49 protein-coding genes (2 of these 49 cut by a window edge) are annotated in these 57,671 nt (G+C 53.3%); 21 read left to right on the top strand and 28 right to left on the bottom strand.

Annotated elements, in window-relative coordinates; genetic code table 11:
* On the bottom strand, nt 1-593 hold the 5' portion of the coding sequence (gene ubiA, locus CPA45_RS07565) for a 4-hydroxybenzoate octaprenyltransferase (RefSeq protein ID WP_096650952.1). Its footprint begins 298 nt before the window's first position; only the first 593 of its 891 coding nucleotides appear in the window; it begins with the start codon at nt 591-593; its stop codon lies off the left edge, out of view.
* A gap of 33 nt (nt 594-626) precedes the next feature.
* On the bottom strand, nt 627-1,193 hold the full coding sequence (locus CPA45_RS07560; RefSeq protein ID WP_096650951.1) for a chorismate--pyruvate lyase family protein: 567 nt from the start codon (nt 1,191-1,193) through the stop codon (nt 627-629).
* Between the two features lie 87 nt (nt 1,194-1,280).
* Between CPA45_RS07560 and CPA45_RS07555 the strand changes: the two genes are divergently transcribed.
* From CPA45_RS07555 to CPA45_RS07540, 4 genes are all read left to right on the top strand, one after another.
* A complete protein-coding gene (locus CPA45_RS07555; RefSeq protein WP_096651021.1) occupies nt 1,281-2,474 on the top strand; it encodes an NAD(P)/FAD-dependent oxidoreductase in 1,194 nt (397 codons plus the stop codon).
* Nucleotides 2,475-2,624: 150 nt separating this feature from the next.
* Nucleotides 2,625-2,897 (top strand): HU family DNA-binding protein, encoded by a 273-nt coding sequence (locus CPA45_RS07550; RefSeq protein ID WP_078089605.1) that lies wholly within the window; start codon nt 2,625-2,627, stop codon nt 2,895-2,897.
* Entirely contained in the window at nt 2,897-3,253 is a 357-nt protein-coding gene (locus CPA45_RS07545) for a hypothetical protein (RefSeq protein ID WP_096650950.1), read from the top strand. Before CPA45_RS07550 ends, CPA45_RS07545 begins: the two co-directional genes overlap by 1 nt.
* A gap of 50 nt (nt 3,254-3,303) precedes the next feature.
* The gene (locus CPA45_RS07540; protein WP_096650949.1) at nt 3,304-4,242 is read left to right on the top strand and encodes a LysR family transcriptional regulator; all 939 of its coding nucleotides are present in this window, start codon (nt 3,304-3,306) and stop codon (nt 4,240-4,242) included.
* Here the strand turns inward: CPA45_RS07540 and CPA45_RS07535 are convergent.
* From CPA45_RS07535 to CPA45_RS07515, 5 genes are all read right to left on the bottom strand, one after another.
* Nucleotides 4,221-5,771 (bottom strand): aldehyde dehydrogenase family protein, encoded by a 1,551-nt coding sequence (locus CPA45_RS07535; protein WP_096650948.1) that lies wholly within the window; start codon nt 5,769-5,771, stop codon nt 4,221-4,223. The two genes, CPA45_RS07540 and CPA45_RS07535, sit on opposite strands and share 22 nt — an antisense overlap.
* The gene (locus CPA45_RS07530) at nt 5,768-6,658 is read right to left on the bottom strand and encodes an NAD(P)-dependent oxidoreductase (protein WP_244287550.1); all 891 of its coding nucleotides are present in this window, start codon (nt 6,656-6,658) and stop codon (nt 5,768-5,770) included. Before CPA45_RS07530 ends, CPA45_RS07535 begins: the two co-directional genes overlap by 4 nt.
* A gap of 147 nt (nt 6,659-6,805) precedes the next feature.
* A complete protein-coding gene (locus tag CPA45_RS07525; RefSeq protein WP_096650947.1) occupies nt 6,806-7,963 on the bottom strand; it encodes a M20 aminoacylase family protein in 1,158 nt (385 codons plus the stop codon).
* 10 nt (nt 7,964-7,973) lie between these two features.
* On the bottom strand, nt 7,974-8,468 hold the full coding sequence (locus CPA45_RS07520; RefSeq protein ID WP_096650946.1) for a hypothetical protein: 495 nt from the start codon (nt 8,466-8,468) through the stop codon (nt 7,974-7,976).
* Nucleotides 8,458-9,276 (bottom strand): DUF3100 domain-containing protein, encoded by an 819-nt coding sequence (locus CPA45_RS07515; protein WP_096650945.1) that lies wholly within the window; start codon nt 9,274-9,276, stop codon nt 8,458-8,460. The genes CPA45_RS07520 and CPA45_RS07515 overlap by 11 nt, the downstream gene beginning before the upstream one ends.
* 281 nt (nt 9,277-9,557) lie before the next feature.
* Between CPA45_RS07515 and yccS the strand changes: the two genes are divergently transcribed.
* Nucleotides 9,558-11,765, top strand: coding sequence for a YccS family putative transporter (gene yccS / locus CPA45_RS07510; RefSeq protein WP_096650944.1), 2,208 nt, complete (start codon nt 9,558-9,560; stop codon nt 11,763-11,765).
* A 10-nt stretch (nt 11,766-11,775) separates the two neighbouring features.
* Here the strand turns inward: yccS and recG are convergent, their stop codons facing one another.
* Together recG and CPA45_RS07500 are read right to left on the bottom strand one after the other, a co-directional pair.
* A complete protein-coding gene (recG, locus tag CPA45_RS07505; protein ID WP_096650943.1) occupies nt 11,776-13,854 on the bottom strand; it encodes an ATP-dependent DNA helicase RecG in 2,079 nt (692 codons plus the stop codon).
* Nucleotides 13,851-14,780, bottom strand: coding sequence for a hydrogen peroxide-inducible genes activator (locus CPA45_RS07500; RefSeq protein WP_078090398.1), 930 nt, complete (start codon nt 14,778-14,780; stop codon nt 13,851-13,853). Before CPA45_RS07500 ends, recG begins: the two co-directional genes overlap by 4 nt.
* 152 nt (nt 14,781-14,932) lie before the next feature.
* Here CPA45_RS07500 and CPA45_RS07495 point away from each other — a divergent pair, with 152 nt between their 5' ends.
* Nucleotides 14,933-15,811, top strand: coding sequence for an SDR family oxidoreductase (locus tag CPA45_RS07495; protein ID WP_096650942.1), 879 nt, complete (start codon nt 14,933-14,935; stop codon nt 15,809-15,811).
* Nucleotides 15,812-15,849: 38 nt separating this feature from the next.
* Here CPA45_RS07495 and CPA45_RS07490 read toward each other — a convergent pair whose 3' ends face one another.
* Together CPA45_RS07490 and CPA45_RS22810 are read right to left on the bottom strand one after the other, a co-directional pair.
* Complete coding sequence (locus CPA45_RS07490; RefSeq protein WP_244287549.1) at nt 15,850-16,383, bottom strand: acyloxyacyl hydrolase; 534 nt, start codon at nt 16,381-16,383, stop codon at nt 15,850-15,852.
* A gap of 59 nt (nt 16,384-16,442) precedes the next feature.
* On the bottom strand, nt 16,443-17,087 hold the full coding sequence (locus tag CPA45_RS22810; RefSeq protein ID WP_165771517.1) for a hypothetical protein: 645 nt from the start codon (nt 17,085-17,087) through the stop codon (nt 16,443-16,445).
* Nucleotides 17,088-17,118: 31 nt separating this feature from the next.
* Here CPA45_RS22810 and CPA45_RS07485 point away from each other — a divergent pair, with 31 nt between their 5' ends.
* Both CPA45_RS07485 and CPA45_RS07480 read left to right on the top strand, forming a co-directional pair.
* Nucleotides 17,119-18,297, top strand: a complete 1,179-nt coding sequence (locus CPA45_RS07485; RefSeq protein ID WP_165771516.1) for a sensor histidine kinase — start codon at nt 17,119-17,121, stop codon at nt 18,295-18,297.
* Nucleotides 18,294-18,935: a response regulator gene (locus tag CPA45_RS07480; RefSeq protein WP_096650939.1), complete on the top strand. Its 642-nt coding sequence runs from the start codon at nt 18,294-18,296 to the stop codon at nt 18,933-18,935. Before CPA45_RS07485 ends, CPA45_RS07480 begins: the two co-directional genes overlap by 4 nt.
* Nucleotides 18,936-18,985: 50 nt before the next feature.
* Here CPA45_RS07480 and CPA45_RS07475 read toward each other — a convergent pair whose 3' ends face one another.
* The 4 genes from CPA45_RS07475 to gmk form a co-directional block, all read right to left on the bottom strand.
* Nucleotides 18,986-19,375 carry a RidA family protein gene (locus tag CPA45_RS07475; RefSeq protein WP_096650938.1) on the bottom strand — a complete coding sequence of 130 codons (390 nt, stop codon included), beginning with the start codon at nt 19,373-19,375 and terminating at the stop codon, nt 18,986-18,988.
* A 91-nt stretch (nt 19,376-19,466) separates the two neighbouring features.
* Nucleotides 19,467-21,602 carry a RelA/SpoT family protein gene (locus CPA45_RS07470; RefSeq protein WP_096650937.1) on the bottom strand — a complete coding sequence of 712 codons (2,136 nt, stop codon included), beginning with the start codon at nt 21,600-21,602 and terminating at the stop codon, nt 19,467-19,469.
* Between the two features lie 28 nt (nt 21,603-21,630).
* Nucleotides 21,631-21,888 (bottom strand): DNA-directed RNA polymerase subunit omega, encoded by a 258-nt coding sequence (rpoZ, locus tag CPA45_RS07465; RefSeq protein ID WP_078089619.1) that lies wholly within the window; start codon nt 21,886-21,888, stop codon nt 21,631-21,633.
* Nucleotides 21,889-21,976: 88 nt separating this feature from the next.
* Nucleotides 21,977-22,609, bottom strand: a complete 633-nt coding sequence (gmk, locus tag CPA45_RS07460) for a guanylate kinase (protein ID WP_096650936.1) — start codon at nt 22,607-22,609, stop codon at nt 21,977-21,979.
* A 223-nt stretch (nt 22,610-22,832) separates the two neighbouring features.
* On the opposite strand from gmk, the gene CPA45_RS07455 reads away from it, so the two are divergent.
* Nucleotides 22,833-23,528, top strand: a complete 696-nt coding sequence (locus CPA45_RS07455) for an extensin-like domain-containing protein (protein WP_096650935.1) — start codon at nt 22,833-22,835, stop codon at nt 23,526-23,528.
* A gap of 12 nt (nt 23,529-23,540) precedes the next feature.
* On the opposite strand, the gene CPA45_RS07450 is transcribed toward CPA45_RS07455, so the two are convergent.
* The 4 genes from CPA45_RS07450 to CPA45_RS07435 all read right to left on the bottom strand — a co-directional run bounded on the left by CPA45_RS07450 (nt 23,541) and on the right by CPA45_RS07435 (nt 26,937).
* Complete coding sequence (locus CPA45_RS07450) at nt 23,541-23,783, bottom strand: hypothetical protein (RefSeq protein WP_096650934.1); 243 nt, start codon at nt 23,781-23,783, stop codon at nt 23,541-23,543.
* A gap of 94 nt (nt 23,784-23,877) precedes the next feature.
* Nucleotides 23,878-25,077, bottom strand: coding sequence for an MFS transporter (locus CPA45_RS07445; RefSeq protein WP_096651019.1), 1,200 nt, complete (start codon nt 25,075-25,077; stop codon nt 23,878-23,880).
* 170 nt (nt 25,078-25,247) lie between these two features.
* Nucleotides 25,248-25,577 carry a helix-turn-helix domain-containing protein gene (locus tag CPA45_RS07440; protein ID WP_096650933.1) on the bottom strand — a complete coding sequence of 110 codons (330 nt, stop codon included), beginning with the start codon at nt 25,575-25,577 and terminating at the stop codon, nt 25,248-25,250.
* 16 nt (nt 25,578-25,593) lie between these two features.
* On the bottom strand, nt 25,594-26,937 hold the full coding sequence (locus tag CPA45_RS07435) for a type II toxin-antitoxin system HipA family toxin (protein ID WP_096650932.1): 1,344 nt from the start codon (nt 26,935-26,937) through the stop codon (nt 25,594-25,596).
* A 179-nt stretch (nt 26,938-27,116) separates the two neighbouring features.
* Between CPA45_RS07435 and CPA45_RS07430 the strand changes: the two genes are divergently transcribed.
* Both CPA45_RS07430 and CPA45_RS07425 read left to right on the top strand, forming a co-directional pair.
* Nucleotides 27,117-27,701 carry a DNA-3-methyladenine glycosylase family protein gene (locus CPA45_RS07430; RefSeq protein WP_096651018.1) on the top strand — a complete coding sequence of 195 codons (585 nt, stop codon included), beginning with the start codon at nt 27,117-27,119 and terminating at the stop codon, nt 27,699-27,701.
* Between the two features lie 62 nt (nt 27,702-27,763).
* Complete coding sequence (locus CPA45_RS07425) at nt 27,764-28,714, top strand: LysR family transcriptional regulator (RefSeq protein WP_096650931.1); 951 nt, start codon at nt 27,764-27,766, stop codon at nt 28,712-28,714.
* Nucleotides 28,715-28,735: 21 nt separating this feature from the next.
* Here CPA45_RS07425 and CPA45_RS07420 read toward each other — a convergent pair whose 3' ends face one another.
* The 6 genes from CPA45_RS07420 to CPA45_RS07395 all read right to left on the bottom strand — a co-directional run bounded on the left by CPA45_RS07420 (nt 28,736) and on the right by CPA45_RS07395 (nt 36,153).
* Entirely contained in the window at nt 28,736-30,001 is a 1,266-nt protein-coding gene (locus CPA45_RS07420) for an OprD family porin (protein WP_096650930.1), read from the bottom strand.
* Nucleotides 30,002-30,131: 130 nt separating this feature from the next.
* Complete coding sequence (locus CPA45_RS07415; RefSeq protein WP_133066779.1) at nt 30,132-31,136, bottom strand: alpha/beta hydrolase-fold protein; 1,005 nt, start codon at nt 31,134-31,136, stop codon at nt 30,132-30,134.
* Nucleotides 31,133-32,521: a lyase family protein gene (locus CPA45_RS07410; protein ID WP_096650928.1), complete on the bottom strand. Its 1,389-nt coding sequence runs from the start codon at nt 32,519-32,521 to the stop codon at nt 31,133-31,135. Before CPA45_RS07410 ends, CPA45_RS07415 begins: the two co-directional genes overlap by 4 nt.
* A 3-nt stretch (nt 32,522-32,524) precedes the next feature.
* Nucleotides 32,525-33,922 (bottom strand): C4-dicarboxylate transporter DcuC, encoded by a 1,398-nt coding sequence (dcuC, locus tag CPA45_RS07405; RefSeq protein ID WP_096650927.1) that lies wholly within the window; start codon nt 33,920-33,922, stop codon nt 32,525-32,527.
* Nucleotides 33,923-34,123: 201 nt separating this feature from the next.
* Entirely contained in the window at nt 34,124-34,999 is an 876-nt protein-coding gene (locus tag CPA45_RS07400) for a pirin family protein (protein ID WP_096650926.1), read from the bottom strand.
* A 113-nt stretch (nt 35,000-35,112) separates the two neighbouring features.
* Complete coding sequence (locus tag CPA45_RS07395; RefSeq protein WP_096650925.1) at nt 35,113-36,153, bottom strand: zinc-dependent alcohol dehydrogenase family protein; 1,041 nt, start codon at nt 36,151-36,153, stop codon at nt 35,113-35,115.
* Nucleotides 36,154-36,288: 135 nt separating this feature from the next.
* Between CPA45_RS07395 and CPA45_RS07390 the strand changes: the two genes are divergently transcribed.
* Complete coding sequence (locus CPA45_RS07390; protein WP_096650924.1) at nt 36,289-36,777, top strand: Lrp/AsnC family transcriptional regulator; 489 nt, start codon at nt 36,289-36,291, stop codon at nt 36,775-36,777.
* A 257-nt stretch (nt 36,778-37,034) separates the two neighbouring features.
* On the opposite strand, the gene CPA45_RS07385 is transcribed toward CPA45_RS07390, so the two are convergent.
* A complete protein-coding gene (locus CPA45_RS07385) occupies nt 37,035-37,781 on the bottom strand; it encodes a hypothetical protein (protein WP_096650923.1) in 747 nt (248 codons plus the stop codon).
* A gap of 154 nt (nt 37,782-37,935) precedes the next feature.
* On the opposite strand from CPA45_RS07385, the gene CPA45_RS07380 reads away from it, so the two are divergent.
* The 5 genes from CPA45_RS07380 to CPA45_RS07360 all read left to right on the top strand — a co-directional run bounded on the left by CPA45_RS07380 (nt 37,936) and on the right by CPA45_RS07360 (nt 43,990).
* The gene (locus tag CPA45_RS07380; RefSeq protein ID WP_133066778.1) at nt 37,936-39,480 is read left to right on the top strand and encodes a hypothetical protein; all 1,545 of its coding nucleotides are present in this window, start codon (nt 37,936-37,938) and stop codon (nt 39,478-39,480) included.
* A gap of 146 nt (nt 39,481-39,626) precedes the next feature.
* A complete protein-coding gene (locus CPA45_RS07375; protein ID WP_208858464.1) occupies nt 39,627-39,824 on the top strand; it encodes a helix-turn-helix transcriptional regulator in 198 nt (65 codons plus the stop codon).
* A 313-nt stretch (nt 39,825-40,137) separates the two neighbouring features.
* Nucleotides 40,138-40,797: an inovirus Gp2 family protein gene (locus CPA45_RS07370; RefSeq protein ID WP_096650921.1), complete on the top strand. Its 660-nt coding sequence runs from the start codon at nt 40,138-40,140 to the stop codon at nt 40,795-40,797.
* A gap of 168 nt (nt 40,798-40,965) precedes the next feature.
* Nucleotides 40,966-42,708, top strand: coding sequence for a type I restriction-modification system subunit M (locus tag CPA45_RS07365; RefSeq protein WP_096650920.1), 1,743 nt, complete (start codon nt 40,966-40,968; stop codon nt 42,706-42,708).
* On the top strand, nt 42,701-43,990 hold the full coding sequence (locus CPA45_RS07360) for a restriction endonuclease subunit S (protein ID WP_096650919.1): 1,290 nt from the start codon (nt 42,701-42,703) through the stop codon (nt 43,988-43,990). Before CPA45_RS07365 ends, CPA45_RS07360 begins: the two co-directional genes overlap by 8 nt.
* A 50-nt stretch (nt 43,991-44,040) precedes the next feature.
* On the opposite strand, the gene CPA45_RS07355 is transcribed toward CPA45_RS07360, so the two are convergent.
* Nucleotides 44,041-46,560 carry a S8 family peptidase gene (locus tag CPA45_RS07355; protein ID WP_096650918.1) on the bottom strand — a complete coding sequence of 840 codons (2,520 nt, stop codon included), beginning with the start codon at nt 46,558-46,560 and terminating at the stop codon, nt 44,041-44,043.
* A gap of 9 nt (nt 46,561-46,569) precedes the next feature.
* On the bottom strand, nt 46,570-47,556 hold the full coding sequence (locus CPA45_RS07350) for an AAA family ATPase (protein ID WP_096650917.1): 987 nt from the start codon (nt 47,554-47,556) through the stop codon (nt 46,570-46,572).
* Between the two features lie 188 nt (nt 47,557-47,744).
* Between CPA45_RS07350 and CPA45_RS07345 the strand changes: the two genes are divergently transcribed.
* The 4 genes from CPA45_RS07345 to CPA45_RS07330 all read left to right on the top strand — a co-directional run.
* A complete protein-coding gene (locus CPA45_RS07345) occupies nt 47,745-50,897 on the top strand; it encodes a type I restriction endonuclease subunit R (protein WP_096650916.1) in 3,153 nt (1,050 codons plus the stop codon).
* Nucleotides 50,894-51,613: a M48 family metallopeptidase gene (locus CPA45_RS07340; protein ID WP_244287548.1), complete on the top strand. Its 720-nt coding sequence runs from the start codon at nt 50,894-50,896 to the stop codon at nt 51,611-51,613. The genes CPA45_RS07345 and CPA45_RS07340 overlap by 4 nt, the downstream gene beginning before the upstream one ends.
* A gap of 176 nt (nt 51,614-51,789) precedes the next feature.
* The gene (locus CPA45_RS07335) at nt 51,790-55,083 is read left to right on the top strand and encodes an STY4851/ECs_5259 family protein (RefSeq protein WP_096650915.1); all 3,294 of its coding nucleotides are present in this window, start codon (nt 51,790-51,792) and stop codon (nt 55,081-55,083) included.
* Nucleotides 55,084-55,092: 9 nt separating this feature from the next.
* Nucleotides 55,093-57,671, top strand: the start of a protein-coding gene (locus CPA45_RS07330; protein ID WP_096650914.1) for a DEAD/DEAH box helicase. Its footprint extends 3,706 nt past the window's final position; only the first 2,579 of its 6,285 coding nucleotides appear in the window; the start codon lies at nt 55,093-55,095; the stop codon falls past the right edge of the window.

Here is a 57,671-nt window from a genome sequence, read left to right as displayed (position 1 = left end):
TCATCGCGGTCGACCATGGCGTACTGGGTATCATAGGCCACTGTCCACAGCAGATTGGCAAAGAACAGTAACCATGCTTCAAGCGGCACACTCCCCAGCACCGCGCCAAACGCCATCGGTATCGCCCAAGAGAAAGCAGCACCTAGCACTACCTGGGGGAAGTGGGTGTAACGCTTCATAAAGGGATAGATAAACGCCAGTACAACCCCACCAATAGAGAGCAACACCGTAAACCAGTTGGTAAGCAGCACCAAAATAAATGCAGCTGCCACTAACGCAACGAATAGCAACTGCGCCTCGGTTTCACTGATGCGTCCAGTGGCTAAGGGGCGATGCTTAGTACGCTTCACATGGCCGTCAAAGTGACGGTCTGCGTAATCGTTCACCACACAGCCAGCCGCACGCATCACATAAACGCCGGCAATAAAAATCAACAGTACATTTCGTCCAGGCACGCCCTCTGCCGCGATCCACAGCGCCCATAGAGTGGGCCACATCAGGAGCCAAGTGCCAATTGGCCGGTCTAGGCGCATTAGCTGTAGGAAATCAGCCACCCGAGCCCATCCCGTTGGCCGCAACAGAGAACGATCCATGCTTACCTCTCGAAAAAAGATGCTGATCATAGCCTAGCGCGAAGGCAAGCTAAGTTCATCCGCCATAGTAGATAAAAAACATTCCTGTACCAGCAACGAAAGGCCGCTGTGCTGGAATACCGAGCGCCGTCCCCACACCCCTGTATCGGCTGGCGTGCACAGATGGTAGGCAAAGCTAGGCCAATGCCTCGTTGCGTACAGCGGGCCACGTACTAAATCAGGCTGACGAAACAGCCAACTACCCAAGGAGCGCTCGCCAAGCCCCTCTAAGCCTTTACCCAGGAGCTGAGTTAGTGGTGCTACCGAGCGTGCCACTACCCAAGGTGTATCGTCCACACAAAGTGCTACTTCCCGTATCCACGCATTGCGGCGCGGCTCAATGCCTAGCGCCTGCGCCTCATCCCGTAGTGGCAAGCCTATCATCTGGCGTAATAAACGTACCCTAAACGGCTTACTGCCCGCTGCAGCGGTCAACCGAGCGGTTAACGAGTCGGTAGAGGCCACCCACTGCCACCAGGGCGCACTCATGGCAGGGCGCAGCGCATTAACCGGTAGCCAATGTGGAAAAGGATGGGCATGCCGAAAAGTAGTGACCGTCACCGGGTTCTCCAAGGCAGTCAAAAAAGTGAGCGCTAGTGTAACATGGTGCCCTCACAGGCTTTTGTTCCACCGACTTTTGGTTACTGCATGCCCGCATCTACCCAACGACACACCGATACTTCCCATGCAGCGCTGGCCATTATTGGTACTGGCATGGCGGGAGTTGGGCTTGCCCGCACCCTACGCCGCCAGGGTGATACCCGTACGATGGCGCTGATCAGTGCTGATAGTGGCGACGACTACAGCAAACCACTGCTCTCGACCGGTTTTGCTAAACGCCTTCCCCCCGAGACGCTGGCCCAGCGCAGTGCCGCCGAGATGGCAGAAGAACTCAATGCAACGCTATTTACCCACACCCAAGTGGTGCAACTGGATGTGGATAACCAAACTCTGCTGCTTAGTAATGACCTTAGGTTACGCTATGACAACCTAGTGCTAGCTACCGGTGCCGCACCGTATGCCCCGTTTAGCGTACCAAGCCAGCTTGCTGAGCGCTGCTTCGCGGTAAACAACCTAGACGACTACCGTCGCTTACATGCAGCTCTTAGCCCCAAGCCTGCCCGTGTTGCCATTATTGGCGCAGGGCTTGTGGGCTGCGAGTTTGCTAATGATCTGCACGCTGGGGGACATCAAGTCACTCTGATCGCACCAGAAAATACGCTATTGCCACGCCTGCTACCGGAGCCGCTTGGCGATGCTCTCGGCAATGCTTTTCAGGCAGCGGGCATCCAACTTAGGCTAGGAGCTACGTTGGAGAGTTTGTCACTGGGTTCAGACAACGCCTTAACCCTGAGCTTAGATAACAGTGAACACTGCATCGCTGATATCGTACTACTGGCCACCGGCCTTACCCCTCGTACCCAACTTGCCCGCGCAGCCGGGCTTAGTGTTAGCCGTCACGGTATCCAGGTCGACCGCTTGCTGCGCACCTCCCACTCTAACGTTTACGCACTAGGCGATGCGGCTTGTGTTGAGGGCATTAATGCCATGTACGTGCAGCCGCTGCAGGCCAGTATTAAAGCACTCACGGCCACACTAAGCGGCACTCCCACCCACGTGCAGTTTGGCGCTTGGCCGATCATCGTTAAAACACCGCTACTGCCCGTGGTTGCCTACCCACCTTTAAGTACACCTGAACAGTGGAAAATTGAAGGGCAAGGCAATGAAATGACCGCCCTCGCAGAAGATAAATACGGACGTTTGATTGGTTTTGCGTTGACAGGCAGCTGCGTGAGAAGGAAAGTGGAGCTTTCCAGAGTAGTCCCTGCGCTGCTAGGCTGATTTTCGCTGCATTCGCGACTAGTCTAGAAAGCTGGACCAGTCGGATAATGTGTTTCAATACCACTGTTTCAACAATACTTGTGTTAACAATACTGTTTTAACAACATGACGAGCTTTACGCTTGATTCTGTCACTACGGAGATTTTTTCTATGCGCAAACCTGAACTCGCCGCTGCTATTGCTGAAGGTGCCGACCTTTCCAAAGACAAAGCTGGCCAAGTCCTCAACGTCATTCTGGACGAGATCACTAACAGTGTCGCTAAAGGTGAAGATGTTTCACTGATCGGTTTTGGTACCTTTACTGTTCGCGCACGTGCCGCACGCACCGGTAAAAACCCACAAACCGGCGAGCCGTTACAAATTCCGGCCAGCAAGAACGTTGCGTTCAAGCCAGGTAAAGCGCTTAAGGACGCCGTTTCCTAATGAAACTCAAGCTGACGTTGTGGCTGCTGAGCTTTATGCTCAAGCATGCCCTGCGCCGCAAGCCGCGCTTTCGGGAGCAGTTGGAACGCATGCGCGGCCTAGACTGGGGAATTGCCACGGAAGACTTAAGCATTGCCCGCTACTACCGGATGACACCCCAAAGCGTGATTACCGGCAAAGGCTTACCTGTTGATCTTGACCTTGAGTTGCGCTTTCGCGATCAAGATAGTGCGCTACGCATACTCAAGAAACCAACCCAGCAGGCATTCTTGGACGGCATGGTGAACGGTGAAGTGCGTTTAGTGGGTGATTCCGCTGATATGAACAAGCTACAAAAGCTGTTAAAACATTTGTAGCTTACATCCTTGGTTAATGACCTTATAACGCGTGAGGTACAGCGGCAGCGATGGACATACCTCATCAGCGGTTGGTGTACTTCCGCGTTACGCTAGAGTCTGGCTCGGTGCGCCGCGCAGCGGCGCGTCTAGACATTGCCCCTTCTGCGGTAAGCCGGCAAATCACCTTGCTGGAAGAGGCGTTAGGGGCAACGTTGATGGAGCGCCAGCGCGGCGGAATTCGCCCCACACCTGTCGGTGAAATGCTGCTGGAGTATTGCGAACGGCGTGGCGCGCTGGATGAGAGTTTTATTACTTCGCTGGAGGCCTACCAGCGGTTAGAAACCGGCACGATTTCGCTAACCGTCGGAGAGGGGTTTGTAAGCGATTTAGTTGCCTCGCCTCTGCACGAGTTCACCCAGCGCTATGCAGGTATTCAGCTGGATATTCATATCGCAGGTACCTCAGGTATTATCGAAGCCGTTGTCGAGGACCAGAGCCATATTGGCTTGATGTTTCATGAGCGCACCCACCCCCAGCTGCGTTTTTGGGCGTCTAGCCCTCAGCCACTTATGGCCATTTTATCTCCCGATCATCCCCTTGCTAACCAAACATCACCACTGTCGCTAACTCAGCTAAGTGCGGAGCCCATGGCTATGTGGGATACCAGCCACGGTGTACGCCAAATGGTCGATCAAGCCTTTCAACAGGCCCGTATTGCACCACGGATGGCGATGAATACGAACTCCATGGTGATTCTGGCGCAATATGTACGTAGCGGTATGGGGGTTACCTTGTTGCCTGCCTTTGCCGTAGCCCATGACCTGGAAGCAGGCACTTTGGTCGCTCGTCCGGTAGACGATCCACTTTTTCAGCGTTCACACGCGCATATGGTTACCCGAGTAGGTCGTCAGCAGCCTAAGGCCAGCATCCTACTGCTGCGCCATTTACAGCGCTGGATGCAGGCCTTTCGCGATCCTGCGTTGGATCAACCAACGCCACTGCCATAGCCAAAGGCAACGCTCGCTTCTGGTGCGGTCTCTACCCACACACTTTGTGGCACGGTGTACTCACGTAGACCATCTAACCCACTGGAGCGTCCAAAGCCGCTATCGCCAAAGCCGCCAAACGGCGACATAACGCTAATTGCTTTGTAGCTATTGATCCACACCGTACCAGCACGCAGTTGCCCGGCGACGCGATGCGCCCGCGCCACATCCTGGCTCCACACTGCACCGGCCAAGCCAAACCGGGTCTCATTGGCTAGCCGTATGGCATGCGCTTCATCATTGAATGCCATGGCAACGACTACCGGGCCGAACACTTCCTGTTGGGCGATATCCATCTCCGGCGTCACATCTACCAACACAGTAGGCTCGATAAAGTAGCCCTGGGCTTCATCAGGCAAGCCAGCAGGGCGCTTTCCACCGGTTAACACTCGAGCCCCAGCGGCTACTGCCGCCTCAATCATACGTGTTACGTGCTCAAATTGGCGGCGGTTCTGCAGTGGCCCCATTCGCGTGGCTTCGTCACTGGGCAGCCCAACTTGAATCTGCTCTGCAGCGCGGGCCAAGCGAGTGGTTACCACCTCAAATACCGAGTGCTCAACAAGCAGCCGTGACCCCGCCACACAGCTCTGGCCTGCTGCGGCAAAGATAGCCGCCTGAGCACCTGCCACAGCGTCTTCTAACTTAGCATCCGAAAACACAATATTGGCCGATTTACCGCCCAGCTCAAGCACGCTGGGTACCAGCCGCCTTGCTCCCGCCTGGGCTATCATGCGACCACTTTCGGGTGATCCCACAAACACTAACTTAGCGATGGCCGGGTGATCGGTCAGCGCGGTGCCGGTTGTTTTACCGAGGCCATTGACGATATTGATCAGCCCCTGGGGCAGCCCCCCACTTTCGAGCAATTTAGCAATCACCACCGATGAAAAAGGGGTTAGCTCGGAGGGCTTCAGTACTACACCATTACCAGCGGCAATGGCGGGAGCCAACTGCCAGGCGCAGGTAAACATTGGCGCATTCCAAGGGGTGATTTGCCCCACTACGCCGTAGGGCATATGGCGCACATAGTTAAGGTGCGAAGTAGGCACTGGAATCACTTCCCCGTGCTGCTTGTCGCACCAACCTGCGTAGTACTCAAACATCTCGCGAACCTTGCCAACTTCTGCACGGCAATCACGTATTGGTTTCCCCGCGACAATACTTTCCAACTGAGCCAAGGCTTCCTCGTGGCCCTGTAGGCCGGATAGCGCAGCATTCATACGCCGCCCTCGCTCACTGGCAGTAAGGGCCATCCATTGATGCTGACCACGCTTAGCAGCGTGTGCGGCACGCTCAACAAGGGCCTGACCTGCATCACGATAACGTATCAGCATCTCACCGGTGGCAGGATTGATAAGGGTGATCTCTTCGCCTTCTCCTTCCTGTAAATAGCCGTCAATCCAATTACTAAACGGTGTGGCCGCAGCCAGCCCAAAGCGTGCTAGAAGCGTGGCTAACTGTTCACTGGCATGTTGATTAAGCATGGTCATGCTGAAGCCCCTCCTTGGGTGGCGCGCGCCAAGATCGGCGTAGCGATATGGTTAAAGTCGTCACTATCACCAAGCTGTTCAGCATCGGAATGCCACATATCAACAACCGTCTGCAGCAGGCCCAGGGGTATCCCAAGCTGCTGGGCAGCCTCCCGCGCCAAGCGTAAATCCTTACGCATTAAACCGGTGGTAAAGCCTGAGTCAAAGCGCTCACTTAGCACCCACTCAGGAAAATTCACCTCGCTTACCGCACTGCGGCCAGAGCCGCTATTAATGCCCGCCAAGCACGCCTCGGGGGCAACACCTGCCTTGACCGCCATAGCTACCGCTTCTGCTGTCGTTAACAAATGCGCAGCACATAGGTAGTTATTGGCAAGCTTGACCACATGGCCGCTACCCGGTCCGCCCACATGGGTACATTTAGCAGACATCGCCTCCAGCATCGGCGCTACCCACTCAATTGTGGTGTCTTCACCACCTAGCAACATCCCTAACGTGCCATTGGCCGCCCCTTTAGGGCCTCCACTGACCGGGGCATCCAGCCAGAGCAATCCAGCCGCCGCGACCTTTTTGGCTAGTTCCCGGCTGACGGCAGGGTCACTGGTGGAGGTATCAACAATCACGCTGCCCTTCGGAGCCAGATTAAGTAAGCCCGGTGATTGCTCAATCACCTCACGCACATGGGCGGAAGTGGGGAGTGAGAGCAGGTAAACATCGCTTTGCGGCAGTTTATCGGGGGCTACAACGGCTACCCCTTGTGCCGCTAATCGTGCCCGCGCTTGCTCAAACACATCACTACCGGTCACATCAAAACCTGCTGCCTTAAGGGTCAGCGCCATATTGCCGCCCATCTGACCAAGGCCTATTACGGTAATTGTTAACGACACGATAAGGCTCCTTGAAAGCGCTCTTTACACGGGGCGCTTTGATTGAAATGCTTTGTTTGGCGTAGACGCTCCCCTACCCATCAGGGCATCGACCATAAGGGCATAAAGAAGAGCGTCTAGCGGTAAGTTTAAAAAGTAGCGTGTGGCTTAAACGAGTAGCGTGTTCACCAACTCCACCCAGTAGCGGGCACCTAACGGCAGCAGTGCATCGTTAAAGTCATAGTGTGGATTATGCAGCGAAGCGGACTCCTCACCATTGCCCATCCAGATATAGGCGCCCGGGCACTCGGCTAGCAGAAATGAGAAATCCTCAGAAGCCATACTCGGTGGTGGGTTACGCAGTACTTTGTCGCTACCAAGTAAGTTTCCCAACACCGTGGCACACTGCTGAGCGTGCTCAGGGGTATTGATGGTAGCGGGGTAGCAGCGCTGGTAATCCAGTTCAACAGTTAAGCCGTGAAACTCGGCTAAGCTGGTAATCGCCTGCTTGAAGCGCGCTTCCAAGTGCTCTTTAAGGGCCATATCAAAACAGCGCAGCGTACCGCGTAGTTCTACCTGCTCAGGAATAACGTTAAAGGTATCGCCGCCGTGAATGCTGGTTACGCTCAGTACCGCCGATTTATCCGGTGGCGTTTCACGGCTTATTAAGCCCTGCAATTGGCTCACCAACTGGCAGCTGGCTAATACCGTATCTATTCCAAGATGGGGCATCGCGGCGTGGCAGCCTTTACCGGTTAGCGTCAGCGTAAAAATATCAAAGGCTGCCATCACGGCAGTGTCGTGTACCGCCGCCTCGCCAACGGCCAAGCCTGGCCAGTTATGCAAACCATATACAGCATCCATGGGAAAGCGCTTAAATAAGCCATCTTCCACCATCGCGCGACCACCACCTTCATTCTCTTCCGCAGGCTGGAAGATAAACACCACCCTTCCTTTGAAGTCCGGCTGCTGCTTAAGCGCCCAGGCAGCCCCCAGCAACATAGTGGTGTGGCCATCGTGGCCACAGGCATGCATCTTTCCTGGTGTTTTAGAAGCGTATGGCACACCGCCTTCTTCACGGATATCCAGTGCATCAATATCCGCACGCAGCCCTATGGTTCTACCTCCCCCAAGCCGACCATCAAGCGCCGCTACTACGCCAGTGCCTGCAATCCCAGTTGTCACCTCGAAGCCCCACTCGGTCAGCAACGAGGCAATACGCGCACTAGTCCGATGTTCTTCAAACGCCGTCTCAGGGTGCTGGTGGAAGTCGTGTCGCCACGCCTCCAACTGCGCTATTTCCGGTAAGCAGATAGATGCCGTCATAGATTTATCCTTAAAGTATGAGGTGGGCAACAAACGCTGAGCCTATGAAAGTGCCGGTAAAGACGAGTAGCGCCACAAGCACCAGCTTCCAGCCAGTTTGCTTAAACATGGCAAACTCACGCCCGGTAAGTGCTAATCCCGCATAAGCCAGTACTGGGGTAACCACAGCCAGAAAATTAACTTCCGCTAACCGTGCAATAATCCAGTCGCTACCAGGAAAAACAGGGAGGGTAGCAATAATACTGACCAGCGAAACCCAGGCGACGCTGGGCAGATAAAAGGGGCACACGCGCCCGATAACCAGCCCAATAATCACCATTACATATAGAATCAGCATACCGGGCAGTGCATCTAGCAGTGGCGCGCCATTGACGATATTGCTAAACCACGCCGCCACACACACCGCTGCCAACACCAAAGCGGTTTTGCCTAGCTGGTTTTCCGGGCGCAACTCTTTTAGCGCTTCAGCATCAAACTGATTGGCTGTGGTGTCATTAGCTTTCATGGCGAACTTCCTTCGGTGCGTTACCTTTTAAGCGCTTATAGAGCCATTCTGTAATCGGCAGCGCGATAAATAGCGAAATATACAAACCTGTTGCATAAGTCAGCAGGTTGCTCGCCCCAGCGAATGCAAGCAGCTCATCTCTTGATCCGGGTACCGCTTCAGCTAGAGCTGCCGAGCACGCGGCCACCATGCTGCCGCTACCCACGCCACAGGCCATCGCCAGCGCACGAATATCAAGAATATCCAGCGACGCGATATACCCGGCCATCAACGCAAAGTAGAGGGTGCCAAACATGGTCCCCACTACGTAGACGCCCATAATGCCGATACCTTCAGGGCTTCTTAATCCATAACGATCTGAAATAATGGCAATATTTGGCTCCCGCGCAATCGAGTAGGTAGCCCCCACTGCCTCACGCCCCATCTTAAGCACCAGTACCGCAAAGGGCAGTGCCAACAGCATGGTGCCAAGGTTGCCTAACTCCTGGAGAATAAGCGCAGGGCCTGCAGCAATGATCTGCTCAATAGCAGGGCCAATGGTCGAGCCAAATTTGGCGATAAACGGCAAAATGGCGATTAAAATAATTGGGCCAGCCGCATGGCTGACAGGTTTAGGAATGATTTTTCCCATTCCCGAGAAAAGGTGGGGATTAAACAGCACGCCTATCACAAAGGCGTAGAGCAGGGGGAGTAAAAGCAGAGTTCCTGGTCCGAGGGGAATACGTACAATGCCTATCCATTCGGAAAACATTGACGTCACAATCACCATGAGGTGAAGACGCCAGTCCAGCAGCAGTTTTAGATCCATTGGAATGATCCTGTTTTTTTTAGAGTCATTCCGAGTATCGAAAGGTTACTGTTTCAATCATAGGCCTTTAGTGCGCTATTTTTTAGAACACCAAACCTGATAGCTAGAAGCAGTAAGTGCAGCGCAGTTGAAGTTACCAGTTACCAGTTACCAGTTACCAGTTACCAGTTACCAGTTACCAGTTACCAAGCGTTGAAAGGGTAGGTAGCGACATAGGGCACCATCACCCTCTACACTACCTCATTATACCAAAGTCTAACAACTGCCTATAAGAAGCCCCTATGCCTATTTCGTTGCCGCTACGGCGTCTTTGGACACTGGATAAATTTGCCTATAGCCTGCGGGTGTTTATCGCCTTTAGCGGAGCGCTGCTATTTAGTGGTGCTGCGGGTGATGTCGCGCTGGTGATCCCGCTATTCCTGGGCATTATTGCCTGCGCACTTTCAGAAACCGATGACAGTTGGCAGGGGCGTTTACAAGCCCTTGCAGTAACACTGGTATGTTTTACCTCAGCGTCGTTTGTAGTGCAGTGGCTATTCCCCTGGCCGTGGTTATTTGCTCTTGGGTTGGCGCTCTCTACCTTCACTTTGATTATGCTCGGCGCCATTGGGCAGCGTTACGCCACTATTGCCTCAGGCACATTGATTTTATCGATCTACTCGATGATCAATATCGAGCAGCATGGCGGCGTAGATGAGGATGTAGCAGCCCGCCAGCTACTCTTACTGGCCGGGGCAGCTTGGTATGGGGTAATTTCCGTCATCTGGTGCACGCTGTTCTCCCGCCAGCCGGTGAAGCAAAGCATGGCGCGGGTCTATAAGACCCTGGGTGAGTTTTTGATTCTTAAATCGGCCCTGTTTGAACCGGTACGCGGAGTAGATGTTGAGGCTCGCCGGTTAGCGCTGGCGCGCCAGAACGGCCTTGTGGTCGATGCTCTTAACCAGGCTAAGGAGATGATTTTCCGCCGTTTGGAAGGTCAGCGTGGCAGTCGTAAACTTAATCGTTACCTGCGAATCTACTTTATCGCCCAGGATATCCACGAGCGGGCAAGCTCAACCCACTATCCCTACAGCGCACTTACTGAAGCGTTTTTTCACCACGACGTACTGTTTCGCTGCCAGCGACTGCTCGACCAGCAAGGCCGCGCCTGCCGACAACTGGCAAAATCGCTACTGCTCAACCGCCCGTTCGATCACCAGCTAAGTGAGCAAGCACTTGCTGACCTGCGCGCCTCTATCGATAACCTAAGCGAACGTGGCAAACCCGAGTGGCGGCCATTGATGCAGCCACTCAACGCCTTGGCAAACAACCTCTCAACATTAGAAGAGCAGATAGCCAGCGCCCACAATCCAGATAGCAATGACGCACGCCGGGACAGTACTCTCTTCGACCGCTCGCCCTCTAGTCTCCTGGAAGCCTGGAGACGCGTACGGCTGAATTTCACCCTGGGATCACCGACTTTTCGCCATGCAGTACGCCTAACCACCGCGCTGGTGGCAGGCTATGGGTTGCTGCAGTGGCTCGACCCAGAGCAAGGTTTCTGGATTTTGCTCACCACACTGTTTGTCTGTCGCCCAAACTTCGCCACCACACGGCGTTTTCTCTCCCAGCGGATAGTGGGCACAGTGCTGGGGCTAACAGCAGGCTGGGTGTCGATTAGCCTGTTCCCTCAGCCACTGGTGCAAAGCATGATTGCGGTAGCGGCGGGCGTTTCGTTTTTTGCTAACCGCGAGAAACACTACGTGATCGCCACTGCGTCGATCACCCTATTGGTGCTGTGCAGCTTTAACCAAGTTGGTGACGGCTTTGATCTGATCTGGCCACGTCTGTTTGATACATTGATTGGTTCGCTAATCGCAGGGCTGGCGGTATTTTTTATACTTCCCGACTGGCAGGGGCGCAGGCTCTACCGGGAAGCTGCCAAAGTGCTGACTAACCAACGCCGTTATTTAGACGAAATTGTTCACCAGTACGAAGAGGGCAAACAGGACGACTTGACCTACCGTCTGGCCCGCCGCAACGCTCATAACGCCGATGCAGCGCTGTCAACGCTACTAACCAATATGCTCCATGAGCCTGGCCACTACCGAAAGCAGGATGCTGATAATGGTCTACGCTTTTTAGTACTTTCCAATACGCTACTCAGTCATTTATCGGCCCTGGGGGCGCATCGGCACAGGCTGACAGAAGAAGAGGAGGATGCCGCCCTAGTACCACTTGCCAAGCGCATCAGCGCCCTTTTGGAGCAGCTAGCAGAACAGCTGGATAAACGCCTGCCCATCACCTCGTTAGCTGCCCCTGCCAATGAATTGCTAGCGCAAATGGAAGAACAGCACACAACCTCCGATGAAAATGCCGTCACGCTTTATCGACCGATCCAAAGTCAACTACGCCTGATTGCCGGACAGCTCGGCCCACTGGGCGATGCTGCCAGCCGCTTAGCCCGCTCACCAACAGGGGCTGCGCCAACAACCCCCAGCACCACATAGCAAAACGCCGCTACACCTGCCCGTAGCGGCCAGCTGCTTCACCAAGCCAACGGCGCACTAGCACGGTGGTGACATCGGTATCGCCCTGCAGTGCTTGAGCCAAGGCGGTCACTCGCTCTAGCAAGTCAGCATCGCGCTCTAGGTCAGCAATTTTCATCTGCGCCAGGCCGGTTTGGCGGGTGCCAAGCACTTCACCGGGGCCACGAATCTCCAAGTCTTTCTCAGCGATTCTGAAACCATCGGTGGTTTCGCGCATAACCGCTAAGCGCTGGCGGGAACTCTTCGACAACGGAGGATGATAAAGCAGTACACAGAAGCTTTCCGTGCTACCACGCCCCACGCGACCGCGTAGCTGATGAAGCTGAGAAAGCCCCAGACGCTCAGGGTTTTCGATAATCATCAGGCTGGCGTTAGGCACGTCCACACCCACTTCGATCACCGTGGTGGCTACCAGCAGGTCTAACTCACCTGCCTTAAAGGCGGTCATCACCTCAGCTTTCTCACTCGATTTCATCCGTCCATGCACTAATCCTACCGCCAACTCGGGCAGTGCTTGGGTCAACTCATCGCGTGTCACTTCCGCAGCCTGACACTGTAGTGCCTCCGACTCTTCAATCAGCGTGCACACCCAGTAAGCTTGGCGACCATCGCTACACGCATTGCGAATGCGCTCAACCACCTCGGGGCGGCGCTCATCCGAAACCACCACCGTTTTAACCGGCGTGCGCCCCGGCGGTAGCTCATCAATTACCGAAACATCTAAATCGGCGTAGGCACTCATCGCCAGGGTACGAGGGATGGGGGTGGCGGTCATGATCAACTGATGCGGTGTTAGTCCGCCAGCTTCACCCTTTTCCCGCAGCGCCAAGCGTTGGTGCACGCCAAAGCGATGCTGTTCATCAATGATCGCCAACCCCAGACACTGAAAGTGCACATCGGCCTGGAACAACGCATGGGTGCCCACCACCATGCGTGCACGGCCATCAGCAATCGCCGCTTTGGTATCTAATCGGGCTTTACCTTTGAGCTTACCCGCCAACCACGCTACCTCAATACCCAACGGTTCAAACCACGCCTTAAAAGCCCGGTAGTGCTGCTCGGCAAGGATCTCCGTTGGTGCCATCATCGCCGCCTGGCAGTTGCCTGCCAGCGCCGATAGTGCTGCCATGGCAGCCACCACCGTCTTCCCAGAGCCTACATCCCCTTGTACTAGTCGCAGCATGGGTGCCGGGCGAGCAAGGTCGAGAGCAATTTCTTCCAGCACCCGCCGCTGAGCGCCGGTGAGGGCAAACGGCAACTGAGCTAAGAAGCGGGTTTGCAGGTTGCGCCCGGACGGCAGCTCTGGCGCACCATCCGCCTGAATGCGCAGGCGCACCTCCCGCAGGCTAAGTTGGTGGGCTAGCAACTCTTCCAAGGCAAGCCTACGCGTCGCAGGGTGGTGGCCATGAGCAAGCTGCTCTAAATCGGCCTCCGGCGGCGGCTGGTGCAATAGCTGCAAGCTAGCATGCAGGCCTGGAAGGCCAAACCGCTGACGCAGCGTGTCGGGTATAACATCCGGTAGCACTTCCGGTGTTTGCGCTAAAATGCCCAGCGCCTGCTGGGTAAGTGCGCGCAGGCGGGTTTGATGCAATCCTTCGGTAGTGGGGTAAATCGGCGTGTAGTACTCCTCCACCGGGGTTTCGCTACCGCCACTTAGCCGATACTCCGGGTGATAAATTTCCAACCCTGTTGCTCCTGCTCGCGCTTCGCCAAAGGCGCGTACCGTTACTCCAGGGCGTAGCTGTTGCTGCTGAGCAGGGGAAAAATGGAAAAAGCGCAGGCTTAAAATGCCACTGCCATCGCGTAGGCGTATCAGTAGACTGCGCCTGCGCCCTTTTACAACGTCACTGGCGGTCACTTCACCCTCCACCACAGCCTCATGGCCCGCCCTTAGTAAACCGATAGGCGTTAGCCGCGTGCGGTCTTGATAACGCAGCGGCAGGTGAAACACTAGGTCGCTGATGCGTTCAATGCCCAGCCGAGCCAACTTAACTGCTAGCGCTTCGCCCACTCCTTTTAGCGCGGTAACTGGTGAAGAGAGATCGCTCATGAGGCCACGTTTGTCGTGTGTGTCGGCTGCCTGCACTGGCTAATGGCCTTGGTGAGCGCATCAATGGCTTTAGGACGGGGAAAGCTTGCCCGCCACGCAATAGCTACCGTGCGCGATGGTGCAGGGTCGACAAAAGGACGGCTAACTAGCATAGCGTTTTCATACTGGTCGGTACCCAGCGCGGACTGTGGCAGTACCGTAATTCCCAGCTTTGAGGCCACCATATGGCGAATGGTTTCTAGCGAGCCACCTTCAGCAATCAGGGTATTGTTAGGGCTGTTGAGCTTCTGGGTAATCGCTGGACAGGCCTCTAAAATCTGGTCGCGGAAACAGTGCCCTTCCCCCAGCAGCAATAGTCGTTCTTCCAGCAGGTCTTCTTTGTGTATAGCGTCTCGCTCTACCCAACGATGGCTGGCAGGAATCAGCACTTCAAAATGTTCATCATAAATGGGCTTAGTAACCACATCTGTTTCAGTAAACGGTAGTGCAACAATTATCACATCCAGTTCACCACTGCGCAGCTTGGCGCGCAAAGCCCCGGTCATGCCCTCTTCGATATATAGCGGCATTTGCGGCGCAGCATTGGCCAGTGCTGGGACCAAATGGGGAAACAGATAAGGCCCTATGGTGTAGATGGCGCCTATGCGCAGCGGGTTAGCCAACTGGTCTTTTCCAGCGCTAGCCATTTCATAAATCAGGCTGCTTTGCTCAAGCACCCGCTGTGCCTGGGCAACTATTTTTTCCCCTAATGGGGTGACCTGAACGGTTGATTTAGAGCGTTCGAAGAGCGGTGTATCAAGCTCCTCTTCAAGTTTTTTCACCGCCACAGATAGCGTTGGTTGAGAAACATGGCAGCGCTCTGCGGCCCGCCCAAAATGGCGCTCTTGAGCGAGGGTTACGATGTAGCGAAGTTCTGTTAAAGTCATAACGGTGCCGGTTGGCATCCTCTCGTAGCAGCTTGTGACTAATAATAGTGACGCTTAACGGGATGGAAAGGACAAACAAGCCCTATTGACGATGCCACATCTCATAGGGACTTTGTATCTGATAGGGAATATTTATCAAGGGAGTACGCAAGGTGAAGCTAACTGTACTGATTATCGGCTGCGGTGACATCGGTATTACCTTAGGTCGCGAACTACTCAGCGAGGGGCATCGCGTCATCGGTATGCGCCGCCAAGCTGATGCCTTACAGGGTAGCGGTATTGAACCGCTAGCGCTTGATCTCAACGACCTCGAAGGAGCCAGCGCCTCGGCACTGCCTCAAGCGGACTACGTTGTTTACACCGTTAGTGCCGACCGCTTTGAGGAGAGCGCCTATCAAAGCGCTTACCCCGAAGGCATGAAGCGCGTACTGGGCGTGTTAGAGCAGCATAAAACACCGCCACGGCGTATTTTCTTCGTCTCATCAACCAGCGTATACGGTCAGCAAGAAGGTGAAGTGGTCAACGAAGCAAGCCCCACTGAGTCGACTAGCTTTTCAGGCAACCTGATGTGCGAAGCAGAACAGGCGCTGCTTAACCACTCGCTACCGGGTACCGTGGTCCGCTTTTCCGGTATTTACGGTCCTGGCCGTGACCGTTTGATACATCAAGCGGCAGAAGGCCGCATAGCTGCCGTTACACCAGTGATCTACTCCAACCGCATTCACCGCGACGACTGCACCGGTATTCTGGCGCACTTAATTCGCTACCAAGAGAACGGCAATCCCCTTGCCGAGCTCTACCTGGGCAGCGACTGCGAGCCAGTTACGATGCACAACGTGATGGCATGGTTAGCCAAGCAGCTGAAAGTAGAATCTACCGAGACCATGCAGTCACCACTGCGCCGCCGAACCAGCAAACGCTGCGATAACAGCCGTATTCGTGAAACCGGTTATGAATTCCGCTATCCAAGCTATAAAGAGGGCTATGCCCAGGTACTCAAGGAGGGCGGCTTTCTGCCCACCCAGGCATAGGCGATGACGCTAGGCGTTAAGCGCCCAGCGCTACGCTGTTAGAAAGAGTGGCGGTAGCCGAGTGATAGGATCTCGAAGCCGTTGTTCGGCCGTTTGATCCCCGCGTTAGAGTAGTGGATCAGGCTGGCCGAGAGTTCGCCTCTGCCCAGTGCCATGCCGAAGGCGAGGCGGTCTTCGAACTGGAAAGCGGTGGAGAGATGGCGCTCCTCATGGCGGGTGTTGAGGAACAGCGCAGCACCGATGCCAGCCTCGGCGAACACCCCGCGTTCACCGGCGAAACTCCAGCGTAGGGCCGGGGTCAGCGTCCAGGCGGCGTTATCGTCGCCATCATCACCCAGCAGTAGCAATACCCCACTGCCAAGCCTTAACGTCAGCTGCGGATGCCAGCGAGCAAGGTCGAAGGTGCGATCCAGCCCCAGGCTCATGGCCGGAGCGCCCTTGCTGGTAGCACCCAGCATAATGTAGCCGTCGGCTTGGCTCATCACTGGGGCGCTCAACAGAATAATACCCGGCAGCAGCGCAGCGGCCAGGCGTCGAAGCGAAATTCGTTGCATATGATTATTCCCTGCCAAGGTGTCAGCCACGACATTTTGCCTGCGTCAGAAGGTATAGGCGGCACCGATCGACACACTCAGGCCGAACTCGTCCTGCTTCTCCAGCGAAAGCCGATCGCTCTCGGCACGCAGATCGGCGCGTAAATCGCTATTACTGCCGCTCCGCGAGGCCTCCAGCGTAGGGCTGCCGCTGCCATAGTAGGCGACGCCCAAGTCGCTGGTAAAGCGTCAGCCCGGCCGCGAGGCCGAGGACGACTCCAGCCCAGCCCGAGGTAGGGCGCGACCCAATTGTGTTCCACCTTGCCTCGTAGGTCGCCCACTTCCACTGAGGAGTATCGCGTGCCATTGATGGTATAGCCACCCTGGCTGTCGCGCCTGCCCTCAAGGCGTGTTTCGGGGTTGGCGAACAGCAAGCCACCGCTCACACGAAAACCGCTGCCCATCATGGGATACCAGTCGACCAGCGCCTCGATAGCAGTGCGCTGCTTGTGCTTGAGTTCGTACTCGTTCCCCTCCAGGGTGCGGTCCGTTTTAAACTCAGTGGTCCCAGCGTTTATTCCTAGACGCAGTGCCTCACAGGGAGGTAGAGGCAAGCCAGTAGACCAGGAGAACTGTCGGATGAGTGCCGTATCATCGATATCGGACTGGCGCCATGGAATCCTCGCGGGGTGGCATGCCTTCGTACGCTTCTTCGCTTCTCCGACCGGATTGTTTCGCGCCATTTGCCTAATCGCCTGTGTGGCGATCTATGTCTTGGACCGTGTACAGGAAGCACTATCCACGGAAAACGAGCTGATCCTCACGCTAAGTGGAGAGACCTTGGTGCGCCAATGGTTCGGTGACACGGTGGCGACACTAATTTTCAGCGAAGCGTTGGTTCTGACCGGCTTCGTCATCTTCGTCGCGGCGTTCTGTCTAGCGACGGCACCACATGCCTACCGCCAGAGCAGAACGCGCTGGGTGCTGGCCGCCCAGATCGGCATCGGTCTGATGTTCAATGAGGAGCTGCTGTTGATCGTGGCCGCTCAGCTCCCCTTCCTCTACCCCTTGTCTCTGGCATTTGCCTGGTTACTGGCCCAAGCTCTGCTCAAGGCACTATTGTGGGGTGTGATCCTGATAACGGCGGACCCGATGGAGGCTGTTCTCATAGCGGCCGAGCTGGCCGGTATGGAGTTGCCGGTCATCAGCCTGGTGAGCCTGCTGGGAATGGCACTCCTGATGTTTTTCTTCTGGCAGTTATTCGCCTTCTGCCTGGGTTACATGGCCATGTCCGAACGCCGCCAACGTTACCGGCTGGCCAAGGCCCACGCCGAACTCACAGCCACTCGTCAGCTACTGGCGGATAGCGCGCGCGCCAGCGAACGTCTGCGCATCTCCCGCGACATGCACGACGGGCTCGGCCATCACTTGGCGGCATTGAACCTGCATCTGGAACTTGCCATGCGCCAGCCAGAGGGCATGATGACCTCGGTGCACACCGCGCGAGACATCGCCAAGGAGCTCTATCAGGAAGTAAGGAGAACGATCGAGCGCGAGCGCCTTGCTGTGCCGATCGACCTCTCTCGCAGCTTGCAGACGCTTTGCTCTGGGATACCCGAGCCCTGCATCAAATTGCGCTACGATCCCCGCTGCAAAGTGCACGATCCGGCCCTGGCACATGTAATCTTCCGCAGTGTGCAGGAGGCGCTTTCCAATGCCCTACGCCATGCCAATGCACACAAGATCGAGATCAGCGTGGCGTGCAAGGCCGGCGATATTAACGTCTGCATCGTCGATGACGGCCGTGGCGCCGCCAGGATCATGCCCGGCAATGGGCTCACGGGGATGCGTGAAAGGGCCGAGGAGGTCGGCGGCAGTCTGGCGATCGAAGCGCGGCTGGGTGCAGGCTGTCAGGTTGGATTGCGGCTGCCTATGGTGGGGGGAAAAGCATGATTCGAGTTCTTCTGGTCGACGATCAGCATCTGGTGCGCAGTGGCATCGCCGGGCTACTGGGACTCACGCACGATATCGAAATGGTCGGCGAGGCAGCGAGTGGAGAGGAAGCCATGGCGCTGGTTGCCGCCAGAGAACCCGATGTGATGCTGCTGGACGTACGTATGCCCGTCATGAGCGGCATTGAGGTTCTGACCCGTTTGAGCGCGGAGAAGCGGTTGCCGGCGACCATCCTGTTGACCACCTTCGACGATGACGAGGCGCTGCTTGCCGGCATCCGTGCCGGGGCTCGCGGCTTTCTGCTCAAGGATATCTCGCTGGAACAGCTGGCCGATGATATCCGGCATGTCGCCGCGGGAGGCACGGCCATCCGTCCCTCGATTACCGAACGGGTGCTGGCCGGCGTCCGCCAGGCGGTGTCCGAATTCGACTGCCTCGATCCGCCTTGCCAGCTGACCGTGCGAGAAACCGAGATCCTGCGCCTGCTGGCCAGTGGGCTCAACAACCGCGAGGTGGCGCTGGCCCTGGGTACTGCCGAGGGAACAATGAAGAATCAGGTTTCGAGCATTCTTTCCAAGCTGGGCGTACGCGACCGGGTGCGTGCGGTGCTACGCGGCATCGAGCTGGGCTGGATTTGACGCGAGCAAGGGCCAAGCATAGGCGAGCGCACCAGCACACCTAAAAATATTTAGTCGCCAATCACCATCACAGCGTCAGCTTCTACCTGGCTGCCCTTGGGCAACGCCTTTACACCCACGGCTGCGCGGGCAGGGAACGGCTGAGAGAAGAACTCCTCCATCACCTTATTAACAATCGCAAAGTTATCTAAATCAACCAAGTAGAGGTTGAGCTTAACAATATCGCCAAGTGAACCAGCGGCTTCTTCACACACTGCTTGCAAGTTGATAAATACTTGGCGAGCCTGAGTTTCAAAGTCCTCAGAGACCATTTCCATAGTCTCTGGGTTCAACGGAATCTGGCCCGACAGATAAACAGTATTACCAGCCTTAATCGCTTGGGAATAGGGGCCAATGGCGGCAGGAGCTTTATCGGTATTGATAACAGCTTTATTGCTCATAGTGCTCGTACTCCTTAATGGTTCAATAGTGATTATTTTTGCCCATAGACAATGCAGCCAGCCGTTAGCCAGCAGACACTGTTAAAGGCTATTAATTCGCCATTCGAGTGATTTTGCCAACGTTAGGTAAATTGCGGATTCGCTTAATAATACGGGCAAGGTGAACACGCCCTTTGACCGATAGCGTTAAATTAACCGTAGAGAGTCGGGCGTCGCGCTCTTCGATACCGATACGCTCAATATTAGCGTCGGCATCGGTAACCAACCCAGCCAGTTCAGCAACCAGCCCACGGCGGCTTTCGATTTCAATGCGTAGCGCAACGGGGAAATCGTCGTCGATACTCTCAGACCACTCAAGGGCAAACAACTTTTCAGGGTCGTTTTTCAAGTCAGTGAGGTTTCTACACTCACTACGGTGCACCACCAGCCCTTTACCTACAGAAAGGTGGCCGACTACAGGATCTCCGGGCAGCGGGTGGCAACAGCGGGCAAAATTAATCACCATGCCTTCACTACCGCTAATCACCACAGCTTTATCGTTACCTTCTGTGATCACCTGATCTCGTTGGTCGCCACCATGCGCCACATCGACTAAGCGGCGAGCAACCACGTGCGCCATCCGATTGCCTAGCCCAAGCGACTCCAACAACGCATCCAGAGAGGTAACGTCCAGCTCGCGAAAGGCTTGACCAAACACGCTCTCGTCCAGCTCTTCCAAGCTAGTTTCAAAGGGTGTCAGCGCCTTATTCAACAGTCGGCGGCCCAACATAATCGCTTCGGCTTGCTGCTGGTGCTTAAGTGCATGCCGAATAGCCGAACGTGCCTTGGCAGTGGTCACAAAGTTCAGCCACGCTAGATTAGGCCGTGCTCCTGGAGCGGTGATAATTTCCAGGGTTTGGCCGCTTTCAAGGCGGGTGGAAAGCGGTGCCAAGTGGCGGTCGATACGACAGGCTATACAGTTGTTGCCAATATCGGTATGCACGCTGTAGGCAAAGTCGATCACCGTAGCCCCCTGGGGCAACTCCATGATGTCGCCTTTGGGCGTGAACACGTAGATATCATCGGGGAACAGGTCGTTTTTAACGTGCTCAATAAATTCCAGCGAATCCCCTGCGTGGCGCTGCATCTCCAGCAACCCTTTTACCCAGGCGCGGGCGCGGGCATGGCTTCCCTCAGCAATGGGGTGATCCGTTTGCCCTGCTTTATAAAGCCAGTGGGCGGCAATACCATTATTGGCCATGGCTTCCATTTCGCGGGTGCGTATCTGCACCTCGATGGGCATGCCCCGCTGGCCAAATAGCGTAGTGTGCAGGCTCTGATAGCCATTTGCCTTAGGTATTGCGATGTAATCTTTAAACCGCCCAGGCACCGGTTTATACAGGTTATGCACTACGCCCAGGATACGGTAGCAACTGGCAACGTCCTCGGTGATGATCCGAAAACCGAATACATCCATGATTTCTGCGAACGGCTTGCGCTGATCACGCATCTTTTTGTATATCGATAATAGATGCTTCTGGCGGCCTACCACCGTCCCTTTCAACGCCTCGTCGTCCAAACTCTGTTGAAGTGACGACTGGATTTCCCGCATGGCACTACGGCGATTGCCACGTGCACTGGCCACGGCACGCTTAATACGCTCAGCACGCATGGGGTGAATAGCTTGGAAAGAGAGGTCTTCTAGTTCAATACGAATAGTATTGATACCCAACCGCCCAGCAATGCGGGCGTAAATTTCTAGTGTTTCGCGGGCAATACGGCGCTTCTTGTCGGGCCTTAGCGCACCCAGCGTACGCATGTTATGCAGCCGGTCAGCCAGCTTAACAATGATGACACGGATATCCCGCGACATCGCTAACACCATTTTTTGAAAGTTTTCCGCCTGAGCGACGGCTTTATCTTCAAAGGTGATTTGGGTCAGTTTGGAGACCCCATCCACCAGCTCAGCTACCGGCTTGCCAAACTGTGCAGCCAAGGCATTTTTCGAGACGCCGGTGTCTTCAATCACATCATGCAGCATGGCCGCCATCAGGCTTTGATGATCCATATGCATGTTCGCGAGAATATTGGCGACTGCCAGCGGATGGGTAACGTAAGGCTCGCCTGAGCGGCGGCGCTGACCATCATGGGCCTGCTCAGCGTAGTAGAAGGCGCGCTTGACCTGCTGGATCTCGTCCGGTGGTAAATAGCCGCCGAGTCGATCGGCAAGGTCATCAATGGTGAACATTTACCGCGCCCCTAATCGGTTCTTAACCTTAGTCGTCGATATGAGTAGGCGCCATCGCGGGGCGCGTACGCACGGGGGCTTCAACCGGCTCATCCAGCACCGTGTGATCAACTAGGCCCGCAGCGATTTCGCGCAGAGCCATAACAGTGGGCTTATCGTTTTCCCAGGGTAGTTGCGCATCACGGGAACCGCGAGCCAGCTGGCGCGCGCGCTGGGTGGAAATCATCACCAGCTTGAAGCGATTTTCAACATTTTCCAGACAATCTTCGACGGTTACGCGAGCCATGGGGTCTTCCTGTAATGACGACGCTGGGCCGACGTTGTTGAACAACGCCGCCGACCCAGCGAAAAAAGTGGCAATATGACCTGATAGATTACTCGACGCTAGGCGCCTGTGACAAGAGCGCATCGAGTAACGGCGCGTGACGCTCCTGCATAACGCCTCTGGTTAAGCGGCGGCTGATCACCAACGACTGCAGCTCTTGCAGTGCGGTTGTGAAGTCGTCGTTAATCACCAAGTAGTCGTATTCATCGTAATGCGACATTTCACTAACCGCATCGCGCATGCGTCGCGCAATCACTGCATGCTCATCGGTACCCCGGCTAGCGAGGCGGCGTTCTAGCTCACTGCGCGACGGAGGTAGAATAAAAATCGATACCGCCGATGGCATTTGCTGTCGCACCTGCTGGGCGCCCTGCCAGTCAATCTCTAAAATAACATCCTGCCCTGCATCCAGCAGGGTTTGTACCGCTTGGCGCGAGGTGCCGTAGTAATTGTCAAAGACCTTGGCATACTCAAAGAAACCGCCATGTTCGATCATCGCCTGGAAGTCGGCCACCGAAATAAAGTGGTAGTTAACGCCATCCACTTCACCTTCGCGTTTACCGCGTGTAGTGTGCGATACCGATACCTGAATACCATCAAGGCTCTCGATTAACTCACGAACCAAGCTGGTTTTGCCAGCACCCGACGGGGCAGACACAATAAAAAGCGTACCCTGGGACATGAAGCGCTTCCCTAGTTAACGAAAAAGTTAGCGAAAAAATTAGCGAAAGCGAAAAGTTAAATAAACGCAACGTTAATAGAGCACGCTAATAACAACTTAGCGGGCAAAAATAAACCAGCTGACAACAATCGCCAAGTTTAGCGCAGGCGTTAGAATGGTGCGCAGTATCGCACACCCATGGCGTGGGCTGTAGGGTTTCACGCAGAGCGATAAGGAGATCAGCATGCGTAGAGCGCTTATCATTTTATGCTTTATTGCCGTAGGCGTGGCATTACAACAGGGCATCATTGAAATTCCCCGCCACTGGGCTCCCTGGGCACCGCTTTATGTTGACGATCCTATCACCCCCGTTACCCAGCTTAAGCTCAAACGCTTGAACGATAATCGTGAGGCCTGTTTGGCAGCGCTGAACACAGTGCCAGAGAGCGAGCTTAGTTACACCCCTTTGGCAGATTACGTACCCACTGCAAGCTGCCCACTCAGTAACGTAGTACGTATGCAGTCCAGCAGTGTTCGCTTCAATCAAAGTTTTGTCGCCACTTGCCCACTGGCATTGGCCTGGGTGATGTATGAACGCCACTCCCTGCAACCCGCCGCTGAAGAGATTATGGGCAGCCGTGTCGCCCAGGTAGATCATCTGGGTAGCTTCGCCTGCCGCAACGTATATGGCCGTGAGTCCGGTCGCCGAAGCGAGCACGCTACCGCTGAAGCATTGGATGTAGCGGGGTTTAGATTCGAGAATGGCCAGCAAATTACACTTCTCAACCACTGGGATAATGACGGAGCAACGGGAGAGTTCCTACGGGCGGCCAGAGATGGCGCCTGCGATGTATTTGGCAATGTGTTAGGGCCAGACTATAACGCCGCGCATGCTGACCACTTCCATTTAGGCATGCGCGGCTTTAGGCTTTGCCGATAAGGCGCCTAATCGTTAATCCAGGCGGATATCCGTAGCGGCACCGGTAGCAGCACCTACGCCACCACCAATCACAGCGCCTTTGGTTACGCTACCGCCCGTCGCCGCCGCAGCGCCTGCGCCTACCGCCGCGCCAATGCCAGCACCACTAGCAGTACGCTCGCCAGTGGTCGTGCCACAGCCTGCCAAGGCTAGCGTTAGTGCAGCAATAGCACTCAGGATTAAGACGCGTGGCGTCTTCATTATTTGAGTATGCATAGGGTCACCTCCTTATGGGTAGCACACTTACAACCTAGGCAGAATACACGCCTTTCGCCACCTTTAATCCTCTAGGCCTTGTGTTAGAAATAGCTCACTTAAAGGAGTGTGCTACTGCATATGTTCGCTTTTCAAGCCATCGTCCCCAGGCAAAAATCACCAACCCACACAGTGCCAGCCCGGTGCCTACTAACCCAGTACTCGACCAACTAAAGCCTGCACTAATTGCCAACCCAGCGAGCCATGCCCCCAGCGCATTAGCCCCATTAAAAGCCGCGTGATTAAGCGAAGCGGCCATGGTTTGAGCATCGCCCGCCACGTCCATCAAGCGGGTTTGTAGAGCAGGGGCCAGGGCCATGCTAGACCCCACTAGACCAACGAATAAAAGTCCTGTCCAAACATTGTTAGCGGCAAAATAGAACAGCCCCTGGATAACAGCGCACCACACTAATGTTAAGGGGATGGTTCGCATCAGGTTTTTATCTGCCGCACGCCCGCCAACCAAATTACCGGCTATCGAGCCAAGGCCAAAGATGACCAGCACCAGTGGCCCCAGTGCCTCACTCATTCCCGCCTGCTGAGTCAGCGTAGGCATCACGTAGCTAAAGATCGAGAACATGCCGCCACAACCGATACAGGCAATGGCTACGGTTACCAATACCCGCTGCTTCACCAGAGCAGAAAGCTCGCGTAACGGGCTTGCTAGCGCATCAAACGGCTGCAGCGGTACCCACAGGCGGATCAACAACGCCGTCAACAGTGCAATTGCGCCTACCGCAGCGAAGGCAATTTGCCAGCCAAACAGGTTTCCGGCCCAGGTACCTAACGGTGCACCGATCAAAATAGCCACGGTTAAGCCCATCATTACTCTAGCAATAGCCCGCGCTCGCTGGTCAATAGGCACCGCCCCAGCAGCTACCAGCGCCGCCACACCAAAGTAAGCGCCATGGGGTAATCCTGCTAGAAAACGCAAGCCGACAAACGACCAAAACCCTGGCGCCATGGCGCTGGCAATATTGCCTACGGCAAACACTAGCATCAACGCAATTAGCAATGCTCGTTTCGGCACCCTCGCCGCCAAAGCAGAAATCAGCGGCGCGCCTACCACCACCCCCAAGGCATAGCTACTAATCGCGTAGCCCACCTGAGGAACGGTCACGGATAAATCCTCCGCCACGCGATTCATCAAGCCCATGATGACAAATTCACTAGTGCCAATACCAAAGCCACCTAGCGCTAATACGAATTCGGCCAAACGCGGGTTACGCGCTTGGCCTAGTGACGTCTCCTGCATACCTCTCTCCCCAAGCGCTTCTGCAAAGCGCCAGCTCATCAAAACGGTCTTAGATAGAGGGGGATAATCGCAGGACTAGACGAAAGTATAAATACATCGCGCATAAAAAAGTTAGCGTGCAAAGGAGGTTTACGAGCTAGCCGGTACGGCTCTTTGGTGATGAGCTACCCTTAAAAAGACTCAGACGGACACTGCTCGATGGACAGTAAGCGCTTACGCAGTTCGCGGTTACGCGGCACCAATCCTGTTTGCAGCCCTAAAGGGCGGAATACTTGGTTAAGCAGTGCCAATGTAGGACTTGCTTTATCGGCTTCAAGATCAGACAGTGAGCGACGACTAATGCCCACCAGCTCGGCATATTGTGTTTGCGACATTCCCAATACTTCGCGGCGTAGTTTACGCAGCACCTGCCCTGAGCTGATCTCTTCCCGCAGCAGCTGGGACAATAGCGCCATAAGTAATGCCTCACGCTCAATGCTAGAGAGTTCTTTGCGTTTCATAAAAGTTCTTTGCGTTTCATACTAGCCCCCAGCGGCTCAGCTTAGCGTCCAGATAATTCAGCCCCACCGCATTCGATGCTAGCAACGCTTCCGGCACTCCCCGCACAGCAAGTCGTTCTTTTAGCCCGATTAGCTGACTCCCCAGCGCTTTTAGCTCTGCCATCAATTGCTCGGGGGGCACATAGGCATTCAAGTTCTTCGCAATGGCTACCCAATTGAATTCAGGGCCCTCTTCAAATGGCGCGCCCCAAGTGGTGGTGCGAATAATGCCTTCTGGGTCAGCCTTCATGGGCGCAAAGTCGTAGACTGGCGCCAACCAGATTCCCTGAGGCGTTTTCAACAGTGCCGTATTGCGACCATGGTTATCGCTGTTGGCAAAAGCAACATTAAGTAGATCACGTTTCACCCACTCGCTCACGAAACGCGCCGTATCAAAATGACCTCCCGACTCGCGAGAGCGGTATGGCTGGCTCAACAGGCCAACCAGTGACTCAATCACGGCAAAATGGTTTAAGAAGCTTCCCGGCTGACGCTCCATCGCGGAATAAACCGACTCCAACCCATACAGCGTTTGCTTCCCTGCGGGGTAATCAACATCAAAGCGGGGCAACCACAGCGATGGATAGCGCTCACCTTCGATTAACCGCATTCCTTGCGTGGCAATGGTCGCTACGCCTATTGACGCCAGCTCATGATAGAAATAGTACTCCGCGCGGAGGATGTTGTTATCAAGCTCGGTGCGCTGGCCGCGAGGAAATTTCACCAGATAGTGTTGGTCGGTATTCGTCACATCATCTTGATAGGTATCGATCCAGACCTGATCGTCTGGCGTACAACGTAGCAATAGCTTAGGTGCTTCTCCGCCGGCCCCCGTTGCACCACCGCCCGCGGCTCCCATCTGCTGCGCATAGGCAAGAAAATCACTATCTCGATCAACGACGTCACGTAAAGAAAAGCGCTGCTGTTCTAGCGTACTGCCTGCAGGGCGCTCGGGAAGCGCCTCTTTAATGCGCAAATTACCGACTGGTGCAATCGTACCTTTAGCTAATAGAGGGTAATCTTGTTCAGCCTCGGTAAGCGCCGAGATACCCAACTGCATGATCCAGTGACGGCGGCTTGCTCCAGAAGGCATGATATCGTCTAAAAAAGCGAACCAATGTGGCGATTGATGGGTATTCATTAACTCAATCGGCAAACGCAGGCTGCAAGCATGCTCATCATCTCGATCCAGCCATTCAAGGGCATAATCGGTGATATAGCCTAATCGAGCAGGCCCCTTACGGCCTAGCTCTGGATGTTCAATCACCAACTCAGCGGCATCGTGCCACTGACCATGATGGAAGGCTTGAACGGTTAGCAACGCGGGCCACCTCAATTGAGCAGTTTAATGCTCAATAGTGTAGTCAAAGGCATCGTAATGTGCATTTTAATACTCAAAAAATAACTAACAACTAGTTTTTGAGCAATTATATTCTCATTTAATAACGGGGGCCCGCAGTGACACCTGACGACCAGCCGATTAACACCATCAAACAGGCCATGGCGGCACTCGCTAAGGCCGACCCAGATATCGCCCGCGCTCTGCCCCTTGTAGGCGCGCCACCACCCCGCGAGCGCGATAAAGGTTTTGCGACACTCCTCTCCACCATCGTTAGTCAGCAGATCTCCACCGAAGCAGCCCGCGCCATTCTGGGCCGTGTAAATACACTACTGCCTGAATTACATGCTAAGGCAGTGATGGAGGTAGAAGGCCAAGCGCTGCGCGATGCGGGGCTCTCCTGGCGCAAGATTGAGTACGCCAAGGGGCTGGCAGAAGCGGAGCTCGCAGGCACCTTCAGCGCCGATGGGCTTGAGCAGCTAAGCGATGACGAAGCCATTGCCGCCATTACTGAGCTACGTGGCTTTGGCCGCTGGAGCGCCGAGATCTACCTGATGTTCTCGCTGCAACGCCCGGATATCTTTCCCGCCGATGACCTCGCCCTGCGGGTGGCGCTTGGCCGCTTAAAAGGCATGGACGACAAACCCACGCCTAAGCAGGCACGTCAGTTGGTAGAACACTGGGCGCCCTGGCGTAGCGTGGGTTCGCTGTTTCTTTGGCACTACTATCGTGGAGAGCCGTTATGAAAGAAAGAAAACCGCTATAATCGCTGCCTCAATATGCTTACTTCAATAAGAATAATGGTGTTATGAATTTAAAAGCATTACGCCTGTTTAGGCTAACGGTATTACATGGTTCCCTTTCTGCCGCCGCTCAATCAGTCAACCTGAGCCAGCCAGCTGCCAGCCGTCTGATATCCACACTGGAGGGAGAACTAAAGCTCACTCTCTTTATACGCAATCATCAGAAGCTGTCATTAACGCAGGAGGGGGAACGCTTCTACCGAGAAGCAGAGCATATTCTCAATGGCATTGAGGAAATTCCCTCTATTGCCAGTGACATCCGGCAACGTAGTGTGGAGGCGCTCCGCATTATTACCTCAGCTCCTCTGGGCGCCACCCTTTTGCCATCTGTCATTGCGCGGTTGCGGGCATCTTGCCAAGAACTTAACTGCAAGATCGATATTGGTAGCCGATTCGATGTCGAACGTCTCGTCGGCTCCCGTCGCTACAACCTCGGTCTACTCTCGTTACCGGTTGAAAATGCGATTGTTGATTTATCGGTCACTCCCATCCTCAAGGCACGCACCCAGGTTCTCTTGCCCTTCGACCACCCGTTGGCCAAGCAGGAAAACATCCCCATAGAGGCATTGGCGGAAATGCCCTTCGTTACTCTCAGGCCGAAACAAATCTGGCGACAACGTCTGGACCGCCTGTTCGAGACCATTGGCCAGAGGCCCCGTATCGCGCTGGAGGTCGGTTCAACACAACTGGTGCCAAGCTTTGTGGAAGCGGGCTTTGGCCTGGGCTTACTGGATAGGGCGTGCTGCGGTTCCAGTTTGAATGGCAAGACGGTTATGCGCCCGCTATCTCCAGCGAGTGGGCTCACCTATGCCTGTATTTTGCCCCCCGCCGGGCAACGCCCAATCGCGCAGCGCTTCATTGAAGCGCTGCGCCAAGACCTAGCGGAGAAGTGTGAAGGGGAGCGTGAATTCGCTGACAACATCAGCGTTCTGCCCCCGCCAGAGCACTCTGTTTAACCATTCCCCCTAGCAAGCAGATTACAACGGCAGAACGTAACCGACCATCAACCGGTTCTCATCAATATCGCTGGAAAAGTTGGCACGACGGACGGCGTTACGCCAGCGTAAGGACATTCCCTTAAGGGGGCCGCTCTGCAGTATGTACTCCACATCAAGGTCCCGCTCCCACTCACGCCCTTCGCCATCGAATCCTGCCACCGTGGCGTTATCCCCTGTTGCATAGCGGGCGGTAAAGGTAAGCCCAGGCACCCCGATATCAGTAAAATCGTAATCGTAACGGGCATGCCATACGCGCTGCCCGGTCTCAGTGAAGTTACTGAACTGCATTTGGGAGAATAGATAAACCGTTGTTCCATTAACATAGGCGAAAGGCGTACTGCCAAACTGCTCTTGATAGCCACCGCTCCAGGTATGGCCATTCAGGCGATAGCGTAGTCGGCTGCTGGCTGCCCGGTTGTCCACCTCTCCGGCGCTGGCCGCTCCCGCCTCGTCAGACGAGAAGTAACGAAGGTCCATCCCCAGGCGGCCCTCGCCAAGGTCCAGCGAGTGACTCACGCCCAGATAGTGCTGCTGGTAGATATCCTCCAATTGAGCGAATTGATAACCCAACCGCGTACGGTTGGTAACCCGGTAATTGCCGCCCACGAACCGAAACCGCTGGCTGTCTGCCGCTGTGTAGGCGCCGCCCTTACGGTTGATACTGAGATCCTCATAATGGGTTGCATCACGCTGTCTAGTGCGCGAGAGCAAGCCCGCGGTCAACTCCAGATCGTCAATATCATTAGAAGTAATCTGAAAACCACGAAACGTCTGAGGGAAAAGACGGCTGGTATTGGGCCTCAGCGTGGGCAGCGCCGGTTCTAAATCGCCATAACGTAACTCACTTTCGGCGACTCTCATCTTGGCGGAAATCCCAAACTTGGCGTAATCGTCCTCAGCACGCCGGGCATAATTTGGCGCCCCTGGCGCAGCCTCATCTTCACGGGGCAGCAAGCCTGTATTGGAACGGGATGGGCTGGAATCCAGCTTGAGCCCGTACATACCCAGCGTATCCACACCAAACCCAATAGGCCCCTCGGTAAAACCTGAGTCCAGCCTCAGCAAAAAGCCTTGGGCCCACTCCGCCCGTTCAGTTTGTCCACTACTTTGCGGATAATCACGGTGGATATAGTAGTTTTTGAACTCCAGCGAAGATGACATCTCTTCGATAAAGCTAGCGTGTACCAAGCTAGAAAGCAGAAAAGCGGGCAGACCGATGGCCGACAACCTGAGTGGTATCGTCATAAAGACTCCTCGTTATCATTTGTTTTGTGGGAGTGTTAGCAATGTTCGGCAAGCCAGCAGGACGGCTGGAAGCGTGCCCTGCTGACCTGGCTTATTTAGAGGGTTTCAGCTAACCCATGGTTAGAGAGCGTCAGCTATCAGGAGCCGTATCAGGTGTCGTGACATCAAAGGCTCCCGTGCGCTCAAATGCATCAAACTGCGCTGCAGCGAACGAGGCCACTTTAGCGTTGTCATGCCCTGTGTCCGGCACCGTTTGGAAAGCCCAATTAAAGTCCAGCCCGAAGCGATTAGCTTTCTGCTCGGCGGTTTTGTAATAAACCCAGGCACGCTCAACTCGATGATTCCCCTGCGCCATGGCTTGATAGTTTCGGCGCAGATATTGGTGCCAGGGGTCCGTATCCTTATCACCGACAGTCACCAGCAGATTTTTTTCAAATAGCGCCTGTTGCTCATCATGGCTAACCTCCGTCGGCGCATTAGCAAGCCCATAAGGCCACTCATTGTCAGTATCAGGCAGCGTCCACCAGCCCGCGGCCGAGCAAATCGTTGCCTGCGCTTGGCTGTCAGGCATAAACGTCATCATCCGATGAACAAACTGACAACCCGCACTATGGCCAAACAGATAGTAACTATCTCGCTCGGTCTGCCCACTCTCCTGAAGGTCGCTGTACAGGGTATCAATGACGCTATATGACCACTCCTCGGTCGGGTTTACTTCTCCTTCCGCCGTCGTCAGATTGCCGAGGTTATAGCCCGCCACACCGGGGTAGTCTTCAGGGGAAAACCGCGGCACTACGATATTGAAATTGTACTGATCCGCCGCCTCAATCCAGGCATCACGGTACTCATCGGCATTGCGACGTAGCCCGGTCAGCACAAACACGATAGGGGTTTGAGCATCAGCACCCTCGGGCGCATAGTGGTAAACATCGATTTGACGCTGGGTATCCGGAAGCGTAAAGGTGGACACGCCACTTCCCGTGGAAAGCACCTCTCCTGCCATAGCGCTCGTTGCCAACATTATGCTGCTGGTCAACAGCAGCCGTGTTGGCCATTTTTTTGCCCTCACCGGTTTCTTTACTCCCACCGTGCTTTTCACTCTCGCTGGGCTTGTAGCTATTGTTATCGTTGTCATGCGACTTCCTCGTTGAATGCGCTCCTCAAGCGCTTGGCACTGGCCTGCGCCGACGCCGCCATTTCAAGGGCGACCTGACGGCTTTGGCCGGTGTAGTGAAGCGGGTTGAGTGCAGCCTCTAATGCCTGCAGCTCACCATAATGGGTTCGCACAATTTCATGCTTGAACAGGGTAATGGCGAAGGAGGCACCGGCTTCTCGACTAGAGGTGACCGCCTCATGGACGAGATCGTGCGCCCGTTGACGTCCGATGGTCTTGGCCAGCTCCAGCATCACCAGCTCCGACATCAACGGCGCAGCATTGGCCATTAATATTTCCTGCATACGGGCCGGGTTGGGCACCAGTCGTTCAAGCAAGGTTTGCTGGCTGACCGCCAACTGATAAGCCAGGACGCCCGCCGTATCCAGAAGCTTATAGAGGCGGAAGTTGCAGGCGGCATCCCCTTCATGGGAAGGAAGCGCGGCTTCCAGCGCTGGCGCTACCAAACTTCTTAGCTCCCCCGCTTGGGCAAGCAGTTTGACGGCATATTTGGGATTGAACTTATGTGGCATAGTGCTGCTGCCCACGACACCGTCATCCTGGTCTTCAGAGATCTCTTCAAACTCGTTGGCCATTAAGGAATAGACCTCTTGCCCCAATCGTTCGCATCCTGCGGCGAAGAGTGCCAACACCCCGATATACTCGACCAATCCATCAACCGCCGCGCGTGAATGCACCCGAGAAACACCCAATGTAAGGCGATCGGCCAATGCTTGTGCCAGCGGCTGCCCCTGGGCGCCATAGCTATGCATTGCACCGCTAGCCCCACCGAAAGTCAGCATAAAGGCACGCTCTTCAACCCATTCAAGCCGCTGGACGTTACGCTCCAGCTCCTCAATCCAGCCTGCGACCTTGTAACCAAACGTGATGGGAAGCGCATGGCGGCGATTGGTTCTCGCCACACAGGGCCAATCAGCCCCTTTTTCAGCCAACCTAGCCAGTAGCGCTAACTGGTTGGCCAGCCGTCCCTTAAGCCAACGATGGGCTCGCTTTAATTGCATCACTTTGCCGGTCAGAATGATGTTTTGGGTGGTTGCGCCAAGATGCACATAGCCGCCAGCATCACCATCACACCGCTCTGCCAGCGCCCTAACCAGAGACATCACCGGCGACATGGTGCGTTCGATATCCGCCGCCAATGCATTTACGTCCATCTGTTCCAACGTGGCACGGCGGGCGATCTCATCGGCAGCTTGTTGAGGGATCATCCCCAGCCCAGCTTGAGTGAGCGCCAGGGCACTCTCCACTTCAAGCCACGACTGCCAGGTTGCTTCGCGTGAGAACAGTGACTCAGCAGAATCAGGCAGTGTTTCACACACTGTGAATGTTTCCTTTGTCGGCATCATGAATTACTCAAGTCCAATAAACAGTGCGGTATAGGCGAACAGCATGATAAGACCACCAATCAATGGAATGGCCGTTCGCTTGACGATATCGATAGGGGAGCAACCAGCCGCTTCGCTGACCGCAATAATCACACCTGAGACGGGTGACAAGGCACGCGCCAGCCCTGCAGTAAATTGCAACGGCAGTAGAATCGCGACAGGCCCGGCAATCGACGATGCCGTAACACCAGGAGCAAGACCGGCAAAGGAGAAGAACGCGGCATTGCCTGAACCGGTCAGAATGGTTGTTACCGCTACGAGTAAACAGGTAATCAGGGTCATACCGAACAGCCCGAAACCAACGCTCTGAGCAGAGCCAATCATGAAGTCGATGGCACCGATCGTCGTCAGCCCTGCCGCGAAAAACTCCGCGCAAATAATCAATGAGATGATGGAGGTAAACATTTGCCCCATGCCTTGGAAGAAGGTCATAAAGCCTTTAAATACCGCCTGGAGTTCGTGTCGTTTACGAATCATCTCGCAGAACAGCCCCAATACCGCGCCGATGATCATCGCCGTCACCACGCCCAGCTCAATTTGATGAATCAGCAGTTTGCTGAAGATCAAAATCATGCTGAGAGGCAGAATGGGTAATAGGGCATAAAAGGCAGGAATGTTCGTTTTTGAATCACTTCCTTGCGCTTCGCTCACCGTTCCAAAGGTCGAATCTTGCTCGGGAGTATGCCCGCTACGACGGTCGAAGTACTTAGCACTGAAGTAAGTAAGGATGCAGATCACAGGGACAATGAATAATGCAGCGGGGATCTGATACTGAGCAAAATAGATCGCCACGTCCATATTCGCGGTATAAGCCGCCAGATTGGCAGTGCCCGACGCGGGTCCTAGATCAAGTACTGACGTTGTACCAATCATCGCCGCCGCCGCAGCTTTACTAACCCCCAATCTGACCAAGGTTGGGTAGAGCGTAACCAGCAGCAGCATGGCTAACCCAGCCGCACTGGGTATAAAAATGTTAAGTACCTGACCCACTGCATAGCCTAACGCAAGCACCACATAGGGTGCCTGCATTCTCAGTAAGGGCCGAGTACCGATATTAACCATCGCCTGAGTAGCGCCGATGTGATCCATATACTTGGCAAACCCACCGGCTGCCATGATGATCAATCCCAATCCTGCCAAGCGATAGGACATGATCTGATGCACAAACTCGAAAATATCGAAGCCTGCCCATCCACTAGATTCGACATCTTTGAACAGCACTGACTGAGCCGGGAAAAAAACGGCCGTAAGCGCAAACAGCGCCAGCCCCGCCAGCAATAGCACTGTCTGTGGTTGGTATTTCTTGATAATCAAGGTGCCGGCAGAGGCGGTTACCGTGATGGCAAGGAGGAACGCAATCATTTTCACTTCCCGTGATTTTATTGGTGGCATCACGGTAGGGAGAAGTGACTACGCTTGGCTATTGCAAATTTGCTATGTGCTCATCACATTACTGCATCTGCCTTTATGTCTTTGATCAGCAATAAAATAAAGGTTTTAAAAATCATTGGCAGGTGTATCTGATAGACCAAAGTTGTATCGCTTTATCACCTGATAAAGTCATTAAGCCTCTAGTCCACCAAATTTGCCGTTCTGATAATCCTCCACCGCCTGGACAATCTCTTCGCGGGTAGTCATCACGAAGGGACCGTGGGAATAGACCGGCTCATCGATCACCTCGCCGTGACCAAACAGCAGGCGCGCGTCGCTGCTGGCGTCGATGTCGAGGCTGTCGCCATCGAGATCCACTTCGATCAAATGATGCGCTTTGACAGGCTCGCCACCCACCGTTACGTCACCACTCACCACGTAGAGAAACACCTGCCGACCAGGGGCAACAGGGAACTGCTCATGCGCGCCCGCAGGTAGCGCGAGAGTAGACATAAATACGCCGGTCAGCGATTCAATAGGGCCTGCTTGCCCTTGCCACTCCCCGGCAATCAGGTTGAGCGTACCGCCGCTAGCAAGCGTAGCGGTGGGGATATCCTCTTGCTGCAAGCCCACATAGCTCGGCTCGCTCATTTTTAGCCGTGATGGCAAATTGACCCACAGCTGCAAGATTTCCAGCGGCCCGCCCTCGCGCAGAAACTCCGGCGGCGAAATTTCCGCATGCACGATGCCGCTGCCCGCCGTCATCCACTGCACGCCGCCTGCATTGATCACGCTTTGATGGCTGGCGCTATCGGCGTGAGCCAGCGAGCCTTCCAAAATAAAGGTGACCGTTTCAAACCCCCGGTGCGGATGCGGGCCAAACGGCAGCCCACGGTTATTGGCTGGATAGTTTTGCGGGCCGTGATGGTTAAGAAATAGAAACGGATCGAGCTGATCCAGCCCTGGCCCCGGCAGCGGCCGCCGGGTGGTTAAATCGCCGATATCATCGCGCTTGGCCGGATGTTGAGCGATCACGTGGCGCGCTGTTTGGTTAGTATCTGATGGCATTACTTACTCCTTAACAATACCAACCAGCGTAAAACCTACAGCAGCGGATGAGGAGCGAATAATTTGCCTCGTTTCATTGAAGGAAATTGTTATCTAACATCTCAGCGGTTTCCTCAGAACTTCGTGACCACCGTTACACCAGCTCCTTCAAACTTATCCATATTCATCAGCGCATCAATCGACTGCTCCAAAGTGATCCGCTTGCCGATAAGCTTTTCAGGCGCCAGCTTGCCAGACTGGATCATCGCCAGCATGGCGTCATAACGGTGGGCCTGCATGCCGTGACTTCCCAGTATTTCAAGCTCGTGGGCAATGACTTTATTCATGGGAATGGCCGGTGTGCTGTTTTCGGCCAACATCAGCCCAACCTGAATATGCTTGCCACGTTTACGCAGATTGCTGATGGAGTTAAAGCAGGTCGTCGGGTGCCCTAACGCATCCAAAGATACGTGAGCGCCTCCCCGGGTTATTTCCGTAACCGCTTCTACCACATTGGCGACCTTGGCGGCATTCACGGTGGCAACGGCGCCCAATTGACGGGCCAGATTAAGCGCTTCTTCCGAAATATCGATAGCCACAACGTTAGCGCCGATAGCATTGGCAATCATCACGGCGGAGAGGCCCACACCACCGCAGCCGTGGATGGCCACCCACTGCCCCGCGGATGTTTGGCCCTGATCGACCACCGCCCGAAACGAAGTGACAAACCGACAGCCCAGACTAGCCGCGGTGGCAAAGTCGAGTGTTTCGGGCAGTGCCACCAAGTTCACATCGGCGTAGTGAATCCCCACATACTCGGCAAAAGAGCCCCAGTGGGTGAAACCGGGCTGGAACTGGCTATCACACACCTGATGGTTACCGGAGTGGCACTCAGGGCAAGTGCCACAGCCACCCACAAACGGCACCGTGACGCGGTCGCCAATACGCCATTTTTGTACGTCTTTGCCCACCGCTTCGACCACACCGGATAGCTCATGCCCCGGCACATGGGGAAGTTGAATATCGGTATCATGCCCCACCCAGCCATGCCAGTCGCTGCGGCACACCCCATTGGCCATCACCTTCACTACCACTCCATGGGATTCTGGCGTCGGATCAGGCAACTGCTGAATTTTTGGTGGGGCGGAAAATTGCTCAAAAACAACGGCTTTCATGAGTAACTCCTAGGCACTTTTAATTGATTTAATATAACCAACCGCGCCTGAAATTACTTTTCTGATAAATGGACATACAGGCTGATTTTGAAGCACTCTTTTCATCAAACGCATCAACATGAAAGAGTGTTTCAAATGAGCCAACTGGATAAAGTAGACGCCCAAATAGTCGATAGCCTTCAAGCCGATGGTCGGCTATCCAACGCCAAGCTGTCCGAGCGGCTGGAAATGAGCGAAGCCACCTGCTGGCGCCGCCATAAACGCCTGGAGGAATTGGGCGTGATCGAAGGCTACCAAGCCACGCTGAACCGCCGGCAGCTAGGCGGCAACGTGCTGGCGTTTGTGCAGATCACCTGCACCCAGCACAGCGAGGCGGCCACTGCGGAGTTTGAACGCATTATTCAGGCCAGCTCCCGCGTACTAAGCTGCCATAACACCACCGGCGAGGCGGACTTTCTCTTGCAGGTGATCGCCCGTGACCTCGATGATTACAGCCGCTTTGTAGAGAAGGTGCTACGCCAGTTGCCAGGGGTATCGAGCATCCGCTCCAATATCTCCCTGCGAGAAATGAAGGCGACAAGCCACTTGCCGGTTGGAGAGTTGTTGGGGCTGTCAGGGAGTTAGTTGGAGAAAGGTGTTAACAAGCCGCACTGCATTCTGTTATGGCTACGTTACTCAACCGCTTCACTCAATATTCTGAATCTTAAAATAGAATAAAAGTAAAAAAACATTAACAATCAATGTATTAAAATATAATTTACACATAAAACATGTAATTACTACCCAATACACTACCCAACTAGCGTTGGGGAAGACCCAAAACGAAAGCCATACTGAAAGTATCGATTGCAGCTTCCGCCCTTTTGTTCTGCATCACATCACTAACTATGGCCACTTCCATCCTCAAAATGCCTCCCCTCATGGAAACGAATAAATTCTTGCATCCGTTCATTTAGAGAAGGTCCTACTCTCGCACGCATTATTTTCAGTATGCCAAGCTCCAGCTCAACTTCCGCAACGCGCTTTGTTACTGAAACGCAGTAAGCCTCTATAGCGTCGCTTTCTATCACTGCGTTGTCCAATTTACCTACTAGCGCTTCATATCTGCAGCGGTGATCTATTTCTTCAGACAGGGCTTTTTGTAAGGCCTTAACAGCTTCACTTAAAACATACCTGTTCTGATGAGCCTTCTTCTTTTGCTCTTCCAGCTTAAACGAAAATGATTCTTTTTCTTTTTTATATTTTTCCGTTTCTTTCTCTTGCTCATGTACTGCATTGCTGATGACTTGGCTAAGCGTCTCTACCTGAGATTGACCGCTCTTTTTAGCCAAGGCCTTCAACTGCCTTTGAGTCTCTTTGGACATCTGAATTGATACGGGATTGCCATGCTTTTTGCGATGCTTACGCACATTCCAAGCAGTTTGCATACGGTGGCTCAGCTCTCGATAAACGGTAGTTTCTGGAAAGCTGCTCAATATGCTAATCGTTGCCTGAGGGCCAAATTGTTGAAGGTTTTTTCCAAGCTTGTAAGGCAGCAAATCAACTATTGTTTTGCGCGTTAAGTAATTCGCAATCCAATTAAATTGCTCGGGATTCATTACATCAACCCATTCAAACGGTCGTTTCATCAGTAAAACCTATAGAGCAAAGTGAAAGCAAAAAATCTATAAAAACCATGCTTCATCGCCAAATTAAAATCTATATTACATTGTAATAAATAATTGATTATTTAGTCCGTGATATCGGATTTTTATTTTCTATAAAATAGCGTATATTGCTGCTATGAATGCAGCAATACTGACCTACAAGGATGCTCGATTAACGCCTGAAGCGCGTTGGCTACTGATGCAGTGGGCATCAGTTATTGGTCTTGAAAAGAGCATCGACTGCCCGTTGCAAACCCTCTTTACTCGCCTAGGCCTAACGTATGCACAAGGCCGCCGAGCTTGGAATGTACTTATCGACAAGCACGGAGAAAGGCAAGAACAGCTCCTTGAAATTGAGCGCATACCGACCAAAGGGCCAGGAAGGCCAAAGTCGCGTTATCGCTTATCAACAAAGCTTGTGAAGGCACTGCAGAAGAGCCCTTCGCCTTCTGCGCACCACGCTGAAGAAATGGCCACACTCACAAAAACGACCCTACTGTCTGCTGAAAATAGAACAAAGGATTTGATAAGAGATGGGCGTCGACGTCGCTCTAGATTGACCTTACCTAACCGATGGCTACTCATGGTGTTGCTAGCTCATGCTGACACGCCTGGTGTCATAACCAGTCTTGGGATATCCAAAATGCGCCTTCTAACCGGGATGTCACGTTCTCGCATTGATAGGCAACTGGAGAAGCTGTTCGATTTAGGGATCATTGCTCATCATCAACCGGGGCGGTATTCACCCCAGGCTAATGCTCGTAAGACATCCATCTATTTGCTTGATCTGGCGCACCCATCACTCGGGACTTTCAAAAGAGCTCCGCTCACCATCATGTCGCCTCCTTCAACAAAGAACGCGAAGCGAACGGAGCTAGTGGGAGGAGTTGTAGATGCGGCGATGACTGTAGGGGTGTGTAACTTGCAAATCGAGGCATTTTTGAAGGAGTACGGTGCCATCACGGATTCTAAAAGTACTTTGTCAGTCGGCACTAAGGAAAAACATAAATACAACGATCTAGTAAAAATTCTCCACAATGCTCAAGCACTTCTGCCAAGCACGGATTATCTAGATGATGGCATTGAAGAGCTGCTTAAACGCTACGATGCAGAGGATGCAAACTGGTTACTTACCAGCGTTCATATCGATGCTTGTCATCTGCTAACTTCCTACTGGAATAAATTAAAAGAAGGTTTTTGCGGGCCTGACCAACCATGCCATGACGTCATAGTGTCGACTGTTCGGCGTCTAGGCATAGCGCTTGAGTATGAAATCGAAGCGGATCTTGAGCAGGAAACAGAATCAGCTTCTGAAAAAGACAGCGACTATACAAAGGCCTTGGTCGATCAAAAGCTTCATAGGTCTCCCGAAGTAGAACCAATCACAGAAAAAACCTCTTACCCACCATTAGCGCTACTTTTCTATGCCCTGTCACATCACCTAGCCAAACAGCTCCAAAGTGCCTTCAAACTTAATGAATACGAAAAGGCCGAAGCAATGACCTTCATGCTCGTTCCTGCTTTTTTCAATGCACCTGACGGCCCGACGCTACCAGGTTTTCAGCTACGTAGTTATGGCCTGAGCTTTGAAGATACCGATAAAGAGCCAACGACCATTATATTCCGTAGATATGTCGCCAAGGATCTCAACACCTATTGGCAAACGCATCATCAGGATTGACTTTCAGCCATCAATAATGAGCCAAATGATCCAACAGCGTCAGACGCTCAAGAGCCTACCGACTCATAACCACAAGTCGCCAAAGCCACTCTCCAATTAAAAATACCCAGCTCCCTAATCTCATGAACGAATAATAGGAGTTCGTCATGAGCATGAAACTGATCCGCATCAAAGACGTCATGGAACGCACAGGCCTGGCTAGATCGACGATCTACAAGTACATCAGCCTTGGGCAGTTTCCCCCGTCTATTAAACTGGGAACACGGGCGGTTGCCTGGGTTGAAAGTGAGATTGAGGCTTGGATTAACGACAGCATTAAGCGTAGGGACGAAGTGGTCGCTTAATGTTTATCTGTTTAGATTTATCTAATTTAATTGAAGAGCTGATTGCCTACCACCTACCTCCAGCTCGACCCGCACGACAGCTAGCTTGACGATCATTAACCCAGCCTTTTCGACCCTTGTTTAATTATTATTAATATAATCAAAGGGTAAGGGGAGGGGCCTCAAGCCCCGTACCTAAGTAGCCGCCGAAAGGCTAGTGGCCGTTATACCACCACCGTATTGAATCCAGTAACCGCTGGAGGATTCGTCATGCCTGTCATAAACGCCCATTCCTCAGAAGCCATGGGCAATCATTCCTATTAAGGAGATTAAAATGCTACTGCCACGTTACTCAAACGCTAACCTGCACTTCACCTATAACCCTGTCTTTAAAGGGCTACGCATTCAAGAGGACTACCTGCCAATGGCAAGTGAGTACCTGCAGGCCCTTTACGACACAATGCATAAAGCCCTGAATGACTACCCGCGAGTGTTAGCCGTCCGGATTGATCCTGTCATCCCTACGGAGATAAGCGGCAGAATGACGTTAGAGGATCATAAAGGCCTTATCGCAAGGTTCACCGCCTCCATTAAGGCTATTATTAAACACGACCGAGAACGGAAGCGTCAGAATGGCTGGGTACCAGATACCAAGGTGCGATACGTTTGGAGCCGGGAAGTCGGCAGTAACGGTAAGCCGCACTACCACTTCTTTCTCCTGTTTAATCGTGACGTCTATCACATGCCAGGTAAGGCATGCTCTCAAAACGAGAACCTTATCAGTCGCGTGTCACGCGCGTGGTACAGCGCGTTGGGGGTCACGTGGAATCCACAAGAGCCATGGGTTCACGTACCTGATAATCCGTACTATTGGATAAGCCGAGATGATGCGAATAGCTTTCAGGAAGCGTTCTATCGCGCCTCTTACCTTTGCAAAGCTGATACAAAACAGTATGGGCTAGGGATGCGGACGTTTGGCACTAGCCGCAACTAAGTGACGCTGTACATCATCCCCAGCTCGCTAGGCCCATCAACACCCATGGACATGGCTAACCGAGTATGGCTTTGCCCCCATGCCCCCACACCGCTAAACTCGGCTCACTCTTTTGTGGGGGCGATGTATCCGCCATGCCCACGGTTACTGCCATACATGGAATCCTCAATGAGCCACACCGTTACGCTGCAACAGCTGGAATCCTTCTTATGGGAAGCCGCCGATATCCTGCGCGGCAATATGGATGCATCCGAGTACAAAGATTACATCTTCGGCATGATGTTCTTGAAGCGTCTGTCGGATGCCTTCGAGGAAGCCCAAGAGTCGGTGGTTGCGTATTACCTCAGCAAAGGCAAAAGCGAAGCCCAGGCACGAGAGCTGGCCGATGATGAAGACGAGTACGACAAAACCTTCTACATCCCGCCCGTTGCGCGCTGGGGTGCCATCAAAGACCTGAAGCACGACATTGGCGCGGGGCTGAACAAGGCTACCGAAGCCATTGAAGAGCACAACGCCACGCTGGAAGGCGTGCTGGTGTCGATCGACTTCAATATCAAGAACAAGCTCTCTGATAAAAAGCTGCGGGATCTGCTCAGCCATTTCAGCCGCTACAGGTTACGCAACCAGGATTTCGAGCGGCCTGACCTGCTGGGCACGGCCTATGAATACCTGATTAAGATGTTCGCCGACAGCGCCGGTAAAAAAGGCGGCGAGTTCTACACGCCTTCTGAAGTGGTGCAGCTACTGGTATCGCTGCTCAAGCCCCATGCGGGCATGCGCATTTACGACCCAACGGCGGGGTCGGGCGGTATGCTGGTACAAACCCGTAATCACCTAGCCACCAATGGCGAGAACCCGGCTAACTTGTCGCTGTTTGGCCAGGAGATGAACCTGAACACCTGGGCCATCTGCAAGATGAACATGTTCTTGCACGGTGTTTACAGCGCCGATATTCGCAAGGGCGACACGCTCGGCGACCCGCAGCACACCCAAGGGGGTGAGCTGATGACCTTTGACCGGGTATTGGCCAATCCGCCGTTCAGCTTGAAGAAGTGGGGCAAGGAAGAAGCCGATAACGACCCCTATGGCCGCTACCCCTACGGCACGCCGCCGAAAGATTCCGGCGACCTGGCTTTTGTGCAACACATGATCGCCAGCCTGAATGCCGAGGGCATGATGGGCGTGGTAATGCCCCATGGCGTGCTGTTCCGGGGTGCCAGTGAAAAAGCTATCCGTCAGGGCATTCTGCAAGACGACCTGCTAGAAGCCGTAATTGGCCTGCCACCGGCGCTGTTCTATGGCACCGGCATTCCTGCTAGCCTGCTGATCATCAACAAGCAGAAACCAGCCGAACGCAACGGCAGGGTGCTATTTATCAACAGCGAGCTGGAATATGAAGAAGGTAAGAACCAAAACAAGCTGCGTCAGCAGGATATTGAGAAGATCGTTGCCACCTTTGACGATTACGCCGAGGTCAAGCGCTACTCAAAAGTCGTAACACTAGCGGAGATTGCTGAGAACGACTACAACCTGAACATCCGCCGCTACGCCGATACCAGCCCACCACCGGAAATATTTGATGTGCGTGCCACCCTTCACGGCGGCATCCCCGTGCGGGAAGTGGAAAGCGAGTATATCCGCGAAGAAATCCTGATGGAGTTTAATATTAGCTGCGTGTTTGATCGGCGTGATGAAGCCTACTACGACTTCAAACCTGCCATCGACAGCAAAGAGCAACTGCGTGACATCGTCCAGCAAGAAGCCCCCGATGCCGATAACAGCGCCGCTATTATCAGCCAGCTAGAACGCTGGTGGGACAAGTACAAGGTCTCGCTGCACGAGCTAGATGCCGAAGTCGACGAGGCGGAAAGAGTAATGAAGGATTATCTGAAGGAGCTGGGGTATGAGTGATCAAGTTCCTGAAGGTTGGAAGCAGGGAAAGTTTGGAGACTTAGCAAAAGTTCAAAATGGATATGCATTCAAAAGCTCTGATTTTTCAGATGTGGGCTATGCTGCTGCTATTAGAATGAGCAATCTAAAGCTAGGCCGCGTTGATCTGTCTGATGCTAAATATGTTCACGATAGTGTAGTGAGGGGCTTAGAGCAGTTTAGGCTTCGCGTGGGTGACTTTTTATTCGGCATGTCTGGCAGCCTTGACAACTATGCCTGGGTAAAAAAACAAGATGGCCTTTGTTACTTAAATCAACGTGTTGGATGCTTGCGAAACAAGCCAAATACCGACCCACTTTTTACATCTTATTGCTATCTATCAGAAACGGTGAGGCGCGAAATTACAGGCTTGGCAGCCGGAGCTGCCCAACTTAATATCAGTGGAAACCAACTTGAAGCTATTTCTGTTCCGCTTCCCCCACTCCCCGAACAGAAAAAAATCGCTGCCATCCTGTCATCTGTCGACGAGGTGATTGAAAAAACGCGCGCCCAGATCGACAAGCTGAAAGACCTGAAAACCGGCATGATGCAGGAGCTTCTGACCAAGGGCATTGGATCGGGCGGCGTTCCGCATACTGAGTTTAAGGATTCGCCTGTGGGTAAGATCCCTGTTGGCTGGGAAAGCTATCTATTGGGGGACGTGTTTGATCTTAAAAATGGTGTGAATAAAGACAAGGATGCTTTTGGTCATGGCGTACCAATTATCAGCTACAAGAATGTTTATGTAGGTGGAGGAATTCTGGATTCAGATCTTAGCGCGCTCGTCGAAATGAATGAAAAGGAGCTCTCAAGGTTCAGGGTTCATTTTGGAGATGTGTTTTTCACGAGAACCTCTGAAACACCTGACGAAATTGGCTTTACTAATGTATATCTAGGTGAAAGAGACGATGTAGTTTTCAATGGCTTCGTTATACGTGGCCGTCAAAAGAATAATTTATTCCATCCTCATTTTTTGAAATATATATTCCAAAGCAATGCTGTTCGTAAGCAAATGATGGATAACAGCAAATTCACTACAAGAGCAGGCATCAGCGGTGAGTCTTTGGGTCGTATCGCAATATCGGTACCGGACATATCTGAGCAAAAAAACATAGCTAATGCTCTAGACTCAGTTGAGGCTCGTATCACAAAAACTATCAATAAGATCAACGCTATTCAATCGTTCAAAAAAGCCCTCATGCAAGACCTGCTAACCGGTAAAGTCCGTGTTCAGGTCGATACCTGCGAGCTAGCCGACGTCTAAGCCCACCCTTGAAGTAACGGCATCATACAGTGCGTATCGATGCCGCTTTCTTAGGTCTCCACCTGCACGCTGGTTTGAATCAAGTTCTCGACCTCTGAGTAGATATCCACCTCGCTATCCGGCACGTCAATGCTGACAATCAGACTAAAACGAACACGGTTTTGCCAGCGCTCTTCTCCTGCCCGGTACTTCCACCAGCCGCCCACGGGATACACCGCCAGCGTGTGCATATCGGTAAGATCCGCTGCTGAACCTGTCCATGTATCGGAGTGAAGTGAACCGTAAGTTTTTAGATTGGTACCAAATAGCCAACCGCTTTTGTCTCCCTCTACGCCTTGATAATCTTCAACTGTATCGTTGGCAACCTTGTTGATAGCTGCTTGGAAATTTCTCAAGGGTTGTCCGGGATTGATCACTTTGAAACGCAGCCCGTGGGATTGATAGCTGTAGCGCTGACGGTAGCCTCTACGGCCAGGATTCGGCTCAATAAAGTACGAAAGCGTCACTCGTAATTTAATATTCATCTCTGGCGGCAGTTTGCGTAACTCCTCAACGGGCCAGGGCAACTGGTAGAGCTGCATTTCGTTCAGTTTAGGGTCGCCAGAAGCCTTGGCCCTCGGTTTGGTGAAGGGCTGCAGGGTATCCTGAACAATCAACGTCAGGGCATGATTGGCGCTATACCTTGCACGCTCTAAGCTAGGTACACCATGACCAACGCATCGCAGCATTGTCTTAGCAGCATTAGAAGGCGCCTGGTCTTTTTGAAGCAAACCAAAGCGCTCCCACATCCTGGGTGTCCATTCTGCCGAATGAACAATCAACCCGCGTATTGTTTCTGGCCAGTAGTCAGGATATTCAGCCATCAGCAGCGCGGCCTGCCTGGAAACCAGCGCACAAGCAGCGCTGGTATCTTTGGTGGTTTCAAATAACTGCCCGCTGGTTCTGCCGGAGGTGGTTAATAGCGATACCACGTCAGCATCGGACACTTCCGTGCCGTCAGGCGATAACAACCGGTTACCGCCTTCAGCCACCACATCAGGTTTATAAGGCGCTTGCTTTTGCCAGCCCCAATTCACGGATGACCGGCTTGCGGGGGCAACATCCCCAGGTTTGGCAAAGGGCGACCAACCTGTAAAATCAGGATCGTCATTGGTTGTTTTTTCTGTGTAGGCACCGACGGTTAAGGCGTTCCATGCTTGTGCCGGGTCTTCAATTTCTGCGAGATATAACTGCTCCCAGACATCCACCGTCGCGTATAGCGACTGGTTGTTACCAGCAGAAATCACAAACAGCCGTTGTAAATCGTCCTCCAGACCGAAGGCAAACTGATCAATTTCGGCAGACCAAGACGAAGGCTGCCCGCTTATGGAGTCAGCAGGCGAGGTAACAGCCAGAGAATAAACGCGGGAAAATTCCGGGTTATCAATTTCAAGCTTCGCTGCGGTGCCTACAGTAATAGCGCCGTAAAGTTCAGGATCGTTATTCCCAGCGGGTGGCAGTATGCGGCCAGACTCAACTCGGTAAGCAAGCCAAATCTCGTGGGTAGCAAGTAACGATTCATCTAGCTCACCTAGCGCTGCTAGCCCTGCTTGTCTGGAACCGTGATCGTTATAAGGTGCAAGGGGGGAGGTAGGCTGGTAGTCATCATAAAGAGGCCAGCTGGACTCCCACGCTTGTGCCAATTGCTGAGTAGTCACCTGACTTAGTAGTGGATGATGGAAATTGACCCCTGTATCCAGCACCGTAATAGCGGTTGTGGTGCTTTCGTCTAGCCGTATCCGGTCTGCTAACTCATCGGCCCACTCATGCTGCTCTTTGGCAGGCATGGAAATGAACGCATTCGGAGTCTGCTTTGCGCGACGTAACTCTTCAAGGTTGGCGATTAGCTCAGGAGCTGATTCAAGCTGGTCAACGGATGCTTTGATGAGAATAACGAAACTATCAAAGAAACTAAGCGAGGTGTTGCTTAGCTCAGCGTTAAGCCGCTCCGCAAGCTGCTCGGCCACTTCGCTAGCAGATAGGTCTGTCGCTCGTTTTTTCAGCCACAGTTCCCACCACACGGGCTGATCAGTCACTTTGGGGAATAGCGCTAGGTCATCTGTCCAAAATGAGCGTAAATCTGCCAGCTTAACCTCTGCAATACTGTCGATAAGGGCTTGATTAGCAGGTTTACCCTTCGCTCTATCTTTATTGAGATACTCATGAACCTTTTTTTGAAAAGCGTCTCGCTGAGGGTCAGGGATAAACACCGTTGCTACTTCCCTTCCATCCACTTTACGGCATGACCGAAGCTTAAAAGCACGATTATCGAGCTTATCAAGTGGAAGCTCGACATCCGAAAACCCTACGATTTCAACGTAAATACCCGTTTCGTCAGTAATGGGAGCCAATGTCTTAGACTGGCGAGCCTGATGCCTAGCAAGTGCATCGGAGTATTGCTGCCTTAAAGCGATACCGTGTGCATTCCGATCTCTACGAGGGACACCGGCACCTCTAACTTGATTACGGGACTGAAAATCTTCGTTGCGGCCAATACCGCTTAACAGTAGATGCGGTTTCTGATCCGCCATGAAGTTCCCTTATTGTTTTCCGTTTTGTCGGCGTTGCACGGCCTTGGTAATCATTACAGTGGTGATGTTGGCATCATGGTGCAAGACCGCTTCTTTGGCAGCGTCTTCACAGGCTCGGGTAACGTCCGCTGAGCTTAGCCCGCAGGCACCCTGGGTGATTTCATCCCAGCTTAGATGCCCAGTCTCAAACGCTGAGAGGCGATTTTCGACCAGCTGCTTGATTTGCGCCTGGCCTGGTTTTTCAAACTGAATGATGTCGTCAAAACGCCGGTAAAGCGCTTTATCCAACAATTCTGGGTGATTGGTCGCCGCCAAAATGATGCTTTCAGAGGTGTCCTGTTCGACGAACATAAGGAACGAGTTCAACACGCGACGTATTTCGCCAACATCGTTTGTCGCCCCCCGCTGTGTGCCGATCGCGTCAAATTCGTCAAAGAGGTACACCGCTCTAGTTTGCTTGATGTGATCAAAAATCAACCGCAGCTTAGCGGCGGTCTCGCCCATAAAGCGAGTGATCAGGTTATCCAGAACGATGGTGTACAGCGGTAGCTTAAGCTCTGAAGCCAGCACCGCTGCCGACAGGGTTTTGCCCGTGCCCGGCGAGCCGGTAAATAACAGCTTACGCCTTGGAGAAAGGCCGTACTGAGCCAATCGGCTCTTTTGCCGTTGCTCAAGTAACACTTTATCCAGCCGCTCGCTTACCTCACTCGACAGCACCAACTCGTTTTTGCGAGCGGTTGAGTGCGTCAGCTCCAAAAGCCCTTTCAAATCGCCTTTGGGGTGCTGGGCCAGCGGGGTCGGTTTAGCAGGCGCAACGGTCAAGCTTTTCGAGGCTTTCTGCGAGCGCTCGATGGTTTCCTTGATTTCGCTGGCCAGCTTGTGGTGCCCCTTGCGGGCTTCTTTGGCAGCGACTTGCAAGGCAATAGAGTAGAACCGCTGATCATCGTGATCAGCGTGGCTCTTCAATAATGCTTTGATCTGCTCTGCCGTCGCCATAAATTACCGGATGCGTCTGTGGAAAATGCCCAAGCTGGGCTGGCTTTTTGATTGAATAAAGTATAACGCGTTCATTGAGGCACTTCATAACTACTTGCGTCGAGACGCCGCTGCTTAGGTCTTAAACGGCTGAACCGATGGCGGTAGCATGCTAGGCTGAGCAAAAAGTATGACAAAGGATACTTACCTTGTTTCAGGATGAAGTCGAAAAGGTCGAGCTGCCTGCCATTGCCCAACTCCAGCAACTGGGGTGGCGTTATGTTCCTGGGGCAAGTTTATCCCCTGTGCTGCCTATTAACGGTGCCCCTTCTACCGGTGAGCGCGGCTACTATCGTGATGTCGTGCTGGTCAAACAGTTAGAAGCCGCATTGCGGCGCTTGAACCCCTGGATCAGTGAAGAAAACCTCCGCAAGGTTCTGCGGGAGATTACTCATCCCCATCACGCAGGCCTGATGGAGTACAACCACTCGATTTACCAGCATCTGGTCAACTACCTCTCGGTAGAGCAGGACGTGGGCAAGGGGCGAAAAGGGCAGACGGTCAAAATCATCGACTTCGACCAGCCTGACAACAACGACTTTCTCTGCACCAATCAATTCAAGATTGAAGGCCTCAATCAGAACATCATCCCGGATATCGTTTGCTTCGTGAACGGCCTACCGTTGGCAGTGATTGAGTGCAAATCGCCCTATATTACCGACGCCCTGGCGCAAGGTATTGACCAGTTACGGCGCTACGCCAACCTGCGCTACCCCGAAGATGACGAAGGTGCCCAAAAGCTGTTCTGGTATAACCAACTGATGGTCTCCACCTGCCGCGATCAAGCCAGGGTCGGTACGATTAGCTCCAGCGCTCAGCATTACGGCGATTGGAAAGATGCCTACCCGTTTAGCGATGCAGATATTCATCAGTTACTCACTTCCGCTCAGGTCACCAACACGCCTAAGCCTTCCTCCACTGCGTATGAAGTTAACGATGTGCCTTCCCCAGCTTACCTGCTAGAAGCGCAGCGCATTGCAGCGGGCCAACCGGCTCACACAGATATCAATGCTCAAGAGCGCCTGCTGGCAGGGCTTTTCTCACCCGCTAACTTTCTCGACGTGCTGCAGAACTTCACCCTGTTTGAAGCCGTGGATGGGCGGTTAATCAAGAAGATTGCCCGCTACCAGCAGTACCGTGCGGTTAACAAGGTGATTGAGCGGCTGAAAGCTGGCCGGGATCGTAAGGAAAAATCGGGGGTGGTGTGGCATACCCAAGGCTCTGGTAAGTCACTTACCATGGTGATGCTAGCGGTGAAGATGCGTCGCGACCCAGAACTACAGCAGTACAAGCTGGTGTTCATCACTGACCGCACACAGCTGGATAGCCAACTCTCCGCGACGTTCCGCGATGCCCAAAATGAGACTATTCACAATGCGGGTTCCGTTGCTCAGCTAAAAACGCTGTTGCAGCGCGACTCATCCGATATCGTCACTGCCATGGTGCAGAAGTTTCAGGATGCCGAAGCCGAGGGCGATTTCAGCGACCTGAACCCTAGCGATAAAGTGATCGTGCTGGCCGATGAGGCCCACCGCACCCAGTTCGGTAACCTCGCTGCCACTATTAACGCCGCGCTACCTAATGCCCCCAAGATTGGCTTTACCGGCACGCCGTTGCTGAAAACGCAGAAAATGAGCCAGGCGTTTGGTGGCTATATCGATCAATACAAAATCAACGAAGCCGTGGCCGATGGGGCCACGGTGCGTATTCTCTACGAAGGCCGTCAGGTGCTCACCGATGTGGTGGGCGATTCGCTGGATGCGCTTTTCGACGAGTACTTTCGCGATTACAGCGATGACGAAAAAAAAGAGATCAGGAAAAAGTACGGGGTGGAACGTGCGATACGCGAAGCACCGGCACGCATCCGCTGGGTATGCATCGACCTGCTGAAACACTACCGCGAGCATATTCAGCCCAACGGCTTTAAGGCGATGATTGTGGTCGGTAGCCGCTATGCTGCCACGCTGTTCAAGAAAACCCTGGATGAGCTGGATGCGCCGCCGTCTGAGGTTATTGTTTCCGGTAGCCACAATGACCCGGCTTACTTGGCGCAATACACCGATAAAGCCGGCCAGAAACAGGTCATCAGCAACTTCACCAAGCCGTTAAGTGAAGACCCGACGGCTTTTTTGATCGTGAAAGATATGCTGTTAACCGGCTTCGATGCGCCTATTGCTCAAGCCATGTATATCGACCGCAACCTGAAAGACCACACGTTGATGCAGGCGATTGCGCGGGTTAACCGCACCTGCTCGTCACCTAACGGCCAAGGGGCAAAGGAGGCAGGCTTTATTGTCGATTACTACGGGCTATCTGATCAGCTGACCGAAGCGCTGGAGATGTTCAGTAACGACGACGCCGAAGGCACCTACCACAGCCTGAAAGACGAGATCCCCAAGCTGAAGGCCGCCCATACGCGGGTGGCTAAGCTATTTGCAGGGGTGAAAGAGAACGATATTGATACCTACGTCCTGTTTCTCAAAGACGAAGACAAACGCCAGCAGTTTGAGCTGGCGTATAAAGCATTGGCCAAACAGATGGATATCATTCTGCCGGATACAGCGGCCAAACCGTTTGTGCCTGACCTGAAATTCTGGGGCAAAGTGCAAAACGCCGCGCGGAATCGTTACCGTGACCCAGGCCTTAACCTAGCGGATGTGGGTGAAAAAGTCCGCAAGCTGGTGGAAGACCACATTATCAGCACGGGGGTAGACCCCAAGATCCCGCCTGTGGATTTAATGGATGCCAACTTCAAGCAAACGGTAGAGCAGATCAAATCCCCGGAATCTAAGGCGTCCGAGATTGAAAGCGCGATTAAGCACCACATCACCGTCAACCTGGAAGAAGATCCTGAGTATTACAAATCGCTCAGCCTACGCCTGCGGGATATCATCGAGAAAACGGCGGGCAAGTGGGATCAACAGCTAGAACTACTGCTGCAGATGGTCAGCACCATCGACACCGAGCATAAGCAAGAAGCCGATGCCTTGGGGCTGAGTGAAACCGAGTTCGCGTTCTACAACATCCTGATGGCGGAAGTGACTCACCACGCCGGGGAAGATGCCATTAGCGAAGCGGTGCATGATGAGATCAAGGCCATCAGCCAGCACCTCGTCGATATGTTTGATGAAGCTACCCAGATCGTCGACTTCTTCGATAAGCAGGATCAGGTCAAACGCATGAAAAAAGAGATTAAGCGCGCCGTGCTGGATGGCTCCTTCGCGGACAAAGCCCTGGTCACCGTCGTGCAAGACCGCTTTATGGAGCTGGCCAAAAACCGTTTTGGAAAAGTGAATCCATGACCGTTATGGCAAACCCAACCGAATACCGAGAGGCCTCGGGTTTTATTGCCGAAATCATCCGCACCAATCGCCGTAAATCGGCGGATATCCGCGTGGAAGAAGGGGCGGTCTCGATAGTAGTGCCCAGTGACACCCCGCTTGAGAAGGTCGACCAGCTGTTGGCCAGCAAGCGGCGCTGGATCAAAGAAAAAATGGCGCTACACCAGCTGACCGCACCTGCCAGTAGCCGCGAGTTTGTCTCCGGTGAAGCGTTTCCTTACCTGGGGCGTAACTATCGCCTCAAGATAGAAACCGGTGCCTTTGCGCCCGTAAAGCTGGTACACGGCAAGCTGTTAATCACGCTACCCCAAAGTACCCAGCGCCCATCCATGGTGCGCAACGCCTTGGTACGCTGGTACAAGCGCCAAGCAGAACAAAAGCTAAAAGAGAAAGTGACGCGCTTTGCCCCCGTTGTGGGGGTATCGCCCATGGGCGTAGGCATCCGCACGTTCAAATCACGCTGGGGCAGCTGCACCGCCAAGGGCAAGCTGGAGTTTAACTGGCAGATCATGATGGCCCCCAACCGCATGGTGGATTACGTCGTGATGCACGAGCTTTGCCATCTGATCCGCCACGACCACTCTCCCGAATTTTGGCATGAGCTGGGGCGGGTGATGCCGGACTATCCGCAGTGTCGTGAGTGGTTGAGGGAGCATGCGGAGAGGGTGCGGTTTTGATGGATTTTAATTGCTGGTTGCGTCATTTTATTTGATAACAGCATGATTAATCTGAATTCGGCCTCAACAATACTAAAAGAAAATTTTTATGTCGTCCCCATACAGTCTATGAGTCATTCATTACGAAAGTGCATAAAAATCATTAAATTATAACTGGCAAAGGGATTGCAAAGCTTTTGAAAACATCAACTACCACTTATGCAAAGGCTTGGTTAAGCGAGTTTCTATTAACTCGTGGAATGTTCAAGGGGCCTGACGGCACTCCTCTTTATAACTATCACGTTACAGAGGCTGAATTCAGGTCGCTTGTCGAGTTACTTCGTTCTTACTTCAAGCGTGGTTCTGTGGCAAACAGCTCCACTCATCTGGCGGCTTGTTTTTGTCTATTCGTCAGCGAGCAGTATCGGCGTGCTTATAACAGTTCTTGGTCGTGGTCAGGGCCAGAGGCTTTGCTGGGGGCTTCTCTATCTTCACAACAGCACGCCAGCCTCTCCGCTACAGGTCTGGCGTATTGGAAACGGCCAATACGGCTTCGGGAAAACGGGCGTGATTGGCTTGGCTCGCTATTCGCTGAAGGCGGACTACCGTGGCCTTTAGTTCAAAGTGAATCACACGGATTCGGGCGCGCTGTACGCAGAGGTATTAAGCATTTTTATAGAACTGAAGGTAATCGAAGAACAACTTCGGATTTAATGGCGGACTTCGAAAACGAGCTACCGCTCATTTTCCGCAATCTTGAAACGCGTAGGCTTTTAGCAGGTATCGTTGATCAGCTCATGTATCTGGTCGAGCATCACCCACTCAAGGATCAGGATGATCCTACCAATTATTTGGATCAGGCAGCGCCAGGATGGACAGAAGCTTTCCCAATACCATTGGATGAAAGCAATGCACGAACGCTGCTCAATGACTGGCTCCGGGACGCGGGTCAGAAGCGCAAGGAGCGTCAAGAAACTTTGGGTAGGGCGAGAGACTTCTCTTGCGAGCATTTTCTGCATGGCATATTGCCTCAGTGGCTAATACGCACAGAGTTAATTCTGCCCTATGAGGCAGAGCTCGCAGTTGATCCAACAAGTCTTAATAGTACCCGCCTTGAGCTAGCTTACTACGAGGGTGAAAGCCTTCTAGCTAGAGGTCCTTCCGTTTACGGCCAGCTTACCGAAAAAGGTATTAAAGCACGTTTCTCAAATCCTCAAGTCACGCTTGAACGTCGAAAACCTAGCGAACTGCTGAGTCTTCGTTTATTAGACAACGGGCGAGTTGTACATTGCCAATATTTCGATGGCAGTGCCATCGATTATCAAGATACACCTTTGATTTTCGAGAGTCGCTCCGAACGCTGGCAACTGGTCGCTGTATCCAGTTGCTCCCTATCATCCAAGTGTGTCCGTATCCGAGTTCCCGATGGCTTTGACACCATCTGCAAAGATCATGATGTAACATACTTACCCAAGGATCAAGAAAATGGTCTTTGGGTCGACGCAATCTCCGACTTCACGTTAATAAAAGGGGATGATCGATATTTAGTCGAGCTTAATCAGACGAATAGTGATGACTCGAAACCGACCCTCTCGGGGGTGTTTGCACTTTACGAAAGTTCTCACTCGATGGTTTTTTTAGGCTGGCCTAACCTTGAGCTGCCTGAAGGCTACCCTCATACAAGAGAAGATTTGCTAGAGTTCATCAATGGCGAGTTACTTGACCGTCGGGTTATTAGCCATTACGGCTCGGTTCGTTATACCTTGCGCACCCGCTCGGGCAAGACACTAATGCAGCGTCGTTTCGGCGTTCTCCCCAGAGATTTCAGTCTCTCGCTGATCCCCGAAGTACGCGAGCAACCTGCGCGTCTTCAAATTAAAGGGGCTAAGCAGCTTAATCCGCATATTGTCAGCAATGCGTTGGTAGTGGAGCAATCAGAATGTTCGCTGTATCTTCGCTACCAAGGTGACGCACCACCGTCGAAATTTATGATCGAAGTAGGTCAAGGATTACCTCCTCTCAAGCTTCAACTACCTTATCCTTACCAGGGTGCCCGTCTGCTGGACCCGTCCGGTCATCCCTCAGGAGCCAGAGAGTTGTTATTGGCTGATCTATTGGGATATCGCATTTCACTGAGTTCAGGCTTAACTCAAGGACAAACCTTCTATATACAGCTGGAGTTGGTTTGCGAAGAGCGGCCGCATCCTCAGCGTACATACAGTATCCGAGTAGATTCGGCGCCTGTAATGCTCAACCTGTTTAGCTATCTTGCTGACATGCAGAGCATGCTTGGAGCAGTAGATGAGCAGGATGCCTATATCAAACTTACAATTGAAGCCGAACAACTACTGCTTAAAATTGATATCCGACGCTATGGTGGGCAGCTTGAATGGGAAGAGCGCGATGTCTTTCATATAGGCGGTGTCTCTAAAAGAGCTGTACTTGATGGCGTGAAGGCAGAGGCTATGCTGCTGTCCGACCCTAAGCAAACCCCTTTACAATTAATCGAGAAAACTAGCGAATCAGTTGGTACCGGTAGTTTCAAGATACCTCACGCTATGCAATCTCGGGGGCCATGGCTAATTTACCCGGCAGATAACTCGGACATCCATTTTCGTCCGGCCCTTTATTTGATACCTGAAAATCGCTTAGATACAGCAGCAGAGGTATTCTCACTACACCGTGCTGCCGAACTGTTTCACCCCTGGCAAAATCCGTATGTCATCGACCAGCAAATTGCTGCCATGGCAGAAGACTTCAACCACAGTGGCTGGCAGTACCTTGCCGATTTAAAGCAGAACTACCATCACCTGCCACTTTCGTCTTTCGAGACCTGGAAGGCTCTATCTCGCAACCAGGAAGCATTAAGCTTCGCAATATTCCGTCTTGAGATGGATGAGCCGTTCTGTGTTCGCATACGTGATGAGCTAGCTGTTATTTGGGAAACTATCTCTCTTCCTTTATGGGTAAGAGCATATCGGCTTTTCCAGGATTCTATAAGTTTGACCGGGCTTCCTGAAGCTTTGGTCAACAACCTTATATCGAATCGTGCCAACGTGCTGCGTTTTATTGTTTCAGGGTTTGAGTACCTTGGAGATTACCTAAGCACAGGCAATCGTTGCTCATTGACAAAGCTGCCACCTGAAAATGTTCTGCCGATTTGGTACCAGGATCTACGCCGATACCACGAAGCTAACCAAAACTGGCCAACTCTGCTGGGCCGAGAGCTTTCTGACTGGATTAAAGAACAGGAACTGCCACCGCCAGTAAAAGCTCTTTCACTGACGGATTTCACCGACGCAGTGACCTACCTGCCCATATTTATGGCCTTCGTCACGGCTGGAAGGGCCAAAATTACTGACCTGCCATTGACTCCAGCCTACCTTAAATTCGCGATTCGATTGATTTCAGACTTTGACCGTCAGGGATGGTTCGTGCCCGCACACGCACTGATGGTGTCTTATTTACTCGCCTCGCAGGACGAGGCATAAGGAGTAGTGATGCGTTTTTTTAGGGACCTGATCGCACAAAGTCTTGACCGCACTCGAGAAGCAACGCTGGGTGTGCTGGGTATTCACAATCCAGGCCTGCGCAATCACTTAAGCCAGAGTATGGTGAACGTTTTAGGGGATAATGGATGTTTCCTGGCACCGCCAGTTTTTGAGCACACCTTTGGTTGGGAAGAGTCGAATTTAAAATTGCAAGATCTGCAGGGCAAGTTGCTTTCGACAAGCCTGCTGGACACCTTGGAGAAGCCGCACTATCGACCAGATCCGAATCTTTCTGCCGAAAAGCGACCTTACAGATTCTCTAGGCACCAATCTCCCTACACCCATCAGCTAAAGGCCTGGCGTACTCTTCTCGACGAACACCCGCGCTCGGCTGTCATCACCACCGGTACCGGTTCGGGCAAGACTGAATGTTTCATGGTACCTATTCTTGAGGATTTGATTCGAGAACATGAGCGCAGCGAAGCTGCCCTGGTTGGCGTCCGCGCTCTTTTCTTATATCCGCTCAATGCACTAATCAATTCTCAGCAGGAGCGACTCGACGCCTGGACTTATAAGTACGGCAACAACATCCGTTTCTGCTTATACAATGGTAAGACTGAGGAACACGCTGATAAGGTTCGTAAGGATCAGCAGCAGAAGTCCAACCAGATTTTGTCGCGGGAGTTACTACGGAGAGAGCCGGCCCCCATCTTGATGACCAACGCCACAATGCTGGAGTACATGCTGGTGCGTCAGGTCGACAATCCCATCCTGGAAATCTCGCGCCAGAAACAATCTCTACGCTGGATCGTACTTGATGAAGCGCACACATACGTGGGCTCCCAAGCTGCCGAGTTGTCCCTGTTGCTTCGGCGAGTGGTGCAGGCATTTGGTAGGCAGTCTGAGCAGATCCGCTTTGTTGCTACTTCAGCCACTATCGCTGGAGTAGATGCTGAGGAACGCCTGAAGCGCTATTTGGCAGACCTTGCGGATGTACCGCTTGAGCAAGTAGATGTTATTGGGGGCTCGCGTGTCTGGCCGGACCTTGCTTTCGATTTGCCAAACAAGGAAATAGCTCTGCAGACAATCCGTGAGATCGAGCCGGAAGTTGAAGTATCACCGGCACGCTTTGAAATGCTTAGCCAAAGCAGTATTTCCCGATGTTTGCGTCACGCGGTTATTAGCTCGGATAAGCCTCTTGACCTCAACGATCTTATAGATGAGGTCGCTGATCAACTGCAGGGATGTCGCAAGAGCGAACAACAGCAAGAGGTACTCGACTGGCTCGATACCATGACTGGCACTCGACCAGCCGAAAATCAGCCGCCGTTTCTTAAGCTGCGAGTCCACCTGTTCCAACGCATGCTGCATGGCCTATGGGCCTGCGTCGATCCTAACTGCTCTGCTAAGTCCAATCATCTGCAGGACTGGCCCTTCGGCAACGTCTATGTGAACCAACGAACGCATTGCGTATGCCATGCGCCAGTTTATGAGCTCGGCTTCTGCGACGATTGCAAGACGCCGCACCTATTGGCAGAAGATCGCAGTGGAGAACTACACCAGCCCAGCCCTTATGCAGGCGATGAGTTCGCCCTCAATCACGAAAACGGTGGCGAGGACACACCAGTCGAACTGCTGACATCGAGTGTCGCCAGCACGCGCTTGATCATTGCCGGGCTGGCGACTGCGCATGAACCTTACTTCTCGATCACTCTTGATCTTGAGAGCCGGAAGCTCGGAGCCGTGAACGCTGAACGCAATATCGGCATCATACTTACCGAGGAGGAGGATTGCTGCTGCAGCCACTGCGACAACTCGTCGTTTGGCACCAGTGATTTCCTGAGAAAGGCTTACCTCGGTGCACCGTTCTACATTGCCAACGCCGTGCCGACCGTCCTGGAATTCTGCCCTGATCCTGACAAGGCAGATTCCGAAGGCCGCTCCCCCGAAGAACTCCCGGGGCGCGGGCGCAAGCTGATTACATTCACCGACAGTCGCCAGGGCACCGCACGCATGGCGGTGCGAATGCAGCAGGAAGCCGAGCGCTCGCGGCTACGTGGGTTAGTGTTTGAAACACTAAGGAATGCACAAGCCAAGGCCGATGCTGTTCCTAAAGACACGCCTAACGGTAGTCCAGTCGAATTGCTCACTCTGGCTGAAAATCTGGAAAAACAAGGTTTAGCTGGCATGGCGGCAGAATTGCGTCAGCAAGCCGAACTTTTGCAGAGCGGCGCCGTACCTACCAAGGCCGAAATCATTCCGTGGCCACAGATGGCAGGCACTATCGCGGCAGCCAGGGATATCGATAAATTCATCCTGCGTTATAACCGCTATGCCAATCCGGCGCTGTTCGATGGCAGCGAAGGTGGTCTGACCATGGCGCGCCTGCTGATGGCCCGCGAGTTCTCCCGGCGACCCAAGAACCAAAATAGCACGGAAACACTGGGACTGATCAAGGTCGGCTACCAAGGGTTGGAGAAGGTGACGACCACTCCACCGCTGTGGGTTGATACACGCGCCATTCCCGCATTGGGCGCTGCAAATGATCCCCGAAGCGTTCTGACGCTGGATGACTGGCGCGACTTCCT

Origin of the sequence: Vreelandella nigrificans (assembly GCF_002374315.1) — a bacterium.
Classification (GTDB): Bacteria; Pseudomonadota; Gammaproteobacteria; order Pseudomonadales; family Halomonadaceae; genus Vreelandella; species Vreelandella nigrificans.
This window is presented reverse-complemented; position numbering and strand designations above follow the sequence as displayed.

Excerpts from the sequence above, each read along its gene's own strand:
- CPA45_RS07555 (WP_096651021.1), top strand. The coding sequence starts at position 1,281 with ATGCCCGCATCTACCCAACGACACACCGATACTTCCCATGCAGCGCTG.
- CPA45_RS07550 (WP_078089605.1), top strand. The coding sequence starts at position 2,625 with ATGCGCAAACCTGAACTCGCCGCTGCTATTGCTGAAGGTGCCGACCTT.
- CPA45_RS07545 (WP_096650950.1), top strand. The coding sequence starts at position 2,897 with ATGAAACTCAAGCTGACGTTGTGGCTGCTGAGCTTTATGCTCAAGCAT.
- CPA45_RS07540 (WP_096650949.1), top strand. The coding sequence starts at position 3,304 with ATGGACATACCTCATCAGCGGTTGGTGTACTTCCGCGTTACGCTAGAG.
- CPA45_RS07535 (WP_096650948.1), bottom strand. The coding sequence starts at position 5,771 with ATGACCATGCTTAATCAACATGCCAGTGAACAGTTAGCCACGCTTCTA.
- CPA45_RS07525 (WP_096650947.1), bottom strand. The coding sequence starts at position 7,963 with ATGACGGCATCTATCTGCTTACCGGAAATAGCGCAGTTGGAGGCGTGG.
- CPA45_RS07520 (WP_096650946.1), bottom strand. The coding sequence starts at position 8,468 with ATGAAAGCTAATGACACCACAGCCAATCAGTTTGATGCTGAAGCGCTA.
- CPA45_RS07515 (WP_096650945.1), bottom strand. The coding sequence starts at position 9,276 with ATGGATCTAAAACTGCTGCTGGACTGGCGTCTTCACCTCATGGTGATT.
- yccS (WP_096650944.1), top strand. The coding sequence starts at position 9,558 with ATGCCTATTTCGTTGCCGCTACGGCGTCTTTGGACACTGGATAAATTT.
- recG (WP_096650943.1), bottom strand. The coding sequence starts at position 13,854 with ATGAGCGATCTCTCTTCACCAGTTACCGCGCTAAAAGGAGTGGGCGAA.
- CPA45_RS07500 (WP_078090398.1), bottom strand. The coding sequence starts at position 14,780 with ATGACTTTAACAGAACTTCGCTACATCGTAACCCTCGCTCAAGAGCGC.
- CPA45_RS22810 (WP_165771517.1), bottom strand. The coding sequence starts at position 17,087 with ATGGCGCGAAACAATCCGGTCGGAGAAGCGAAGAAGCGTACGAAGGCA.
- CPA45_RS07480 (WP_096650939.1), top strand. The coding sequence starts at position 18,294 with ATGATTCGAGTTCTTCTGGTCGACGATCAGCATCTGGTGCGCAGTGGC.
- CPA45_RS07475 (WP_096650938.1), bottom strand. The coding sequence starts at position 19,375 with ATGAGCAATAAAGCTGTTATCAATACCGATAAAGCTCCTGCCGCCATT.
- CPA45_RS07470 (WP_096650937.1), bottom strand. The coding sequence starts at position 21,602 with ATGTTCACCATTGATGACCTTGCCGATCGACTCGGCGGCTATTTACCA.
- rpoZ (WP_078089619.1), bottom strand. The coding sequence starts at position 21,888 with ATGGCTCGCGTAACCGTCGAAGATTGTCTGGAAAATGTTGAAAATCGC.
- gmk (WP_096650936.1), bottom strand. The coding sequence starts at position 22,609 with ATGTCCCAGGGTACGCTTTTTATTGTGTCTGCCCCGTCGGGTGCTGGC.
- CPA45_RS07455 (WP_096650935.1), top strand. The coding sequence starts at position 22,833 with ATGCGTAGAGCGCTTATCATTTTATGCTTTATTGCCGTAGGCGTGGCA.
- CPA45_RS07450 (WP_096650934.1), bottom strand. The coding sequence starts at position 23,783 with ATGCATACTCAAATAATGAAGACGCCACGCGTCTTAATCCTGAGTGCT.
- CPA45_RS07445 (WP_096651019.1), bottom strand. The coding sequence starts at position 25,077 with ATGCAGGAGACGTCACTAGGCCAAGCGCGTAACCCGCGTTTGGCCGAA.
- CPA45_RS07440 (WP_096650933.1), bottom strand. The coding sequence starts at position 25,577 with ATGAAACGCAAAGAACTCTCTAGCATTGAGCGTGAGGCATTACTTATG.
- CPA45_RS07430 (WP_096651018.1), top strand. The coding sequence starts at position 27,117 with ATGGCGGCACTCGCTAAGGCCGACCCAGATATCGCCCGCGCTCTGCCC.
- CPA45_RS07425 (WP_096650931.1), top strand. The coding sequence starts at position 27,764 with ATGAATTTAAAAGCATTACGCCTGTTTAGGCTAACGGTATTACATGGT.
- CPA45_RS07420 (WP_096650930.1), bottom strand. The coding sequence starts at position 30,001 with ATGACGATACCACTCAGGTTGTCGGCCATCGGTCTGCCCGCTTTTCTG.
- CPA45_RS07415 (WP_133066779.1), bottom strand. The coding sequence starts at position 31,136 with ATGACAACGATAACAATAGCTACAAGCCCAGCGAGAGTGAAAAGCACG.
- CPA45_RS07410 (WP_096650928.1), bottom strand. The coding sequence starts at position 32,521 with ATGATGCCGACAAAGGAAACATTCACAGTGTGTGAAACACTGCCTGAT.
- dcuC (WP_096650927.1), bottom strand. The coding sequence starts at position 33,922 with ATGATTGCGTTCCTCCTTGCCATCACGGTAACCGCCTCTGCCGGCACC.
- CPA45_RS07400 (WP_096650926.1), bottom strand. The coding sequence starts at position 34,999 with ATGCCATCAGATACTAACCAAACAGCGCGCCACGTGATCGCTCAACAT.
- CPA45_RS07395 (WP_096650925.1), bottom strand. The coding sequence starts at position 36,153 with ATGAAAGCCGTTGTTTTTGAGCAATTTTCCGCCCCACCAAAAATTCAG.
- CPA45_RS07390 (WP_096650924.1), top strand. The coding sequence starts at position 36,289 with ATGAGCCAACTGGATAAAGTAGACGCCCAAATAGTCGATAGCCTTCAA.
- CPA45_RS07385 (WP_096650923.1), bottom strand. The coding sequence starts at position 37,781 with ATGAAACGACCGTTTGAATGGGTTGATGTAATGAATCCCGAGCAATTT.
- CPA45_RS07380 (WP_133066778.1), top strand. The coding sequence starts at position 37,936 with ATGAATGCAGCAATACTGACCTACAAGGATGCTCGATTAACGCCTGAA.
- CPA45_RS07375 (WP_208858464.1), top strand. The coding sequence starts at position 39,627 with ATGAGCATGAAACTGATCCGCATCAAAGACGTCATGGAACGCACAGGC.
- CPA45_RS07370 (WP_096650921.1), top strand. The coding sequence starts at position 40,138 with ATGCTACTGCCACGTTACTCAAACGCTAACCTGCACTTCACCTATAAC.
- CPA45_RS07365 (WP_096650920.1), top strand. The coding sequence starts at position 40,966 with ATGAGCCACACCGTTACGCTGCAACAGCTGGAATCCTTCTTATGGGAA.
- CPA45_RS07360 (WP_096650919.1), top strand. The coding sequence starts at position 42,701 with ATGAGTGATCAAGTTCCTGAAGGTTGGAAGCAGGGAAAGTTTGGAGAC.
- CPA45_RS07355 (WP_096650918.1), bottom strand. The coding sequence starts at position 46,560 with ATGGCGGATCAGAAACCGCATCTACTGTTAAGCGGTATTGGCCGCAAC.
- CPA45_RS07350 (WP_096650917.1), bottom strand. The coding sequence starts at position 47,556 with ATGGCGACGGCAGAGCAGATCAAAGCATTATTGAAGAGCCACGCTGAT.
- CPA45_RS07340 (WP_244287548.1), top strand. The coding sequence starts at position 50,894 with ATGACCGTTATGGCAAACCCAACCGAATACCGAGAGGCCTCGGGTTTT.